This is a genomic window from Streptomyces pyxinicus, assembly GCF_024753135.1.
Lineage (GTDB): Bacteria > Actinomycetota > Actinomycetes > Streptomycetales > Streptomycetaceae > Streptomyces > Streptomyces pyxinicus.
The window spans coordinates 1-56995 of record NZ_JANUGP010000035.1; the positions used below are offsets into that span (position 1 = coordinate 1).

The window sequence follows — 56995 nt, forward strand, 5'->3', positions numbered from 1 at the left end:
CCGAACTGCTGCTCCAGGTCCTTGAGCTTGCGCTCCAGGGAGTCCAGGCGCGGCAGCGCCATCGTGTCGTCCTCCGCGGTGAGGTCGACGGTCACCGGTTCACCGGCCTTGCGGACCGGCTGAAGGGAGGGCCGAGGGCGTACGGGCAGCTGCTCCGCGGTCGATATGGCAGGCTCCGCGGTCGCCTGCGCCGGGCCGCGCTCCACCGCCTGCACCTCGACCTGCCGGCCGCCGCCGCGGCCGACGAAGCCGCGCTGACCCCGGCTGATGGCCTTGAGCTGGGCACGCTCCAGGCGCTGCTGCTCGCGGCGGCGCAGCCGCGTCTCCTCCTTCTGCCGCTGGTCCTCGCGGACCTCCTCGACCGCTTCGTCCAGGCTGCGCACACCCTCCAGGAGCATGAGCGACCAGGCCTTGTAGGTCTCGCGGGGCGCCCGCAGCCAGCGCACGATCCGGATCTGCGGCAGCGGACGCGGCACCAGGCCCTGCTCGCGCAGCGCGGCCCGGCGGGTCTGCTTCAGCGCCCGGTCGAAGAGCACCGCCGCCGACAGGGACATCCCGGAGAAGAACTGCGGGGCGCCCGCGTGCCCGATGCCCCGGGGCGCGTGCACCCAGTTGAACCAGGCCGCCGCGGCGGCGAACAGCCACACCAGTATCCGGGAGCCGAGGGCCGCGTCACCGTGGCTGGCCTCGCGCACCGCGAGCACGGAGCAGAACATCGCCGCGCCGTCCAGGCCGAACGGCACCAGGTACTGCCAGCCGTCGGTCAGCCCGAGGTTCTGCTCACCGAAGCCGACCAGGCCGTGGAAGGACAGCGCCGCCGCCACCGCCGCACAGCAGAACAGCAGCACGTAGGAGGCCGTGCCGTAGATGGCCTCCTTGCGCCTGCGGCGCTCCTCGCTGCGCTCCCACGAGTCGTCCGCGCTCGCGTCCCCGGAGGAGCGCTTGCCGCGCGCGAGCACCGCCACCGCCGCCAGCATGCCCAGGAGCAGCACGGCGCCCGGAAGCAGCCAGTTCAGCGATATGTCGGTCAGTCTCATCAGGGGTCCCTTGCATTGGGATAGGGCGTAACGCCCGCCATAGTGGCCCACTCCCGACGGCCCTCAGGGGGTTTCGGGGCAAGAGGCCGCCAATAAGGTGCAAGGGGATGCCCAGGACGGCGTTCTGCTCGAACTGCCGCGTGAGGGGCGGGAGTTGAGTTCGAATAAGACTACCCGTACGGGTGGTTCCTCGGAAAGTTCCCGTGGTGGGTGAGGAAGCTGTGAATCCCTGTCCGAGGAGCCGCCTCGGGCGGACGGTCCTGTTTCGCGACGATCTTAGTGGACGCCGGGCCGCGCGCGAACCCTGACGGCCGGTCAGGCGGCAGCGGCTGCCGTGAGTTTGGCGATCCGGTCGCTCTCGCAGGTGCGCGGGCAGGTGGCGCAGGCCTCCTCCGGGCGCACCGTGTAGAACATGCAGCAGCTCGCCCGGTCCCGGGTGGGCAGGGGCCGCCCGTCGGGGCCGGTCAGCTCACGGAACGCGGCGGAGCCGACGTACGGCCGGGTGGCGCCGGGCAGCAGCAGCTCCAGCTCGCGCACGGCCCGCCGGTCCTCGTCCGGGCCGAACAGCTGGGCGACGTACCACAGCCCCTCCACGATCTCGTCGGTCGCCATGCCCCACAGGGCCCGGCCGCGGCGCCGCATCCGCGGTCCGAAGGCGGCCAGTAGCGGCTCCAGGTGCTCGGCGACGGCCGCGCGCACCCGCTCCCGCAGCGCCTCCTCGTCGGGTACGACGACGGCGCCGGGCAGCGCGGCGGCGGGGTCGTCCGGCAGGCAGGCGAACGACTCGGGGTGGCGTACGGCGACGTGGCCGGCCGTGCGGTCGTACGAGACGTGCGTCACCGGGAGGCTGGGGACCCGGCGGTGCAGGAACCAGGGGACCGTGATCAGCAGGCAGGCGAGCCAGGCGTAGCGGTGCAGGCCGAAGCTGGCGACTACGTCGGGGCGGGCCCGGCTGCCGTAGTCCCGCAGCACCTGCGCGTCGTCCCAGGCGAGGAACGCGTCCAGCTCGGCGCCGCCCGCCGCGAGGCCGTCGGCGCCGACCCAGCCGCCGCCGGTGGGCGCCGGTTCCTGCGGGCCGTGCTCGGTCACCGTCAGGTAGGGCAGGGCCTGGGTGAGGCGGGCGTAGGCGGCGGTGAGCGGCGAGACCGCAGCGGGCATGGCGGAACCACCGATCCTTGATCACGGTCCGAGGTGCAGAGGTAAGCCTTACCTTACCCATTCCTCGGAGAAGTTTGAACTGATGTCCGGTGCGCCTAAGGTGCTTGACGGACAAGTGACAACCCGTCGTTAATGACCCAAGTGCCGACAAGCCGCCAGGAGGACCCGTGAAGCAGGGCGTGCAGGGCTCCACCGGGGTGGGTACCGCTGGTGCGGCCCCGGTGGGCCGGCAGCGGGCGGTGGGGACCCTGGACGGGGCGCGCGGTGAGCACACGCACGGCGAACGGCCGGTCCCCGGACCCCGCCCCGCCGTGCGGCGATCCTCGGTGCGCGGGCAGATCCTGGACGCGTTGCGCACGGCGCTGGTGGCCGGGGAGCTGGTGCCGGGCGAGGTGTACTCGGCGCCGGTGCTCGGTGAGCGCTTCGGGGTCTCGGCGACCCCGGTACGGGAGGCCATGCAGCAGCTCGCCCTCGAAGGCGCCGTCGAGGTCGTGCCCAACCGGGGCTTCCGGGTGGTCGAGCGCGGGACGCGGGAGCTGGCCGAGCTGGCGGAGGTGCGGGCGCTGCTGGAGGTGCCGGTGATGCTGCGGCTCGCGCGGACCGTGCCGGCCGAGCGGTGGGCCGAGCTGCGGCCGCTGGCCGAGGAGACGGTACGGGCGGCGGCGTCGGGCTGCGCGGCCACGTACGCGGAGTCCGACCGGGTCTTCCACGGGGCGCTGCTGGCCCTCGCCGGCAACGGGCAGCTCGTCCGGATCGCCGACGACCTCCACCGCCGTGCTCAGTGGCCGCCGGCCGGCCCCCCGGTACGGCACCGGCGGGCCGCCCTCCTCGCGGACGCCGCGGAACACGGCGCCCTCCTGGACGCCCTGATCGCCGGCGACCTGGACGTGGTCCACACCCTGGTCTCCGAACACTTCAACGCCCTGAACTGACCGCCCCCGCCCGCCGCCCGGCCTGCCGCCGCCGGCCGGGTTCGGCTCCGCCGCGGCCGTTCGCGCAGTTCCCCGCGCCCCTTGGGCCACTTGGCCACAACGCCCTGAAGGGGCGCGGGGAACTGCGCGACCAGCCCCCACGCACCCGCACCCGAGAACGCACCCGCACCCGAGAACGCACCCGCCCCCGGCTCAGGCCGTAGCCGCGCCGGCCGCCGGAGGCAACAGGTGGCGGGAGAGCCAGGTCGGGACGCCGCCGAGGAGGCGGAACAGGCGGCGGGCCTCCTCGCGCAGGCGGGACGCCTCGGGTTCGTCCTCGGTGTCCGCCAGGGAGACCAGCGCCGGTGCCGTGCCCACCAGGTAGCCCAACTCCTCCCGGATCCGCAGCGATTCGGCGAAGCCGTGCCGCGCCTCCGTCAACTCCCCGTCACGCAGGGCCAGTCCGGCCAGATGACGCCAGGTCGAGGACAGCAGCAGCGCGTCGGCGCCCGCCGCGGCACCCGCGTGCGCCCGCCGATAGGCCGCCCGCGCCGCCTGCGGGGAGCGCGTCAGGTTCTCCGCGAGCAGTCCGCGGCGGAAGTCGAGCAACGCGCGCCCGGCACCGCCCGGAGGGATCAGCGCCGCCGCCCGCCCCAGCGCGGCCCGCGCCTCGTCGGCCCGGTCCCGCACCCCGTGCAGCGTTGCCGCGTAGGCGAGTTGGCCCCGCTCGCAGGCCGCCGCCCCGCGCTCCTCGTCGCTGTGCGCGAGCGCCTCCGCCTGCCGCAGCGCGTCCTCCGCCTCCGGCCAGCCCCGCTCGGTGTACAGGCACCGCTCCACCAGCAGCACGGCCCGCTGCAGCGCCGTGGCCGGGGTGTCGGGCGGCAGCAGGGCCGCCGCGTCGGCCCAGCAGGCCCGCGAGCGCAGCCGCCATACCGCGGTCTGGAGAGGATCGTCACCGGCGGTCGTTCCGTTACCAGACATGGCGGAATGCGCCACGTTGCCCTCCCCGAGCACGCCATCGAGCTGTTGAGTGGTGGCGGCATTCCAGCACCTATCGCGGTACCGGGCCAAGAGGGTGGGTGAAAGATTTCACAAAGTGGCGGGGAGTGGCTGTGACCGGTTTCGACCGGTCTCCACCCCGCTGACCTCAGCTCATCCGCAGCGCGAGGAAGAAGTCGAGCTTGTCCTCCAGGCGGGAGAGGTCCCGTCCCGTCAACTGCTCGATCCGCCCGACCCGGTAGCGCAGCGTGTTGACGTGCAGGTGGAGCCGGCTCGCGCAGCGCGTCCAGGAACCGTCGCTGTCGAGGAACGCCTCCAGGGTCGGGATCAGCTCGGCGCGGTGGCGGCGGTCGTAGTCCGTCAGCGGGTCCAGCAGCCGCGCCGTGAAGGCGCGGCGGACGTCGTCCGGCACGAACGGCAGCAGCAGCACATGGCTGGCCAGCTCCTGGTGGCCGGCGGCGCAGACCCGGCCGGGCCGGGCGGCGGCCACCCGGCGGGCGTGCCGGGCCTCCTCCAGCGCCCCGCGCAGCCCCTCCGCCGAGTGCACGGCCGCGCTGACGCCGAGGGTGAGCCGCCCGTCGCCGTCGAGACCGGCCGACAGCGGCTCCCGTACCGAGCGGAGCACGGAATCGGCCAGCAGCCCGGTCTCGGAGCCGTCGTGCTCGGCGGCGACCGCGGGCAGCGGCACCAGGGCGATCGCCTCGTCCCCGATGTGCGCGACCGCGATGCGGTCCGCGGGCTCGGGGCCGGTCGCCAGCGGGTCGACCAGCACCTCCTCCAGCAGGGACTGGGCGACCGGACCGCCCTCGGCCTGTTCGCCCTCCCACTCCACCCGGGCCACGACCACCTGCCAGTGCGGGGCCGCCCCGAGACCGGGCAGCAGGACCGGCGCGGCGACCCGCAGCCGGGCCGCGATCTCGGCGGGCGCGGCGCCGGTCTGCACCAGCTCCAGCACCTCCTGGGCGAGCCGGCGCCGTACCGTGCGGGCCGCGTCCCGGCGCTCGCGCTCGACGGCTATCAGCTGGGTGACGCCCTGGAGCAGGTCCAAGCGCTCCTCGGCCCAGTCCCCGGCGTCCGCGTCGACGGCCAGCAGCCAGTCCGACAGGACCGTCTCGCGCACGTCCCGGGCTCCGCCGGACGGTCGGCCCGCGGAGCGGACCGGGAAGAGGGAGTAGGTGGCGCCGTCCAACAGGACGCGGTGCGGGCCGCGGCGGCCGGTGCGGGTGGCGGCCAGGTGCTCGGCGGCCAGCCGGGCGCAGGTCTCGGCGGGCAGCGCCGGGCCCGCGACCTTCGAACCCGCGATCAGCCGGCCGGTCGGGGAGAGCACCCAGGCGCGCAGATCCAGGTCGGAGCCGAGCAGGTCGAGGACCACGTCGGGGCCGCCGCCGGCCGGGCCCGAGGTCATCATCCGGCGGTGCCGGTCCACCACGGCCGCGAGGTCCCCGGCCCGCTCGCCGGACACCTGCCGCACGACGTGCTCGGTGATCGTCGCGAACGCCACCGACTCGTGCACCGCGAACAGCGGCAGCCGGTGCCGCGCGCAGGCCACCGCCAGATCCTCCGGCACGTCGCCCAGCTCGGCCTCGCCCGCCGCGAGCGCCGCGACGCCGGCCTGCACCAGCAGGCGGACGAACGGCTCGGAGTCGTCGGCGTCCCGGCGCCAGGCCAGGCCCGTGAGCACCAGCTCGCCCCCGGAGAGGTAGCGGCTCGGGTCGCGCAGGTCGGTGGTCATGACACCGCGTACCGAGCGGTCCAGCTCGTCCTCGCCGCCGAGCAGCCGCAGGCCCAGCGCGTCGGTGTCCAGCAGTGCGCGCAGCCGCATCTCGTCGCCGCCGTTCTCTGTCTCGAAATCTACGATGGATCTTGGAGGGTGGTGCGCGAGCGGTCCGGGACGGGCCCTGGGGGACGCGCTCCGGGGTCTTCGCGCTGTTTCCTGCGTTTCCCCAGGAAAACGGAGAGGTTACCGATGACCTCCGTTCATACGAATCTACAAGATGCTCGCCCTGGCCAGCGAACTCCTTCATGGTTTCGGTGACTGACCCCGCTGGAGCACAGGACGGTGTACTGAGTCCACTCCGCGTAAACAGGACATGAACGAGCCGGGCCCGCCGCACACGGATTGGCTCAATCCGCACGACTCACGAGACGAAGAAGAGAGCCGGTCATGGACTTCCTTCGCCCCGCCAGCTGGGAGGAGGCGCTCGCCGCCAAGGCTGAGCACCCCACCGCTGTGCCGATTGCGGGCGGCACCGACGTGATGGTCGAGATCAACTTCGACCATCGCCGGCCCGAGTACCTGCTCGACCTCAACCGCGTCGGCGACCTCGGCGAATGGGAGGTCGGCGAGGAGAGCGTACGGCTCGGTGCCTCCGTGCCGTACTCCCGGATCATGGAGCACCTGCGGGCCGAGCTGCCGGGCCTCGCGCTCGCCTCGCACACGGTCGCCTCCCCGCAGATCCGCAACCGCGGCGGCGTCGGCGGCAACCTCGGCACCGCCTCGCCCGCCGGCGACGCCCACCCCGCCCTCCTCGCGGCCGGTGCCGAGGTCGAGGCGGAGTCGGCGGCCCGCGGCACCCGCCTCATCCCGATCGACGAGTTCTACACCGGCGTCAAGCGCAACGCCCTCCAGCCCGACGAGCTGATCCGCGCCGTCCACGTCAGGAAGGCGGACGGGCCCCAGCAGTACTCCAAGGTCGGCACCCGCAACGCCATGGTCATCGCGGTCTGCGCCTTCGGACTCGCCCTGCACCCCGAGACCCGTACCGTCCGCACCGGCATCGGCTCCGCCGCCCCCACCCCGGTGCGCGCGAGGACGGCCGAGGACTTCCTGAACGCGGCCCTGGAGGAGGGCGGCTTCTGGGACAGCGGAAAGATCATCACCCCGTCGGTCGCCAAGCAGTTCGCGGACCTGTGCTCCGCCTCCTGCAACCCGATCGACGACGTCCGGGGCACCGCGAGCTACCGCAGGCACGCGGTCGGCGTGATGGCCCGCCGGACGCTGACCTGGACCTGGGAGTCGTACCGCGGCACCCGCCGCGCCACCGAGGGAGCTGCGTGATGCGCGTCAACTTCACCGTCAACGGACGCCCCCAGGAGGCCGACGACGTCTGGGAGGGCGAGTCCCTGCTGTACGTCCTGCGCGAGCGCCTCGGCCTGCCCGGCTCCAAGAACGCCTGCGAGCAGGGCGAGTGCGGCTCCTGCACGGTCCGTCTCGACGGCGTGCCGGTGTGTTCCTGCCTGGTCGCGGCCGGCCAGGTCGAGGGCCGCGAGGTCGTGACCGTCGAGGGCCTCGCGGACTACGCCCGGCAGCGCGCCGAGGGCGGCTGCGCGACCGGCGCTCCCGGCACCTCGCTGGACGCCGCGAAGGACTGGCGGGCCAAGGGCACCGACTCGCGGACCGGCGAGGGCGCCGAACTCTCCACGGTGCAGCAGGCGTTCATCGACGCCGGCGCCGTCCAGTGCGGCTTCTGCACGCCGGGTCTGCTGGTCGCCGCCGACGAGATGCTGGAGCACCACCCCGACCCCAGCGACGCGGACATCCGCGAGGCGCTGTCGGGCAACCTGTGCCGCTGCACGGGCTACGAGAAGATCATGGACGCGGTCCGCCTGGCCGCCGCCCGCCAGTCCGAGGGGGTCTGACATGCCGGCCACCGGCGCACCGACGAAGATCACGCAGGGCTCGCCGGCCAAGGGCGGCATCGGCGAGTCCACGCTGCGCCCCGACGGCACCCTCAAGGTCACCGGCGAGTTCGCGTACTCGTCCGACATGTGGCACGAGGACATGCTGTGGGGCCAGATCCTGCGCTCCACCGTGGCGCACGCCGAGATCGTCTCGATCGACACCTCCGAGGCCCTGGCCACGGCCGGTGTGTACGCCATCCTGACCTACGACGATCTGCCCACCGAGGTGAAGAACTACGGCCTGGAGATCCAGGACACCCCGGTCCTCGCCCACGGCAAGGTCCGCCACCACGGCGAGCCGGTCGCGATCGTCGCCGCCGACCACCCGGAGACGGCCCGGCGCGCCGCCGCCAAGATCAAGGTGGACTACCGGGAGCTGCCCGTCATCACCGACGAGGCCTCCGCCACCGCCCCGGACGCGATCCTCGTCCACGAGGGCCGCGACGACCACCACAGCGGGCACGTCCCGCACCCCAACATCGTCCACCGGCAGCCGATCGTGCGCGGCGACGTGGCGGCGGCCCGCGAGCGGGCCGATGTGATCGTCACCGGCGAGTACACCTTCGGCATGCAGGACCAGGCCTTCCTCGGCCCCGAGTCCGGCCTCGCCGTACCCGAGGAGGACGGCGGCGTCCACCTGTACGTCGCCACCCAGTGGCTGCATTCCGACCTGCGCCAGATCGCGCCCGTGCTCGGTCTGCCCGAGGACAAGGTGCGCATGACGCTGTCCGGCGTCGGCGGCGCGTTCGGCGGGCGCGAGGACCTGTCGATGCAGATCCACGCCTGCCTGCTGGCGCTGCGCACCGGCAAGCCCGTCAAGATCGTCTACAACCGCTTCGAGTCCTTCTTCGGGCACGTCCACCGCCACCCGGCCAAGCTGTACTACGAGCACGGCGCCACCCGCGACGGCAAGCTCACCCACCTGAAGTGCCGGATCGTCCTGGACGGCGGCGCCTACGCCTCCGCCTCCCCGGCGGTCGTCGGCAACGCCTCCTCGCTGAGCGTCGGGCCGTACGTCGTGGACGACGTGGACATCGAGGCCGTCGCCCTCTACACCAACAACCCGCCCTGCGGCGCCATGCGCGGCTTCGGCGCGGTCCAGGCGTGCTTCGCCTACGAGGCGCAGATGGACAAGCTCGCCAAGAAGCTCGGCATGGACCCGGTGAAGTTCCGGCAGCTCAACGCGATGGAGCAGGGCACCCTCATGCCCACGGGCCAGCCCGTCGACTCGCCCGCCCCGGTCGCCGAACTGCTGCGCCGGGTCACGGCGATGCCGCTGCCGCCCGAGCGCCAGTGGGAGTCCAGCGAGGGCGCCGACGTACGGCAGCTGCCCGGCGGCCTGTCCAACACCACGCACGGCGAGGGCGTCGTACGCGGCGTCGGCTACGCGGTCGGCATCAAGAACGTCGGCTTCTCCGAGGGCTTCGACGACTACTCGACCGCCAAGGTGCGCGTGGAGGTCGCCGGCGGCGAGGCGGTGGCCACCGTGCACACCGCGATGGCGGAGGTCGGCCAGGGCGGTGTCACCGTGCACGCGCAGATCGCCCGCACCGAACTCGGCGTCGCCCAGGTGACCATCCACCCGGCCGACACCCAGGTCGGCTCCGCCGGCTCCACCTCCGCCTCCCGGCAGACCTACGTCACCGGCGGCGCCGTGAAGAACGCCTGCGAACTCGTCCGCGAGAAGGTCCTGGAGATCGGCCGCCGCAAGTTCGGCTCCTACCACCCGGCCTGGGCGACCGCCGAACTCCTGCTGGAGGGCGGCAAGGTCGTCACCGACGGCGGCGAGGTCCTCGGCGACCTGGCCGACGTGCTGGAGGGGGAGAGCGTCGAGATCGAGGCGGAGTGGCGGCACCGGCCGACCGAGGCCTTCGACCTGCGCACCGGGCAGGGCAACGGACACGTCCAGTACTCCTTCGCCGCGCACCGCGCCGTGGTCGAGGTCGACACCGAACTCGGCCTGGTGAAGGTCATCGAGCTGGCCTGCGCCCAGGACGTCGGCAAGGCCCTCAACCCGCTCTCCGTCGTCGGCCAGATCCAGGGCGGCACCACCCAGGGCCTGGGCGTCGCCGTGATGGAGGAGATCATCGTCGACCCGAAGACGGCGAAGGTCAGGAACCCCTCCTTCACCGACTACCTAATCCCGACGATCCTCGACACGCCGACCATCCCGGTCGACGTCCTCGAACTCGCCGACGACCACGCCCCGTACGGGCTGCGCGGCATCGGCGAGGCCCCGACCCTGTCGTCCACGCCGGCCGTCCTCGCGGCGATCCGCGACGCGACCGGCCTGGAGCTGAACCGCACTCCGGTACGGCCCGAGCACCTGACGGGCACCGCGTAGCACCGAAGCTCTCCGGGCGGCGCCGGGAACGTCACACTTCGCCGCGCCGCCCGGAGGAACCGCCTTTGAGTTCCGCTCCGCTCGCGGTCCTTGAAGTACCACCCTTTGTTCGTCTCGGGCCGTCCCCCGGGTCGTCCATTCCCAAATCCCGTGCCCGCCAGGGCGGTCGCGCGGGTGCCCCTGTGAACCTTGGGAGATGGCACCATGACCCAGCAGTCAGTGGAGCCCAGGACCGCAGCCGACGACGCGGGCGATGGCAGCCGCGTTCCGGCCGGACGGTCCTGGCTCGACCGGTACTTCCACATCACCAGAAGAGGATCCACGGTCGCGCGTGAGGTGCGCGGCGGCATCACCACCTTCATGGCGATGGCGTACATCCTCCTGCTCAACCCCCTCATCCTGTCCGGCAAGGACGCGGCGGGGGACACGCTCGGCCAGAAGGCGCTCATCACCGCGACCGCGTTCGCGGCGGCCTTCACCACGCTGCTGATGGGCTTCGTCGGCAAGGTGCCGCTCGCCCTCGCCGCCGGCCTCTCCGTCTCCGGCGTCCTGTCCTCGCAGGTCGCCCCCAACATGACCTGGCCGCAGGCCATGGGCATGTGCGTGATGTACGGCGTGGTCATCATGCTGCTGGTCGTCACCGGCCTACGCGAGATGATCATGAACGCGATCCCGCTCGCCCTCAAGCACGGCATCACCATGGGCATCGGCCTGTTCATCGCGCTCATCGGTTTCTACAAGTCCGGCTTCGTGCACCAGGGCAAGGGCGCCCCGCTGGCCCTCGGCCCCGCCGGTGAACTCGCCGGCTGGCCGGTGCTGCTCTTCGCCGGCACCCTGCTGCTGATCTTCATGCTGCAGGCCCGGAACGTCCCCGGTGCCATCCTCATCGGCATCGTCTCCGGCACGGTCGTCGCCGCCGTCCTGAACGGACTCGGCGCCATCAGCCCGGGCCAGTGGGCCAACGGCGCCCCCGAACTGCCCGGCAGCGCCGTCTCGATGCCCGACTTCTCGCTCTTCGGGCACGTGGAGTTCGGCGGCTGGGGCAAGGTCGGCGCCATGACGATCGGCATGATCGTCTTCACCCTGGTGCTGGCCGGCTTCTTCGACGCGATGGCCACCATCATCGGCGTCGGCACCGAGGCCGACCTGGCCGACGACAAGGGGCGGATGCCGGGCCTGTCCAAGGCGCTGTTCATCGACGGCGCCGGCGGCGCGATCGGCGGCGTGGCGGGCGGCTCGGGGCAGACGGTGTTCATCGAGTCCGCGACCGGCGTCGGCGAAGGCGCCCGCACCGGCCTCGCCTCCGTCGTCACCGGCCTGTTCTTCGCGGCCTGTCTGTTCTTCACGCCGGTCACCCAGATCGTCCCGCAGGAGGTCGCCTCCGCCGCCCTGGTCGTCATCGGCGCCATGATGCTGATGAACGCCCGGCACGTGGACTGGGCCGACCGGGCCACCGCGATACCGGTGTTCCTGACCGTCGTCCTGATGCCGTTCACGTACACCATCACCACCGGTGTCGCCGCGGGCGTCGTCTCCTACACCGCCATCAAGACCGCCCAGGGCAGGGCACGCGAGATAGGCGCCTTCATGTGGGGCCTGACAGTGATCTTCCTCGTGTACTTCGCCCTTCATCCCATCGAGAGCTGGCTCGGCGTCCACTGATCACCGCCGCCCTCCCACGAACTCGCCAAGGAGACCGACAGATGCTGGACATCGCCGAGGAACTCGACCGGTGGGTCGGGCAGGGCCGTGACTTCGCCGTCGCCACCGTGGTGGCGGTCGGGGGCAGCGCTCCGCGCCAGCCCGGCGCCGCCCTCGCGGTGGACGCCGAGGGCACGGCCGTCGGGTCGGTCTCCGGCGGGTGCGTGGAGGGCGCGGTCTACGAGCTGTGCCGGCAGGCGCTCGAAGACGGCGAGACCGTCCTCGAACGCTTCGGCTACAGCGACGAGGACGCCTTCGCCGTGGGCCTGACCTGCGGCGGCGTCATCGACATCCTGGTCACACCGGTCCGGGCGGACGGTCCCGCCCGGCCGGTGGCCGCGGCCGCGCTGGCCGCCGCCGCGCGGGGGGAGGCGGCGGCGGTCGCGCGGATCGCCGAGGGCCCGGCCGAGCTGCGGGGCCGGGCCCTGCTGGTCCGGCCCGACGGGTCGTACGAGGGCGGCTTCGGCGCCCACCCCGAGCTGGACCGCACGGTCGCGGCCGAGGCCGGCGCCTTCCTGGACGCGGGCCGCACCGGCACCCTGGAGATCGGCGCGCAGGGCTCCCGCTGCGGCGCCCCGCTCACCCTCCTGGTCGAGTCCTCGGTCCCGGCGCCCCGCATGATCGTCTTCGGCGCGATCGACTTCGCCGCCGCCCTGGTCCGCGTCGGCAAGTTCCTCGGCTACCGCGTCACCGTGTGCGACGCCCGCCCCGTGTTCGCGACGAAGGCCCGCTTCCCGGAGGCCGACGAGATCGTCGTCGAGTGGCCGCACCGGTACCTGGAGCGCACCGACACCGACGCCCGTACCGTGCTGTGCGTCCTCACCCACGACGCCAAGTTCGACGTGCCCCTGCTGCGGCTCGCGCTACGGCTGCCGGTCGCCTACGTCGGCGCGATGGGCTCCCGCCGCACCCACCACGACCGCAACGAACGCCTGCGCGAGGTCGGCGTCACCGACCTCGAACTCGCCCGGCTGCGCTCCCCGATCGGCCTCGACCTCGGCGCCCGCACCCCCGAGGAGACGGCCCTGTCGATCGGTGCGGAGATCGTCGCCGACCGGCGGGGCGGCAGCGGGGTCGCGCTGACCGGGGCGCACACGCCGATCCACCGCGAACCGGCGTCCCGGAGGCCGGCCCGGATCGGCTCGGTGGCCTGAACCCGGCCCGCGTCGCCTTCTTGAGCGGCCGGCCCGCCTCAGGCCTTCCTGAGCAGGCGGTTGGCCGCGCGGCCGAACATCGCCCGGGACGTCCGCTCCAGGACCCTGTCGAAGACGCCCGGCAGGAAGCGCACCCGCAACTCCTCGCGCCACTCCACCCGGGTACGGCCGCCGGGACCGGGCCGGACCTCGATCTCCGCCCAGCCGAGCACGATCCGGCCGCGTTTCTCCAGACGGCAGAAGCCCGGTCCGCCGTCGACGGGCGGCCGCCAGACGGTGACCTCCATGACGTCGTCGATGACCAGCGGCCCGACACCGGAGCGCGCCACGAAGCGGGTGCCCACGCGGGTCGGCGGCGGGGTGAGCACCTTGATCCGGGTCAGCGGGACCGCGTCGGCGTGGCGCGGCCACTCGGTGAGCCGCCGCCAGGCCTCGTCGAGGCTGAGCGGGGCCGTACGGCGCAAGGAGAAGAGGGGCACGGCACGATCGTAGGCACTGCGCCCCGGTCACCTGCGCGTTCACCGCGCTGTCCCCCGTGGGGCCCACATCGTTCCCCCTGATCGGTGACAGCGGGGCCGGAACGGTGACGGGGGCCGGGATCGCCTGAGTTCGGGCCGTTCAGGCGGGATCAGACGGTTCGTGAAGGGCCTGAAACGTCCCCGCCGCGGTGAACGCGTCGGTGATCGGCGCGATGAGGGAGGCGAAGCGGCGGGCACCCGCGTTGCCGATCGGCGCCCACAGCGCGGCGCAGTGCTCGTCGGTTTCCTCTTCGATGCGTTCGCGTGCCGCGCTGCCGGCGTCGGTGAGCACGGAGTCGGAGTCGAGCCAGCCGCGTGCGACGAGGCGTGCTGTCGCCGCGCTCCACTCCTCGTCGTCCCACTGCCGGGTCGCCCGCGTGAGGGCTGTGGGAAGGCGGCCGGTCGCGGTGTGCAGGACGAGGCAGTCGCACGGCCCGAGGCCGTTGGCGGCCAGTACGACGAGATGTGCGTCGCCGCGCCACTCGCGCGCCACCGTGATCTGCTGCCAGAGCGCGGCGAGGGGATCGGGGGGAAGGACGACCGAGGCGTTCGCGGCGGCCAGCACCTTGCCGGCGTGGTCGGCACCGGCGACGACCGGGTCGATCAGCGAGCGCGCCTCGGCGATGTGGTCGTCGGTGAGCCGCACGCCGACGCGCCGCATCGCCCGTCCGACGGCCCGGAAGCGGGCGGCCTGCCACCGCTCGGGCGGCGCGGCGTCCCAGACGCCCGCCATGGCCCGTACTGCCCGCGGGCTGAAGTTGTAGAAGGCCGCGAGCGTGACGTGCCACGGAACCGCGCCCAGCGCGGCCGACCGGAAGGCCAGATAGGCCGGCCCGGGGTCGGTCACACCGAGTCCAGCCGCCTCCTCGGCGGTCTCGGGGACGAGATGGACGAACAGATGGGCGGCGGTGACGGCGTGGCTGACGGCGCGGACGGTGTCCAGGTCCATCAGGCCGTCGCCGGGGCGGGCGGAGCCCGGAAGGGTGTCAGGGTGCATGGCGGTGTGTCTCCGGAAAGTCGGGGGTGGGCGCTGTCAGGCGGGCGTTTCGGCGGTGGCGGTCAACACCGCGCGTCCGAGGGTGTGGCCGGCCATGGTGAAGCCGAGCAGGGCCGGTGTGGCATCGGCGGGGACGCCTGTCGCGGGGATGTCGAGGGCGTGCACCACGACGAAGTAGCGGTGCGGGCCGTGTCCGGCCGGCGGGGCGGCGCCGATGTAGCGGGTCGCGCGGGCGTCGTTGGGCAACTGGTAGGCACCCTCGGGCAGTTGTGAGCCGGTGTCGTCGCCTGCGCCCTCGGGGAGTTCGGTGACGGTGGCGGGGATGTCGGTGACGGCCCAGTGCCAGAACCCGGACCCGGTGGGGGCGTCGGGGTCGTAGACGCTGACGGCGTAGCTCTTGGTGCCGTCCGGGGCGCCGTTCCAGGACAGCTGCGGGGAGGTGTCCTTCCCGCCGGGCAGGCCGGAGGAGTGCTGCTCGGGCGGCCAGGCGGCGCCGTCGTCGACGGTGGTGCTGGTGACGGTGAAGGAAGCCGCCTGGGGGAGGCGGGCGAAGGGGTCGTTGACGGGCACGGTGATCGTTCCTGTCCGGACGCGGAGGTCCTTGTTCGAGGTCTCTCATCGGGTACTGAATCGACTGTAGCAGCAATAATCGATTATCCCGAGAATCGTCTATCCGACCGTCTAGGATGGCGGGCATGACTCAGACGGCGAACTCCTCGTCCTCGCCGGGGAAGCAGATGCTCTCCGAGCAGGTCTACGCACACCTGCGGGACGCGATCATGCGCGGGGACCATGCCCCCGGTGCCCCCCTCAAGCCGCAGGAGCTCGCCAGGGAGCAGGGCGTGAGCCTGGCCGTGGTGCGCGAGGCGCTCGTGCGGGTGGTCGGTGAGGGGCTCGCCGACCGGTTGCCCAACCGGGGATTCGCGGTCCCGTCCTTCTCCGGCCGCCGCTGGCAGGAGATCGCGGAGGCGCGCCGGAGCGTCGAACCGGTCGTACTGTGCATGTCGATCGAGCGTGGCGACGTCGACTGGGAGGCCCGTGTGCGGGCGTCGCACCATCGTCTGGCGCGCACTCCGGCGTACGTCGCGGAGGAGGGTGAGCACTACACCGACGCCTGGGCGGAGGCGCACCGAGGCTTCCACCGCACGTTGCTGGAGGCGTGCGGCAATCGCGCGCTGCTGGAGATGTTCGACCGGTTGTGGACCGCGAGTGAGCTGGCCCGCCGCTGGTCGGCGCACCGCGATCCCGACCGGGACGGCGCCGAGGAGCACCGCAGGCTGGAGGAGGCGGCGTTGGCCCGCGACGCCGACACCGCGGCCGAGATCCTGGTCCGGCACCTCACCTTGACCGCGGCCGCTCTGACCGGCGACTCGGGGCAGGCCAACTAGGGCCGGTCCGGCCTGGGGCCGGTCGAGTCTAGGGCCGGTACACCTTGCCCGGCTCGGCCTTGCCCGGGGCGAGGAGCTGGGGGACCGTCACGAAGACGTAGCCGCGTTCCTTCAGGGCGTCGATGATGCCGGGGACGGCCGGCACCGTGCCGGGGTAGAGGTCGTGCAGCAGGATGATGCCGTCCCGGGAGGCCTGGTCGAGGACGCGCTTCGTGATGAGGTCGGAGTCGTCGGTCGCGTAGTCCTTGGCGGTCACGCTCCACAGCACCTCCGCCAGCCCCAACTCCTTCGCGATCTCGTGCACGTCGGTGTCGGTACGGCCCTGCGGCGGGCGCATCAGGGTGGGCTTGTGCCCGGTCAGCCGCTCGATGGCGTCGTCGGGCCGCTTCAGCTCCTGGCGGACCTCCGCGTCGGATATCTCCGTAAGGATCTTGTGGTCCCAGGTGTGGCTGGCGACCTCGTGACCCTCGGCCGCCATCCGCTTGACCAGCTCCGGGTACTTCTCGATGTGCCGCTTGCCGAGCAGGAAGAAGGTCGCCGGGACCCGCTTCTCCTTGAGGACGTCGAGGAGTTTCGCGGAGTGCTCGCTGGGCCCCGCGTCGAAGGTGAGCGCGATGCACTTCGCCTCGCGGCAGTCGACGGTCCCGAACTTCGCGGGCGCACCGTGCGCCGCCTCGGCCCGTGCGGTGCTCGGCGAGGTGGTGTCGACCTGCGCGCAGCCGGACAGCGCCAGTGCCAGACAGGCCGCGGCGGAGGCGAACGCGGCCGGACGGAACCGGCGGCGCGGATTTCCCCTCTTCCTGGTCGCGCGGGCCGGAGTCGGCTGGGTGGTGTCTGTCGAGGTCGTGTCCGTAGAAGTCGTGTCCGTCGATTGAGGCATGCCGGGACTATACATGCAGTTTATAGTTCAGGCGTTCGAATTCGTGGCGACTCGTTCGCAAGGCCTCCGCCGGTAGCACCATGGAGGAAGGGGCTCCGCCGAGGAGGTCCGCCATGCGCTTCCGGGACCGCGCCGAAGCCGGCCGTGAACTGGCCGGACCGCTCGTCGCCGCGCACGCCCGGGGCGACCTCGCCGACCCCGTCGTCCTCGCCCTGCCCCGCGGCGGCATCGCCGTGGCCGCGCCGGTCGCCCGGGCCCTCGGCGCCCCGCTCGACGTGCTCGTCGTCCGCAAGATCGGCGCCCCGCACCACGAGGAGTTCGCCGTCGGCGCGCTCGTTGGCGACGACCCGCCCCTCTTCGACACCGGCACCCTCGACCGCCTCGGCCTCACCGAGGCCGCCCTCGCGCCCGTCGTGGACCGCGAGCGGCAGGAACTGTGCCGTCGCGAACGCCGCTACCGTGGCGACCGCCCGCCCCCGGAGCTGACCGGCCGCACCGTGATCGTCGTGGACGACGGCCTGGCCACCGGCGCCACCGCCCGCGCCGCCCTGCGTCACGTACGACGCCGGCACCCGGCCCATCTCGTCCTCGCCGTCCCCGTCGGCGCCCCCGACGCCGCCGCCCGCCTCGCCCCCGAGACCGACACCCTGCTCTGCCCCCACCGCCCGCCCGGCTTCGCCGCGGTCGGGCAGTGGTACGACGACTTCGAGCAACTGACGGACGAGCAGGTGCTGGACGCGCTGCGCGGGGCTTGAGCGCCTTCCGGATCGGCGGCGAGGCGTGGCGCCGCCGGGATTGCCGCGGTTTCGGGTGCCGTTGGCCGGGTGGTGCGGGGTGGTGGGGTCGGCGGCTCCCGCAGGGCGCGTCCGCACGGGCGGCCACCACGACTCTGCTGCCGGCCCTCGCCCTGGCCGGGGCCCAGCTGGAGACCCGGCGTCTGCTGCGCCACCGCTTCCGGCGCTGCTACGACCGCCCCCGACCGCGGCGACGTGGCTCAGTCGCGTCGTCCCCACGGCAGCACCAGCGTCCGGCCCTGTGCGCGGCCGGCCTCGGCGGCCGGGCGGCGGGTGGCCGGGTCCAGGGCGTTGTCGCCGATCGCCGCCACCGACGCCTCGTCGGGGGCGACGAGCACCACCTCGGCGCCGGCCGCCCGAAGGTCCGCCACGGCCCGCTCCAGCGGCACCTCGCTCGGGAACGGCTCGACCTCACCCATCGGCACGAGCACCAGCACCCGCTCCGCGCCCGCCGCGAGATCGGCGTTGGCGACGGAGCGCACCCCGCCGTCCACGTAACGCCGCCCGCCGATGGTCACCGGCGGCCACACGCCCGGCACCGCACAGCTCGCCGCGACGGCGTCCACCAGCGGCACGCCCGAGGCGCCGTCGAACACCACCGGCGCGCCGCTCTCCGCGTCCACCGCCACGATCTTCAGCGCCCGCTCCGGCCAGGTGTGGGACGGCAGCCGCGCCTCGATCACCGCCCGCCGCTCCTGCTCCGGCACGGTCCGCGCCGCCAGGGCCACCCGGCCGACCGCGCACCGCACGTCCGGGGCGGAGCCGGCCGACCCGACGGCGGCGCCGATCTCGGCCGCGAACTTCTCCAGGTCCATCTCGGCCGTGATCTCGGCGGCCTGCGCCCCGGGGTCCACCTGCCGCGTGTACAGCTCCGCCAGGTCAAGGCCGCTGCCCAACTGCGCCGCCACGGTGGACCCGGCCGAGGTCCCCACCAGCAGCCCGGCCCCGCTCACGTCCCGTCCCGCGTCGGCGAGCCCGGCCAGCAGCCCGGTCATCCAGGCGATGCCCCCCACACCGCCGCCACCCAGCACCAACGCCTCGGTCATCACGCCCCCTCTCGCCCGCACCCTACGCTCAACGGCCGTTGATGGAGCCGTCGTTCGGTGTGCGGGACGTTGGCGGGGCGAGCGCGCGCCGCAGTCCCGACGTCCGACCGAACCGGAGACACACCCATGGACATCCGCCACCGGGCCCCCCTCGCCGTGCCGCCGCTCGCCACCCTCCCGCACCCGCCGTACACCGACGGGCGCGGCCCCGAGGACGCGGACGACCCGTTCGCCCCCGGCCGGGGACCGGCCCACTGACCCCACCCGCCTCGTCCGCCGCCGTCGCACCGGTGTACCGGTGCGACGGCGGCGGACGCGCGCCGAAAGGGCCTCCCTTCCCGGTCGGGTCCGGCCATACTGAGGCCCGGCGGACGGGGGTGACGGCCAGTGCGGGGCAGTATCGACGGCTACCGGCTCGATGCCGAACTCGGCCACGGCGGGCAGGCGTCGGTGTACCGGGCCACCGGCCCTGACGGTGTGCCCGTCGCGCTCAAGACCTGGCACACCCTGGGCGCCGCGCCGGCCGAGGCGCGGCGCCGGATCGCCCGGGAGGCCGCCCTGGTGCGGCGCGTCGAACACCCGGGCGTGGTGCGCCTGCTCGCCGGGGACCCCGACGGCGACCCGCCCTACCTGGCCTTCGAGTACATCGACGGCACCCCCCTCGACCGCCTCGTGGCCCGGCGCGGCCCGCTGACCGGTGACCTCGCGCGGGAGACGGTCCTCGGACTGCTGCGGGCCCTGGGCGAGATCCACGCAGCTCCCGTGGCCCACCTCGACGTCAAACCGCACAACGTCGTGCTGCGCAACGACACCGCCGGCCCGGTCCCCGTGCTGATCGACTTCGGCATCGCGCGTTCCGCCGAGGCCACCCACACCCGGCTCACCGGCTACAGCGTGGCGTTCGCCTCGCCCGAGCAGCTCCGGCTCGACACCGCCTACACGCCCTCCGACGTCTTCTCCTGGGCCTCCACGGTGTACTTCCTGCTCACCGGACGGCACCCGTTCGGATCCGACCCGGCCGCCGCCGTCGCCGCCATCCGGGACCGGGACGCGCTGCCCGACCCCGGGCCGTTCCACGCGGCGGCGGGCGCCGCGGCCGGCCGGCTCTGGGAGATCCTGATCGGCTGCTGGCACCGCGACCCCGCCCTGCGCTGGCCCCTGCACCTCGTCCCCGCGCCCGGCGAGGTCACCCGCCCCACCTGCGACACCCGGGCCCTGCTCGGCGCGGTGGAGGACGCCTTCAGCGACGCGCCCGCCCGGACCCTGCGCCTCGGCCGGATCAACCCGCGCAAGGCCGGCCCGACGCCCTGGCACGAGCTGGGCGCCCAGCTGCGCCACCACCGGCGGCACGGCGCCTGGTCGATGACCCGCCGCCAGCTCGCCAGCCAGCGCGAACTGCTGGGCCGGACCAGCGCGTTCAGGCTGTGGGCGTACGAGATGGGCTGGAGCGAGCCGCCCTTCGACCTCGTCTCCCTGGTCGACCGGATCACCGACGCCCAGGGCTATCTGCGCTACCTGCACCTGTGCGCCCGCGGCAGCGACCTGCTCGGCCTGGACGGCCGCCCCCGCGGCTCGCGCTACCCGGTGCCCGGCGACCGCAGCGAACAGCACGAGGACACGCCCTCGCTCATCGAGCTGGCGCCCTGGCAGACGGGCGAGTTCCCGCTGCACATCCGCAACAGCGGCACCGTGACCTGGCGGGGCCGGCGGCTCCAGGCGATGGCACCGGCCACCGGTACCGAGACGGTGCGGCTGCGCGGCGAGCGCTTCGACGTACCCGAGACCCCGCCCGGCGCGGTCGCCACCGTCCTGATCCCGGTGCGCGCCCCGGGCTGGCCCGCCGTCTACCGGCAGCGGTTCAAGATGGTGGACGAGGAGGGGCTGTTCTGCTTCCCGGGCGTCAACACGCTGGGCATCGAGGTCATGATCCAGGTCGTGCGCAGGGAGGGACATGACGGGCCGACGGGATGACCGTCCGGGCGGCACGGAGCCCCCGGGGCCGGAACGCGGTGCCGGGTATGCGGCGGACGTGGTCGGTGTGCTGTCCGGCGCCTGTCCGCCGGGCGCCTCCCGGCCCCGGGACGTGCCGCTGCGCGAGGGCGACCGCTGCCTGGTCGGCCGCCCGTCCCGGCTGCGTCCGCCGCCGGCCGGTGACGGCGTGTTCCTGTCCCTGGGGCCGGGGGTGCGGCGCAGCGTGCCGGCGGTCGCCCTGGTGCTGGCCGTCGCCCGCAGCGCCGTGCACCTGCGGGCCGGGCACGGCGCGGTCGACCTGCTGGTGGACGGCGCCGTGCCCGCTCCCGGCGGCATCCGCCTCGCCGGACCGGAACACGAGATCGTCGTCGATCCCGTCGGCGTGCCCCGCGCCCTCGCCGTCCGCCTGTTCGGCACACCGCCCGCGCTCGAACCGCCGCCCGCCAGCGGTACGACCCGCCTCCCCGTGCTCCGGGTGAGCGGGGACCGGCTGCTGCCCATGGCCGTGGCGCTGGCGTGGCCGGCCGTCACCGGGGTGCCGCGGCCCCGGGCGGACGGCTGGTCGCTGCCCCAGATCGTGGCCCGGCACCGTGAGCTGTGGGGCGGTGGACCGGTCGAGCCGCGGCACACGCTGTTCCGGCTGCGGGAGATCCTGGCCGGCGCACGCTGCGCCGACGGGCGTCCGATGGCGGCGATCGAGGACGTCCAGCCGTGGCCCTGGGCCGAGCGGCTGGAGGACACCCCCTACCTGGACAACGAGTCGTTCATGGCGGCGAAGAACCGCATCACCGCCGGGTACTTCGCCGCCGCCGGCCAGGTCCGCCCGCACCTGGTCGAGGCGCTGGCCCGGCGGACCCGCTGACGGCCGCCGCCGCGCCGCTCACCAGAGCCGGACCGTCCGGCCCGAGGTGTCCGTGCGGGGCAGCCGGGCCCTGAGCGCGGACGGCCGGACCGTACGCCGCAGCGCCGGGCGCCCCTTGTTCGCCACCCGGTCCAGCCAGTCCAGGCACAGGGCGCCGCAGTCGAACTGGCTGTCCGTCAGCTGGTCCGGGACGTGCGGGTCCGCCGCGTCGGGCGTCCCGGGCGGAGGGGTGAGCCGTAACCGCAGGTCGTGATCCGGTCCCAGCGCCGCGCCGCGCTGCTCCAGCACCTCCTCCACGCGGTCCAGCGCCCGGCGCAGCCCGGCCTTCCAGGCGTCCGCGGGCCGGGTCTCGCGCGCGGTGAGCTGCCGCCGGCGGGCCCACCAGTCGAGGTGCGCGGGCGAGGGCCTGGCGTACACGATGTGGGCGCGGATGTCGCGCAGCAGTTGCCGGGTGGCACCGTCGTAGGCGTCCTGGTCGCCGAAGACGTACGGCCGGACGAGCAGCACCACGGGCCAGGGGTCGGCGGGTTCGGCCAGGACGCCCGCCCGGCGCGCGGCGGCGCCCCAGCCCTGCCGGCGCCGGATCGCCGGGGCCAGCGCCGGAGAGCGGACGAGACGCCCGGCGTCGAACGCCGTGGCCGAGGTGACCGGTACGTAGCGCCAGCCCAGCGCCTCGGCCAGCAGGGCGGCGACCGGGCCGATCGAGTAGTCCGCGCCGATCACCACGACCGGCAGGCCGTCCGCCGAGGTCCAGGGCAGCCGCTCCGCGAACGGCTGCCCGGTCAGCACGTGCTGGACGAGCAGATGGGTCGGCCAGCGCCGGCACACCGAGCGCCACAGCGTCGTCCCCGGCTCGCCCTGCCAGCTGAAGTCGCCCGCCCGGGACAGCGCGTCGGTGGTCGCGACCTCCAACTCCGCCTGGAACAGCCGGTGCCGGAGGATCGCCGGGTCACCGTCGTCGGTGTCCGGGGTGATGCCGAAAGTCCGTGGTGACCCCAACCCGAGCGCGCGGGCGGCCAGTTCGCCCGCGCGCAGCGGCCGGGCGTCGTCGTCGGGTGTGAACTCCGCGATCAGCGTGGTCGGTACGGGGCACCGCTCACCCGACCGCAGCGCGTGCAGCCGTACCTGGAAGCGCCCGGCCACCTGTTCGTCGCCCAGCACCGCCGAGGCCGCCAGCAGCGGGGCGCGCCCGGTGTCCTCGGACGCCAGCCCGTCCAGGCTCTCGCTCAGCTTCGCCACGGCCGCCCGCGCGGCCCGCAACTGCTCCGGCAGGTCCGACTGCCGTACGGCCGGGACCTCGTGCGGGGGCAGCCAGCCCATCTCGGCGTACACCCGGGACACCTGCGCCCCGGCGAGTTCGGCGAGCGCTCTGAGCACGGTCGGCTTGATCATCGTCCGGCCGACGGCGTAGCTGCGCAGCGCCCCGGTGCTGATGCCCAGCTGCCGGGCCAGCGCCTCGTCGGTGACCGGCCCCTGCCGTTCCTCCAGTTGTCTGCGCAGCCCGCGCATCGTGTCCGCGGCGGTTCTCAACTCGCCGGATGCATACGTCAACGCGCCCCCCGGGCCGAACAGATCTGATGACAAAAGCGTACAGAAATGACGACTCCCGAGCGGCCCGTTCCCTCATCCTTGGGGGCACTCGCGATCTCCAAAGGGGCGCGTACGCACGAGAGTTCGGAACTGAGCGGAAGGAGCCGGGCCATGAGCTTCGGCGCTGTGATCGGGCTGCTGCACGTACTGGGCGCCATCGTGTCGGTGTGGGTGCTCACCCACCGGACCGGCTACTCGGGATGGCACGGGCTGCCGGCGCGGATCATCCTGATAAGCCCCGAGTGGTTCGTCACCACCTTCCTGAAGGCCTTCGTGTGGGAAGCGGTGCTCGCGTACTGGCTGGCCACCGGCAAGCCGGCCTCGCGCTGGGGCGTCCCGCACGACAGCCGCAGCGGCCGGATCGTGCGGGGGCGCCACATGACGGACGAGGACACGCCCGTACGGCGGTAGCCGCGCCACCCCCGCCGGCCCCCGCCCGGCCCCACCACGACCGCCGACGAGCGCACGAGAGGCACCCATGGGACTGTTCACACGGCGCAAGGCCCTGCCACCGACCCGCCACGGATACCAGCCGCCCCCGGGCGGCGTGGGCCGGCGCTGGATCTGCCCCTGGGACGAGTGCGGGCGGGGCGGCCCCGACCACCCGGCGGACCGCTGGCCGCGCACCTGCCCCGGGTGCGGCACCGCCGTCGTCACCTTCTCGCTGGCCGAACCCTGGCAGCACGCGGCGAAGCGGGTGGAACTCGACGCCCGGCTGGGCGGCTCCCCGGACTGGGGCGACCCGGACCGGGCCCGCGCCGAGGACCTGCTGTGGGCCGCCGACGAGGCCCTGCGGAACGGGCACGCCGACCGGGTGCCCGCGATCGCGACGCGGCTCGCCGACCTGCTCGACGCCGGCCGGGCCACGGGCCGCGCCGAGGGGTACGACCAGCTCTTCCATCTGGTGCGGCTGCTGGGCGCGGCGGGCGAGTGGGGGACCGCCGCCGGTGTGCTGCGCCGGTGGCGGCGCTCGGTCCGCCACGACGACCTGGAGGACAACGACCAGCGCACCGAGGCCCGTATGCTCGCCGCCTCCCTGATCTTCTACCTGGAGGAGGCTCCCGCGACGGTCCCCGTGGACCGGCAGGGCGTCTGGGAGCTGCTCCAGGAGTTCATCCCGGTCATGGAGAGCGTCGTCACCGCCGACATCGACCGCTCCTGGAAGCGGCTGCGGCACACCATGGCCGGCCGCCGGGACCCCGACGAGGCCGCCGCCCGCGCGCTGGAGCGCCTCGCCGCCCTGGACGCGGCCCGGCCGCCCCGGGGGCTGCCCGCGGAGACGCCGCTGCGGATGGAGATCCTCGGCCGGCACACCGCCAAGGGGTCCGACAGCACGCTCGACGCGTCCCCCATCTGGACCGTCTGCCTCCAGCCCTACCTGAGCGTCTCCCCCGAGGAACTGGCCGCCGTCGTCCTGCCGGTGGGCGGCTGGCCGGTGTACGGCGCCTCGCGCTGCCTGCGGGAACTGGGCACCCACGACGAGGACGGCCCGGCGTACGGCGCCATCTGGGACGCCGGCCTGGAGTTCTACCACGGCACCGGCGTCTCGTCCGCGCACCTGTCCTTCGACGACCAGCAGCGCTGGATACGGCGGCACGGGCCCGGCAGTTGGTGAGGGATGCCGGCGGGCGCTCCGCGTCCCACGGGGGTGGACGTGGAGAGGGGGGCGTTGCGGGCCGCTCGTGGTGGCTCGCAACGCCCCCCTGGCAGTTACCCGAGGGGTGCTCGGGTGGTCTTCCGGGCTACGAGTTGACCTGCGCGGTCACCAGGTTCGAGAAGGTGGTCAGCCGGGTGTAGACACCCGGGTAGCCCGCCTCCGCGCACCCCTCGCCCCAAGAAGTGATCCCTGCCAGGACGCCCCCGATGAGCAGGGGACCGCCGCTGTCGCCCTGGCAGGTGTCTACGCCGCCGGAGGAGTATCCGGCGCACACCATGTCGGTCTGGACGAAGTCCGAACCGTAGGAGGATCGGCAGCTGGAGTCGGACACGATCGGAACGGTCGCGGTCCGCAGCTGGTTGGAGGAGCTGCCATTCTCCGAGGTGGTGCCCCAGCCGAGGATGCGGGCCGTGGTGCCGGCCGCGTACACGCTCGTCTGGGAGGAGGAGACGTACGACGCCGGCGCGTACGGCATCGACGTCGCGAGGGTCAGCACGGCCACGTCGTCGCCGTTGGTGGCGTCGGTGTAGTCCGGGTTGATCCAGATCTTGCTGACCTTGCTCACCGTGCCGTTGGTGCCGTTCAGATAGGTCCGGCCGCCGACCACCCGGACGCTGCCGGTGCTCTCGCCGGCCATGCAGTGCGCCGCCGTCACGACCTTCTTGGGCGCCACCAGGGTGCCGCCGCAGAACTGGTTCTGGGAGGCGTCCGTGATCTGCATGACGAACGGGTACGAGCTGGTCGTGGTCGTCGTACCGCCGACGATCGGCTGGGGCGCGGCGTTCGCCGTGGGGGAGGCGAGCAGCGCGGTCGCCGCGGCGGCGGTGGTGGCCAGCAGGGCGGCGGCGGTCTTCCTGGCACGTCTGGGCCCGAACATGAGTCTCCTCAGTGGGGGTTGCACCGGTGGGGGATCGCGCGGGTGTGGGGGGCCGGGGGCCGTGGGACCGACCCCCGTGTGCCCGGGCGAGCGGCACGTCCCTTACGCTAGGACCCGGCACCCTCGGCTCCCAATGAGGGAACCCCCTAGGAGGCCGGGTGAGGGAAAACCCTCGGTCCGAGCCAGTTAACAAGGGCCGTGCTCAGTCCGCGCGCCGACCGGCCGCCAATCGGACGATGTCGACGCGCGACCGGATCCCCAGCTTGCGGTAGACCCGGGTCAGGGTCGCCTCCACCGTCTTCACGCTGATGAACAGCCGGGCCGCGATCTCCCGGTTGGTGGCGCCCTCCATGACGAGGGCGGCGACCTGACGCTCCATCGCCGCGAGGGCGTCCAGCGCGTCCAGGGCCGCCGGCCCGGCGAGCACCGGCCTGGGCACGGGGGTGGCGCGGGCCTCCTCCACCTGGCGCAGCCAGGGCAGCGCCCGGCAGCGGCGGAACATCCGGGCCGCCTCGTCCAGCGCGGCGGCACCGGTGGGTGCCGTCCCCGCGCCCCGTCCCGGCCGCCGTCCGGGCAGCCGGGCCAGCGCGAACGCCGCCCGCGCCTCCTCCAGGCCGTAGCCGAGCTTGCCGAGCCGGTCCTGAGCGGACGTCAGCTGGGCGACGGCGGCCTCCAGGTCGCCCTGGGCGGCGCGGACCAGCGCCTCGGAGCGGTCCAGGACGGCGAGGACGCTCTCCCGGCCGAGCCGCAGCGCGTGCTCCCGGCTGACGTCGATGACGTCCTGCGCCTCGGCCGGTTCACCGGTTCGGACCAGCGCCTCGGCCAGGTCGCCCTGCCAGCGGCCCCGGGCCGGGTCGGTGATGCCGAGCGCCGCCTCCAGCGCCCGCACCCGGCGCAGCGAGCGGACGGTGCCCGCCGGGTCCCCGGCGACCAACTGGGCGTGCCCGAGGGCCCCCAGGGCTCTGGACAGGTACATCTGGTCGCCGTCCTCCTCGGCGTGCTGCACCGCCTCCCGGGCCAGGGACAGGGCGCGGTCCACATCGCCGCCGGAGGCCTCGGCCAGTGAGGTGAGCATCGCCGAGGCGGTCTCGCCGATCCCGGAGTCCCGGGCGAGCCGCAGGCCGTCGCGGGCCAGCTCCAGGGCCCGCCCGCAGTGCCCGGCACGCAGCTCGGTCTCCGCGAGCCCGCGCAGGAAGTGCACCTCGCTCTCCACCGAGCCGCGCCGGCGCACCTCGCGCAGCAGCGCGGTGACGGTGGCGCGGGCCTCGGCGAGCTGGTCGCCCATGACCAGCCAGCGGAACCGGGCACTGCCCGCGCCGTTGTGATGCCAGGCCACCTTCGGGTCCTGGGGTTCGCGCAGGGCGCGTTTGATGGTGCGGGGTGCCTCCGGATGGCCCATCAGGGTCTCGGTCTGGGCCTGGAAGGCGAGCGCGAGCAGCTCGGTGCGCCGGTCCGCGCCCCGGGCCGCCAGCACGGCGGCGTGCGCGGCCGCCTCCCGGGCCTCGGTGAAGTCACCCTCCACGATCAGCGCCCGCCAGGCCAGCTGGTAGTGGACCAGCGCGAGCAGCCGGGGGTCGTCGCCGGCGTCGGCGAGGGCCTGCGGGAAGACGGCGTCGACCTCGGCCATGGTGTGGCCGGCGGTGTCGATGACGACGATCCAGGCGCGCACCCGTTCGGCGGGCACGCTCGCCCGGGTGAGCACCTCCCGGGCGATGTCCCGGGCCAGGTCCACCTCGCCTGCGGTGATGGCGTCCTCGGCGGCCCCCAGCCGGCGTTCCTCCGGGCCGGGCACGCCGTCGGCGGGGGTGTGCCGGGCGGCCAGCAGCCCGAGCTGGGCGGCGACGGAGGGCGCGCCCCGGTCGCGGGCGAGGGCGGCGGCCTCGGCGAGCCGGGCGGCGACCTCCGGGTCGGCGCCGGTGCTGGCCAGGGCCAGGTGGCGGGCGCGTTCGATGGGGTCGGAGGCGGCGGTGGACAGCGCCGCGTGCGCGGCCCGCCGCTCGTGCGCGGGCGCCTCGGCGTACAGCGCGGCGGAGATCAGGGGATGCGCGAACCGTACGGCGGGGGCGTCCGCCTCGGTGGCCAGCAGCCCCAGTTCGGCGGCCTGGGCGCACTCCGCCTCGGCGTTGTCCCGGCCGGCCGCGTGCAGCAGGGCCGGGGTGGGGCGGGCGCCGGCGCTGGCCACCAGCAGGGTGCGGCGGGCCTCGACGGACAGCATGTCGAGCCGGCTGAGCACCAGCGCGCGCAGCGAGGTGGGCACGGGCAGCGGCTCGCCCGGGCGGGGCCGGGTGGGGCTCTCGGCGAGGGCCCGGCCGAGTTCCAGGGCGAAGAGCGGGTTGCCGCCGCTGGTGCGGTGGATCTCGCGGACCGTGGAGCGGGGCAGGCCGCCGTGGCCGCGGTGGTCGAGGAGCTGGGCGACCTGGGCGCGGGAGAGCGGGCCGAGCCGGACGGCGAGGGTGCCGGGCGGGGTGGCGTGCAGATGGCGGTCGTACTCCTGGCTCTCCTGACCCTCCGTGCGGACCGCGCACAGCAGTTGGACCGGGGTGCCCTCCAGGCGGCGGGCGGCGAAGCCGAGGAGTTCGGCGCTGGCCGGGTCCAGCCACTGGAGGTCGTCGGCGACGAGCAGCACCGGGCCCCGAACGGCGAGGGCGCGCAGCGCGGAGAGGACGGCGAGGCGCAGGGCGAGGCCGTCGCGCTGCAGGCTGGACTCGCCGCGGCCGGTGAGCGCCGACTCCAGGGCGGTGCGCTGGGCGGCGGGCAGGCGCGGGGAGACCTCGTCCAGGACCAGGCCGAGGAGATCGGCGAGGGCGAGGAAGGGGAGATGGGATTCGGACTCGGTCGCCGAGCAGCGCAGGACGGTGCGCGCGGTGGCGGCGTATTCCTCGGTCAATGCCCGCAGGACGGTGGACTTTCCTATTCCGGCCGGGCCGTGCAGCAGGACGCTGCCTCCGGAGGCCAGTTGGTCGCGGGCGCCGGTGAACAACTCCTCGCGGCCGATGACCAGGTCGGGGCGGCAGCTGGCAGGCTCCTGGAGGTCCCGTCGCACGGTCACCGCTCCCCTCGTGTCGTGTCCGGGCCAAATTCTAGGCAACGATCCTTGAAATTCGGACGGAAGCCGTGGTGAGGGAAATAACAAACGGGCAAGCATGGGCAAATTCAAAGCGCCGGCGCATGAATAGGCAGGTTTCCTTACCGGCCTCTCACCCGCCCGGCAGCGGTTCCCGCCGTACCGAGCTAAGGCAGCAGCCCCGCCCTGCGCGCCGCCGTCACCGCCTCCCCTCGGGTGTGCGCGCCCAGCTTCCGCATCGCCGAACGCAGATAGCTCTTGACCGTCTCCGGGCGCAGCCCCAGCCGCTCGGCGACGGCCGCGTTGGTGGCACCCGCCGCCACCCAGGAGAGCACGTCCAGCTCGCGCGGCGCCAGGCTCGCGCCGTCCGCGGGCCGGGCAGGGGCCAGCAACCCGCAGGCGGCCAGCAGTTCGGCCCGCAGCCCGGGATCGGCGATCCGCGGCGCCAGCGCCCGCAGCGCGGCGTGCGCCTCCCGCACCTGCTCCCACCCGGCACCCCGCTGCCCTCCGGCCGGCTCCGCCCGCGCCGCCGCGAGCAGCCCCCCGGCCTCGTCCCGCACCACCAGAGCCTGTTCCACGTCCCGCGCCGCCGCCACCGCCGCGCCCAGCGTCCGGTCACCGAGCGGCTGGGCCGAGCGCAGCGCGCCGTACAGCACCCCGCGCACCCGCCGCCGCACCACCACCGGCACCGCCAGCACCGCGCGGATGCCCTCGGCGGCCACCGGTACGTCGTACTCATGGCTGATCTGCCGGGAGACGGAGTAGTCGGTCACCGCGCACGGCCGGGCCAGCGCCACCGCCTTGCCGCCGAGGCCATTGCCCGAGGTCACCGCGAGCGCGCGCAGGGCGGGCGTCGTCGTCCCGCTCAGCTCGCTGATCCGGATCCGCGGCCGGCCCGGTTCCAGCAGCCCGCCGAAGGCGACCGGCAGCCCGGTCGCGCGCCGCAGCCGGGCCAGCGCGCCGCCGATCTCGACCGTTCCCACCGCCTGTGCCGTCACGAGTCCGCCCCTTCGGTCACCCACACCCCCGTTCGGGGGTAGTGAGACCTGCATCACGGATTAGACGATGCCAGAGAGCCGCCCGGCAATGGCCGGGAACGTTTGGAGGACGGATGACGACGGCGACCGACGCCTTCAGGACCGCACGGGACTTCCTGCTGGCGCACCGCGAGGACCATGCCGGCGCCTGTGCGGGGTTCCGGTGGCCCCGGCCCGAGCACTTCAACTGGGCCCTGGACTGGTTCGACGTGATCGCCTACGGCAACGACCGGACCGCCCTGCACATCGTCGAGGAGGACGGCACCGAGACCCGGCTGTCCTTCGCGGAGCTGGCCGAACGCTCCAACCGGGCCGCCCACTGGCTGCGCGAGCGCGGGGTCGGCGCCGAGGACCGGATCCTGGTCATGCTCGGCAACCAGGCCGAGCTGTGGGAGACCGCGCTGGCCGCGATGAAGCTGCGCGCGGTCGTCATCCCGGCCACCCCGCTGCTCGGCCCGGCCGACCTCCGCGACCGCGTCGAGCGCGGCCGGGTCAAACACGTCATCGCGCGGGCCGAGGACACCGCCAAGTTCGCCGAGGTGCCCGGCACCTACACCAGGATCGCGGTCGGCGGACTCCCCGAGGAGGGCTGGGAGCCGTACGAGGACGTCTACGCCGCCCCCGCCGAGTTCCTGCCCGACGGCCCCACCCTGGCCGACGACCCGCTGATGCTCTACTTCACCTCCGGGACGACCGCCCGCCCCAAGCTGGTCGAGCACACCCACACCTCGTACCCGATCGGCCATCTGGCCACCATGTACTGGATCGGCCTCAAGCCCGGCGACGTCCACCTGAACATCTCCTCGCCCGGCTGGGCCAAGCACGCCTGGTCCAACCTGTTCGCGCCGTGGAACGCCGAGGCCACCGTCTTTGTCTTCAACTACACGCGCTTCGACGCGACCCGGCTGATGGCCGAGATGGACCGGGCCGGCGTCACCGCCTTCTGCGCCCCGCCGACCGTCTGGCGGATGCTCATCCAGGCCGACCTGGGCCGCCTCGCCACCCCGCCGCGCGAGGTGGTGGCCGCGGGCGAGCCGCTCAACCCCGAGGTCATCGAGCGGGTGCGGCAGGCCTGGGGCCGCACCGTCCGGGACGGCTTCGGACAGACCGAGACGGCCGTGCAGGTCGCCAACAGCCCTGGCCAGGTGCTGAAGACCGGCTCGATGGGCCGGCCCAGCCCCGGCTACCGCGTCGAACTCCTCGACCCGGTCTCCGGCGCGCCCGGCGCCACCGAGGGCGAGATCGCCCTCGACCTCTCCGAACGCCCGGTCGGCCTGATGACCGGCTACCACGGCGACCCGGACCGCACGGCCGAGGCGATGGCCGGCGGCTACTACCGCACCGGCGACATCGCCGCCCGCGACGAGGACGGCTATCTGACCTACGTCGGCCGCGCCGACGACGTCTTCAAGGCCTCGGACTACAAGATCAGCCCGTTCGAGCTGGAGAGCGCGCTGCTGGAGCACGAGGCGGTCGCGGAGGCGGCCGTGGTGCCCGCGCCGGACGAGCTGCGGCTCGCGGTGCCCAAGGCGTACGTGGTCCTCGCCGAGGGCCACGAGCCCGGACCCGACACCGCGAAGACCCTCTTCGAGCACTCCCGCCGGGTGCTCGCCCCCTACAAGCGCATCCGCCGCCTGGAGTTCGGCCCGCTGCCCAAGACCGTCTCCGGCAAGATCCGCCGTGTCGAGCTGCGCGAGGCCACGGCCGAGGGCTCGGCCGACGAGTACCGCGAGGAGGACTTCCGGTGAGCGCGGAGCCGTCGTCCACCCAGCCGTCGTACAGCCACGGGACGGGCACCACCGCCCTGCTCGGCGACACCATCGGCGGCAACCTGGACCGGGCCGTGGCCGCCTGGCCGGACCGCGAGGCCCTGGTCGACGTGCCCTCCGGCCGCCGCTGGACCTACGCCCGATTCGTCGCCGATGTGGACGAGTTGGCGTGTGCCCTGCTCGCGAGCGGCATCGCCAAGGGCGACCGGGTGGGCATCTGGGCCGTGAACTGCGCCGAATGGGTGCTGGTGCAGTACGCCACCGCCCGGGTCGGCGCGATCATGGTCAACATCAACCCGGCGTACCGCACGCACGAGGTGGAGTTCGTCCTCAAGCAGGCCGGGATCTCCCTGCTGTTCGCCTCGGTGCGCCACAAGAGCAGCGACTACCGGGCGATGATCGAGGAAGTCCGGCTCCGCTGCCCGCGGTTGACGGAGACCGTCTATATCGGAGACCCCGGCTGGGCGGAGTTCACGGCGCGGGCCACGCGGGTCACCCGGGACGAACTGACCGCCCGCGAGGCGTCGTTGTCCTGCGACGACCCCATCAACATCCAGTACACCTCGGGCACGACCGGCTTCCCGAAGGGCGCCACCCTCTCCCACCACAACATCCTCAACAACGGCTATTTCGTGGGGGAGTCGATCGCCTACACGGAGCGGGACCGGATCTGCGTCCCGGTCCCCTTCTACCACTGCTTCGGCATGGTCATGGGCAACCTGGCGGCCACCTCGCACGGCGCCTGCGTCGTGATCCCGGCCCCGTCCTTCGAGCCGGCGGCCACCCTGGAGGCCGTCCAGCGCGAGCGCTGCACCTCCCTGTACGGCGTCCCGACCATGTTCATCGCCGAACTGAACCTCCCCGACTTCGCCGCCTACGACCTGTCCACCCTGCGCACCGGCATCATGGCGGGCTCGCCCTGCCCGGTGGAGGTGATGAAACGGGTCGTCGCCGAGATGCACATGGCGGAGGTCTCCATCTGCTACGGCATGACCGAGACGTCGCCGGTGTCCTTGCAGACCCGGATCGAGGACGACCTGGAACACCGCACCGCCACCGTCGGCCGGGTCCTGCCGCACCTGGAGGTGAAGGTCGTCGACCCGGCCACCGGCGTCACCCGACCCCGAGGCGCGGCGGGGGAGTTGTGCACCCGTGGCTACAGCGTGATGCTCGGCTACTGGGACGAGCCGGAGAAGACCGCCGAGGCCGTCGACGCGGGCCGCTGGATGCACACCGGGGACCTCGCGGTGCTGCGCCCGGACGGCTACGTCGAGATCGTCGGCCGCATCAAGGACATGATCATCCGGGGCGGCGAGAACATCTACCCGCGCGAGATCGAGGAGTTCCTGTACGGCCACCCGAAGATCCGGGACGTCCAGGTCGTCGGGGTGCCGCACGAGCGGTACGGCGAGGAGGTGCTCGCCTGCGTCATCCCGCTGGACGTGGCCGACCCGCTCACCCTGGAGGAGCTGCGCGCCTACTGCGCGGGCCGGCTCGCCCACTACAAGGTCCCCAGCCGGCTCACCCTCCTCGACGCCTTCCCGATGACGGTGTCCGGGAAGGTGCGCAAGATCGAACTCAGGGAGAAGTACCAGGGGTGACGGGCGCGCCCGCGGTGTGCAGGGTCTCGGCCGCGTCGTTCACCGGCCCCGGAACGCCCGCGAGGTCGAGGACGAACAGCGGGACGCCGAGCGCCGTCGCGCGGCCGCGGGCGTCGTCGCCGTAGCCGGCGAGGGAGAAGTACACGCAGTCGGCGGACTCCGTCATCGCCGTCAGCCATAGGCACTCCACGTCCCGCGGCGCGGCCGGCCGCACCGTCGGGTCCACCTGGGCGACCAGTCCCGGCGCGGCCAGCCCGATGCCGTTGACCGGCCGCTGGCCGGCCCGGCGCAGGTCGCCGTAGCCGAGCCAGCGCAGATAGAGCGCGGCGGCGGTGACGGCGTCCCGCGCGGTGCGGATGGCCCGGGGCTGGAAGGGCGGCCGGGGCGCGGCGGGGGCCGGGGGAGCGGAGACGGCCTCCGGGAGCGCCGGTGCCGTCTGCGTCGCGCGCACCGGCACCCGCAGCACCGTGCCGCACGGGCAGCCCAGCTCCGGACGCGGCCACTGGTTGCGCCGCTCGCAGACCGCGCACGGCACGGTGAGCCACTCGTCGTCCCAGGCGCGGTGCGCGGCGACCTCCGGCGTCCCGGCCGGGTCCAGCCGGGGCGCGGCCGGCGCGCCGCACACGCACGGGTACGGCCGCGCGGTGTAGACGTGCTCGCGCAGGCAGGCCGGGCAGCGCACCGGCACGCGCTCGGGCGTGTACCCCTGCATGGTCCCTCCAGATGACGCCCTCCCGGGCGCCGCGTCGGGGCGGTGGTCCCGGGACGGACCCGTCTCGGGGCAGGCCCCATCGTCCCCCTCGGGCACCCCGCCTGTCCTCCCCTTGCCGTCTCTTGACGTCTCTTGGTGTCTCTTGACGAGGTTCGCCCACCCCCCTACATTGCTTCCAGATAGTAGAAAATAGATTCCGCAATACGGAATGCTGCGGATCTGAACCTCTGGAGACTGTGCTCACCGCGGGGCGCGACGGGAGTACGCATCCGACAGCCGAAGCAGGAGTACTCGATGGCCCGTATGACCGCTGCCCGCGCGGCAGTTGAGATCCTCAAGCGCGAGGGCGTCACCGACGCCTTCGGGGTGCCGGGCGCGGCGATCAACCCGTTCTACAAGGCCCTTGAGGAGGGCGGCGGCATCAGCCACACCCTCGCCCGCCACGTCGAGGGCGCCTCGCACATGGCCGAGGGCTACACCCGCACCCGGCCGGGCAACATCGGCGTCTGCGTCGGCACCTCCGGACCGGCCGGCACGGACATGATCACCGGGCTGTACTCGGCCATCGGGGATTCCGTGCCGATCCTGTGCATCACGGGCCAGGCGCCCACCCACGTGATCCACAAGGAGGACTTCCAGGCCGTCGACATCGCCTCCATCGCCAAGCCGGTCACCAAGATGGCCGTCACCGTCCTGGAGGCCGCGCAGGTCCCCGGCGTCTTCCAGCAGGCCTTCCACCTGATGCGCTCCGGCCGCCCGGGACCGGTCCTGATCGACCTGCCGATCGACGTCCAGCTCACCGAGATCGAGTTCGACCCGGAGACGTACGCGCCGCTGCCGGTCTACAAGCCGGCCGCGACCCGCGCCCAGATCGAGAAGGCGCTCTCCTTCCTGCTCGCCGCCGAACGCCCGGTGCTCGTCGCCGGCGGCGGTGTCATCGGCGCCGACGCCGCCGACCTGCTGGTGGAGTTCGCCGAGCTGACGCAGACCCCGGTCATCCCCACCCTGATGGGCTGGGGCACGCTGCCCGACGACCACGAGCTGAACGCGGGCATGGTCGGCGTGCAGACCTCGCACCGGTACGGCAACGCCACCTTCCTGGAGTCCGACTTCGTCCTCGGCATCGGCAACCGCTGGGCCAACCGGCACACCGGCTACAAGCTGGACGTCTACCGGCAGGGCCGCACGTTCGTCCACGTCGACATCGAGCCCACCCAGATCGGCAAGATCTTCCCGCCGGACTACGGGGTGGTCTCCGACGCGAAGGCCGCGCTGGAGCTGTTCGTCGAGGTGGCGAGGGAACTGAAGGCGGCGGGCCGGCTCCCCGACCGCGCCGACTGGGTCGCCTCCACCCAGGAACGCAAGGCCACGCTGCTGCGCCGCACCCACTTCGACAACGTGCCGATGAAACCGCAGCGCGTGTACGAGGAGATGAACAAGGCCTTCGGCCCGGACACCCGGTACGTCACCACGATCGGCCTCTCGCAGATCGCCGGCGCCCAGATGCTGCACGTCTACAAGCCGCGGCACTGGATCAACTGCGGCCAGGCGGGCCCGCTCGGCTGGACCATCCCGGCCGCGATCGGCGTCGCCAAGGCCGACCCGGACGCGCCGGTCGTCGCGCTCTCCGGCGACTACGACTTCCAGTTCATGATCGAGGAACTGGCGGTCGCCGCGCAGCACCGGATCCCCTACGTCCACGTGCTGGTGAACAACGCCTACCTGGGCCTGATCCGGCAGGCGCAGCTCGGCCTGGACATCAACTTCCAGGTCAACCTGGAGTTTGAGAACATCAACGCGCCGGAGCTGGGTGTCTACGGCGTGGACCACGTCAAGGTCGCCGAGGGCTTGGGCTGCAAGGCCATCCGGGTCACCGAACCCGGCCAACTGGGCGCGGCCTTCGAACAGGCGAAGAAGCTGGCCGCGGAGTACCGGGTGCCGGTGGTCGTCGAGGCCGTCCTGGAACGCATCACCAACATCTCGATGAGCCGCACCATGGACATCAGCGAGATCACCGAGTTCGAGGACCTGGCCACCGAGCCGGCCCACGCGCCGACATCGATCAAGCCGCTGAAGGTCTGACACCTCCCGCTCCGGCCGAGGGGCGGCCCGCCCAGTGCGACGGGCCGCCCCTCCGCGCTGCCCGCACACCCTGCCCAGGAGGACCAGCCCCCCGACCGACCGGCCCGCGTGCATGCAGGAGACCGGCACCGGAAGTCCGCCGTGCGGCGTGGGCCCAGGAAGGCTCGTCCCCAGCCGTCCCGCCGTAGCAGACCTGACGCCTCCCGGCCACGCACACCAGGGCGGCCCGCCATCGAGACGGGCCGCCCTCCGCACTGCCCGCACACACCGTCCGGACCGCCGCCCCCGGCCAGGGCGTGCTCCGTGGCGGCGCCCCGGCCGGCAACCGGCGGGCTCGCACGGTCAGTGGGGGGCAGCACCGACTTGCCGCCACAGCTTCCGCAGCACCCTCCGGGTGAGGCCGGGCCCCGGCAGGACCGTTCGCAGCGGTCCCGCCGCGCCTGCCTCGCCGAGCGCCTTCCGCCCGCCGCACCGTGCCGGCGCTCGCCGTATGTCCTCGCTGCCGGTTGGGGGGAGTAAAGAGCCGTCGCACAGATCTCGCGGCGCACTCCGGCCGTGCAAGGTGAGCCCCGGCGGGGCCATCCGTGGCCCGCCGTGCCCGGTTCGTCGGGCGTCTCTCGCGCGCTGTAGCGGGTCGGCAGCCGTCGCGTGCCCCGGCGGGCGGTGGGGGTGGAGAGGGCCGTCGTGGAGTTCTCGCGGCGTGCCCTGGCCGCGCGGGGTGGGCGCCGGCAGGACCGTCCGCAGCGGTCCCGCCGTGCCCGGCTCGGCGCGCAGCTCGCCGAGGGTCTCTATGGTCGATATGCCGCCGGATCGGCGTCGTACGACCATGCGGCACCCCCCGGACGGGGCCCGCCACCCCCGTGCCGGCGGGCCCCGCGTGACGGATATGTGCCCGTGCCGGGCGGTGGCCGAAGCGTCGGGTGTCGATGTTCAGAGGTTGATTTGAGGCTTGCGTAGCCCGGCTACGGCCCGTGCCGTACGCGAGGCTGTCACAGTTCCTGGTCCGAGAGGCCGGGCCAGTCGTCCGGGCCGCCGCCCTGCCATTCGATGAGGTCGCTCTCCTCGACCTCGATCCGGTCCAGGTCCGCCAGCCGCAGGATCTCCACGACGTCGTCCAGGTGGGAGGCGATCCCCAGCGTCACCTCCCCCTCGGTGACCCGCCGGGAGCCGTCCAGCGCGGGCGAGTGGACCACGATGTGCGGATACCGCGTCGGATTGCCCATGGGTTCAGCCTCCTGCGGAAGCCGGGCCCGCGCACCCCGGGCCCACGACGCGCGAAGCGCCCCCTGGGGCAGGGGGCGCTTCGGGCACCGTGTGGTGGCCGTCCGACGGCGCGAGGCTGGGCGCGACAGGTCGTTCGCGCCGCCGGACGGAGGGGGTGGCCCCCCGGAAGGGGGGCTGGGTGGGACCGTGGTGGGTGCGATGGACGGCGGGGCCCTTCCCTCTGGTCGAGAAGGGGACCCGGGTCCTTCACCACCGCACTGGCTCGCACGCCACCACGGTCCTCGCCCTGCCCGCGCGTCCACCGGCGACCACCCCTCATCCGGGTCGTCCGGTGCCCCGCGCGGACCGCGTGCGAAGTCATGACCTCCCGTCAGACTCCGTACGCAGCTTGGGTTTTCTCGGCGATCAGTCCTCGCGCAGGGCGTGGACCGCCTCCGCCACGCGCCTGCCGTACTCGGGGTCGGCGGCGTGGAAGTGGGCCAGGTTCCGTTCGACCACGTCGTTGCGGGAGACCTGCGACAGGCCGCCGGCGATGGTCGCGATCAGACGGGCCCTGGACTCCTCGGGCAGCAGCCGGTACAGCTCGCCCGCCTGGTAGAAGTCGTCGTCCTTGGTGTGCGGCGGCGCCACGTGGTTGCCGGTGTGGCCGGCGACCGGCAGCGGGGCCGACAGCGGGCGGCCGGTCTCCACCGGGCCGTCGTAGGAGTTCGGCTCGTAGTTCTTGGCGTCGCGGCCCTGGCCGTTGACCGCCATGAGGCCGTCGCGGCCGTAGTTGCGGGCACCGCCCGGGACCGCCTTCGGGGCGTTCACGGCGAGCAGGGTGTGGTTGACGCCCAGCCGGTAGCGGTGCGCGTCCGCGTAGGCGAACAGCCGGCCCTGGAGCATCTTGTCGGGCGACGGGCCAATGCCGGGGACGAAGTTGTTCGGCGAGAACGCGGCCTGCTCGACCTCGGCGAAGACGTTGTCCGGGTTGCGGTTCAGCACCAGGCGGCCCACCCGCCGGCGCGGGTAGTCCCGGTGCGGCCACACCTTGGTGAGGTCGAACGGGTTGAAGCGGTAGCCGTCCGCTTCGGCCGCCGGCATGATCTGGACGTACAGCGTCCACGACGGGTGCACACCGCGCTCGATGGCCTGGAGCAGGTCCGTCTGGTGCGAGTTGGGGTCCCGCCCCGCCAGCTCGGCGGCCTGCTCGCCGGTCAGGCAGCGGATGCCCTGGTCGGTCTTGAAGTGGTACTTGACGAAGAAGGCCTCGCCCGCCTCGTTCGTCCACTGGTAGGTGTGCGAGCCGAAACCGTCCATGTGCCGGTACGACGCCGGGATGCCGCGGTCGCCCATCAGCCAGGTCACCTGGTGCGTGGCCTCGGGGGAGTGGCCCCAGAAGTCCCAGACGTTGTCCGGCTCCTGCCTGCCGGTGAACGGGTCGCGCTTCTGCGAGTGGATGAAGTCGGGGAACTTGACGGGGTCCTTGATGAAGAACACCGGCGTGTTGTTGCCGACGAGGTCGTAATTGCCGTCCTCGGTGTAGAACTTGACCGCGAAGCCGCGCGGGTCCCGGACCGCGTCCGCACCGCCGAGCGAGTCGGCGACCGTCGAGAAGCGCAGGAACACCTCGGTGCGCTTGCCGATCTCGCCGAGGAAGTCGGCGTGCGTGTGATCGGTGACGTCGTCGGTCACCTCGAAGTACCCGTAGGCGCCGGAGCCGCGGGCGTGCACCACGCGCTCCGGGATCCGCTCCCGGTTGAAGCGCGCGAGCTTCTCCAGGAGGTGCTGGTCCTGGATCAGGAGCGGCCCGCCGACGCCGGCGGAGGCGGAGTTCTGGTTGTCGGCGACGGGGGCGCCGGACTCGGTCGTGAGCACGGGCTTCGACATGGGGACCTTCCGGACGGGACTGCTGAGGCCTGGGACGGTGGACCGAGCGTAGGAACGCCCGACCAGGGGAGTCAACAGTTTGTTGAAGTCATGTTCAACGTTTTGTTGAACGATGAGGCAGGGGTGGTTTCCGGGCCGCGGCGACGCCTGGGCGCGACAGGACAGGTGTCGGCGGCGCCACGGCCCGGAAGTCTCGGGAGGGCGGTCAGACCCGGGCGCCGGACAGGCGCTCCACGGCCCGCAGCAGCGCCGAGTGGTCCAGGCCGCCGTCACCCTGGGCGCGCAGCGCGGCCACGAGCTGGGCGACCACGGCGCCGACCGGCAGGGCCGCGCCGACGTTGCGCGCGGCGTCGGTGACGATGCCCATGTCCTTGTGGTGCAGGTCGATCCGGAAGCCGGGCGTGAAGTCGCGGTTCAGGAAGTTGTCCTTCTTCCGCGTCAGCACCGTGGAGCCCGCGAGGCCGCCGTTCAGGACGTCGAGCGCGGCCGTCAGGTCCACGCCGGACTTCTCCAGGAAGACCACGGCCTCGGCGCACGCCTGGATGTTCACGGCGACGATCAGCTGGTTGGCGGCCTTCACGGTCTGCCCGGAGCCGTGCGGGCCGCACAGCACGATGGTCTTGCCCAGCGCGTCGAAGACCGGCTTCGCCTCGTCGAAGTCGGCCTGCTCGCCGCCGACCATGATCGACAGGACGGCCTCGACCGCGCCGGCCTCACCGCCGGACACCGGGGCGTCCAGGACGCGGATGCCCTTGTCCTTCGCGGCGGCGGCCAGGTCCACCGAGGTCTGCGGGGTGATCGAGGACATGTCGATCAGCAGGGCGCCGGACCGTGCGTTCTCCAGGATGCCGTCCGGGCCGTAGGCGATGGCCTCGACCTGCGGGGAGGCGGGCACCATGGTGATCACCACGTCGGCGTCCCGCACGGCCTCGGCGAGGGAGGCGGCGGCCGTGCCGCCCGCGGCGGCCAGGCGGTCCAGCTTCTCCCGCTCCAGCGTGAAGCCGGTGACCTGGTAACCCGCCTTGATCAGGTTCTCGGACATGGGGGAGCCCATGATGCCGAGGCCGATCCAGGCGATCTTGGGAAGAGTGCTCATTCGGGGGTGCCTCTCTAGCTGCTCTGCGACGTCGGGGTTCAGCGGGCGGCGCGCGCCTCGCGCGGGAGCCAGTCGAAGGACTCGGCGCTGGGACGGTCGCCCGGCTTGTACTCCAGGCCGACCCAGCCGTCGTAACCGCTCTTCCGCAGCTGGTCGAGCAGCTCCTCCAGCGGGAGCGAGCCCGTGCCGGGGGCGCCGCGGCCGGGGTTGTCGGCGATCTGCACGTGCCCGGTCCGCGCCGCGTACCGCTCGATCACCGCGGGCAGGTCCTCGCCGTTCATGGACAGGTGGTAGAGGTCCATGAGGAACCTGGCGTTGTCGAGGCCCGTCGCCGCGTTGACCTTGTCCACGATCTCGATCGCCTTCGGCGCGCTCACGATCGGGCACGTGGGCGACTCGGGCCGGTTGAGGGCCTCGATCAGGACCGTCCCGCCGACCCGGCCGACCGCGCGGGCCGCGAGGACCAGGTTCTCCAGGGCGAGCGCGTCCTGCTCGGCCGGGTCCACGCCGTCGACGCGGTTGCCGTACAGGGCGTTGAACGTCGTGCAGCCCAGGGAGCCGGCGAAGGCGATGGCCACGTCGATGTTGGCGCGGAACCTGTCCGACTCCTCGCCGGGCACCGACAGGGCGCCGCGGTCGGGGCCCGGCAGCTGTCCGGCGTAGAAGTTGAGGCCCGTGAGCCGGACGCCCGCGTCCTCGATCGCCCGCCTCAGGGCGTCGAGTTCGGACTGCTCGGGGGCGGGGGTCTCGATCCAGGGCCACCACAGCTCGACCGCGGTGAAGCCGGCCGCGGCGGCGGCCGCGGGGCGCTCCAGGAGCGGGAGTTCCGTGAAGAGGATCGACAGGTTGACGTTGAAGCGCTGGTCTGCGAATCCCATCGGGGGCCGCGCTCCCTTCCGGTTGCGTTCTGTATTCCGTATTGCGGAAGTTCGTTTCTGCTTAACGGAAGATTGCCGCCGTGTGTCGCCGCTTGTCAAGGGGGGTCGGGGGTTCTTCCTGGCCGGCCTGCCCGAAAACCCGTACGGGCGTTAGGTTGTGCGCGTGCGATTGAGAGTGGAGTTCACGACCGAGCCCTTCGACCTGGACGTGGCGCCGGCGCACGCCCTGGTCGCGCGCGAGGTCATCGAGACGGCCGAGCTGGACGCCGTGGACGTGGGTCCCTTCGGCAACACCGCCGAGGGGGGCTCGGACGGTGTGCTCGAAGCCGTCGACGCGCTGCTGCGCAGGACCCTGGACGCCGGGGCGACCCGGATCTCGCTCCAGGTCAGCGTGATCGCGGACGAGGCCGGGGAGGGTGATAGGTGACCGGGGACGAGCCCTTCATCGCGGCGGTGAAACCGCTGGTCGACGCGATGGGCGGAGAGATCCTGCCGCCCGACGAGGCCGGCCCCGAGGACGTCGTGCTCGCCTGGGAGGGTGCCGACGTCGTCGCCGTGCGCCTGCCCCAGCTCGCCGACTCGCTCGACCACATCCTGGCCGCGATGGAGCGCCGCAAGGGCGTGCCGCTCGCCGACCTGGACCGCAGGGCCAAGCAGGAGATCGTCCGGGCCCTGGAGGCCCGCGGGGCCTTCTCGGTCCGGCATGGCGTGGAGACCGTCGCCGGCGCCCTCGGCGTCAGCCGCTTCACGGTCTACAACTACCTCAACCGGCAGAAAGACAGCTGACCGAGTTCGCGGGAGCCGCCGTCCGGGTAGACCCCGGCGGCGGCTCTCGGCGTTCCCGAAACAGCCGCTCGGGCGCTGTTGGTCAAGTGCCCGTATTGGTTACGCGGAATTTTCAACAAACTGTTGACGCAGTGTTTCCGAGGGCGTTAGCTATCCGCAGCCCGTTCAGCACAAGGCCACGGAGGCACCCGTGACGTCGACTTCCACGCCGCCGGGCCTGGCCCGCTTCAACGCCTCGGAGGAGGACGCCGCGCTTGCCGCGCTGCACGAGGTGTGCGGCTCCACGGCCTGGGCACGGCGGCTGCTGGCCGCCCGCCCCTACGCCACCCCCGAGGACCTCTACACGGCCGGTGACGCCGCCATGGCGGAACTGACCGCGCGGGACCTGGCGGAGGCGATGGCCGGGCACCCGCCGATCGGCCGCCCCAAGCCGGGGGACCCCACCTCGGCCCGGGAGCAGCGGGGCATGGCCGGCGCCTCCGACGAACTCCGCGCGGAGCTGCTCGAACTCAACCTGGCCTACCAGGAGAAGTTCGGCCATGTCTTCCTGATCTGCGCCACCGGCCGGACCGGTGAGCAGATGCGGGACGCCGTCAAGGAGCGGATCGCGAACGCGCCGGAGCGGGAGCGGGAGATCGTCCGCGCCGAACTGGGGAAGATCAACCGCATCCGACTGGCACGACTCGTCGAAGAGGACTGACAGCAGCCATGAGCACCAGCACCACCGCCTCGGTGTCCACGCACATCCTGGACACCTCCGTCGGCCGGCCCGCCGGGGCCGTCGCCGTGCAGCTCTCCGCCCGCTCCGGGCGCGACGCGCCATGGCGGCCACTCGGCGGCTCGGCCACCGACGCGGACGGCCGGTGCAAGGACCTCCCGGCCCTGCCGGAGGGGACCACCCATGTACGGCTCGGCTTCGACACCGAGACGTACTTCGCCAAGAAACAAGCCGCGGCCCAGCAGGACGCCCCCGCGCTTCGGGACAGCGAGAACGGCCGGCCGGTGTTCTTCCCCGAGGTCACCATCGCCTTCGCGGTGGTGCCCGGTGAGCACTACCACGTTCCGCTGCTGCTCAACCCGTTCGGCTACTCCGTTTATCGAGGGAGCTGACCGACACCATGACCCGCTTCGTCCTGGGACAGAACCAGTACGGCAAGTCCGAGAACCGCGTTGTCAAGATCACGCGTGACGGCGACACGCACCACATCAAGGACCTCAACGTCTCCGTCGCCCTCTCCGGCGACATGGAGGAGGTCCACCGCAGCGGTTCCAACGCGAACGTCCTGCCGACCGACACCACCAAGAACACCGTCTACGCCTTCGCCAAGGAGTACGGCATCGCCAGCGCCGAGGACTTCGGCGTCAAGCTCGCCCGCCACTTCGTGGACGACAACGAGCCCATCCACCGGGCCCGGATCCGCGTCGAGGAGTACTCCTGGGAGCGGATCGAGACCTCGCAGTCCGGCGCCCGCTTCGTCGGCGCGGAGGACATCGCCCACTCCTTCGTCCGCAAGGGCCAGGAGACCCGCGTCGCGCAGATCACCTACGACGGCCACGGCATCCAGGTGCTCTCCGGCTTCAAGGACCTCACCGTCCTGAACTCGACCAACTCCGAGTTCTTCGGCTTTCTGAAGGACAAGTACACCACCCTCCCGGAGGACCACGACCGCATCCTCGCCACCACCGTCGCCACCTGGTGGCGGCACAACTGGGACGGCGTCGACTCGCACGCCCCCGACTGGGACCGCTCCTACAACGGGGTGCGCAAGCACGCGCTCCAGGCGTTCGCCGAGACCTACTCGTACTCGCTCCAGCAGACGCTCTTCGAGATGGGCGTACGGGTGCTCAACTCCCGTGACGAGGTGGACGAGATCCGCTTCTCCATGCCCAACAAGCACCACTTCCGATCGGACCTGTCGCCCTTCGGGATCGACAACGAGGCCAAGGACGGAGCCGTCTACTACGCCGCCGACCGCCCCTACGGCCTGATCGAGGCCACCATCCTGCGGGACGGCGCCGAGCAGCTCATCCCGGTCGACATGACCAACCTCTGACGCGGGACGCGGGCCCCCGGGCCGGTCCGTCCGGCCGGGGGCCCGCAACACCGGAGGGAACGAAATGGCACAGCCTGCGAAGGGGCCCGCCACAGCCCCCTGTTCCACCCCGCCGGTGCACACCGAGGACGCCGTCACGTCCGTGCACCCGGTCGACGAGAAGCTCCACCCGTCGCGGCTCGTCCCCGCCGCGCTCCAGCACATCGCCGCCATGTACGCGGGCGTCGTCACTCCTCCGCTCATCATCGGCCAGGCCTGCGGACTCGACATCGCGGCCCGCACCCGGCTGATCGCCGCGAGCCTGCTCATCGCGGGCGTCGCGACCATCCTCCAGACCATCGGCGTCAAGGGCCTGGTCGGCAACCGGCTGCCCTTCGTCAACGCCGCCTCCTCCGCCGGCATCGCCCCGATCCTCGCCATCGCCGAGACCACCACCCGAGGGCACCAACTCCCCGCCATCTACGGCGCGGTGATCGTCGCCGACGCCTTCTGCCTGGCGGTCGGCCCGTTCTTCGGACGGCTGCTGCGGTTCTTCCCGCCGCTGGTCACCGGTGTCGTCATCACCCTGATCGGCGTCACGCTGATGCCCGTCCCGGTCACCTGGGCGCAGGGCGGTGACAAGACCGCCGCCGACTTCGGCGCCATGCGCCACCTCGCGCTCGCCGGGTTCACCCTCGCCGTCATCCTGCTCATCCAGCGCTTCGGCAAGGGCTTCGTCAGGCAAGTCGCCCTGCTCCTCGGGCTGTTGGTCGGCACGCTGGCCGCGATGCCCTTCGGCATGGCCGACTTCAGCGGCCTCAGGTCGGCGCCGCTCGCCGCACTGCCCACCCCGTTCGCCTTCGGCGCCCCCGAGTTCCAGCCCGCGGCCGTCCTCTCGCTGTGCATCGTGATGCTGGTGCTGATGACCGAGTCCAGCGCCGGCATGCTCGCCCTCGGCGAGATCTGCGACCGCCGCTCGGACTCCCGCACCATCACCCGGGGCCTGCGCACCGACGGCCTCGCCACCCTGCTCGGCCCGGTCTTCGGCGGCTTCCCCACCTCCGCCTTCGCCCAGAACGTCGGCGTCGTCTCCCTCACCCGGGTGCGCAGCCGCTACGTCGTCGCCGTCGCCGGCGGCGCCCTGCTGGTCCTCGGCGCCTTCCCGGTCCTCGGCGCGGTCGTCTCCCTCGTCCCGATGCCGGTCCTCGGCGGCGCGGGCATCGTGCTGTTCGGCTCCATCGCCGTCAGCGGCATCCGCACGCTGTCCGAGGCCGGCCTCGACGACAGCTCCAACATCATCCTGGTGGCCGTCGCCCTCGGCGCCGGCATCATCCCGCTGGCCGCGCCGACCTTCTACGCCGGCTTCCCGGCCTGGGCGCAGACCGTCCTCGGCTCCGGCATCAGCGCGGGCGCGCTCGTCGCGGTCCTGCTCAACCTGTTCTTCCACCATCTCGGCACCCGGAGCGGCCAGGCGGCTCCGGCACTCAAATCCTCCTAGGGTCCTGCCGTGCCCTCCCCGCGGGCGAACCCCCGTCCGCGGGCCGCCACCGAAAGACAAGGAAGCACCATGGCACCTTCGGCAGCCCAGCGCGTCGTCATCGAGAACTGCGCCATCGCGACCGTGGACGCGGACGACACCGAGTACGCCGCCGGACACCTCGTCCTCGCCGGCGCCCGGATCGAGTCGGTCGGCGCGGGCAAGGCCCCCGAGAACCTGGAGAACGTGGCGCGCCGGATCGACGCGAGCGGCCATCTCGCCACGCCCGGACTGGTCAACACCCACCACCACTTCTACCAGTGGATCACCCGGGGCCTGGCCACCGACCACAACCTGTTCGACTGGCTCGTCGCCCTCTACCCCACCTGGGCGCGCATCGACGAGCAGATGACGTACGCGGCGGCCCAGGGTTCGCTCGCCATGATGGCGCGCGGCGGCGTCACCACCGCCATGGACCACCACTACGTGTTCCCGCAGGGCTCCGGCGACCTGTCCGGCTCGATCATCCGGGCCGCCGCCGAGACGGGCGTCCGCTTCACGCTGGCCCGGGGCTCGATGGACCGCAGCGAGAAGGACGGCGGCCTGCCCCCGGACTTCGCCGTCGAGACGCTGGAGGGTGCGCTCGCGGCCACCGAGGAGACCGTCAAGGAGCACCACGACGCCTCCTTCGACGCCATGACCCAGGTGGCCGTGGCGCCCTGCTCCCCGTTCTCCGTCTCCACCGAACTCCTGCGCCAGGGCGCCGAACTGGCCCGGCGGCTCGGCGTACGGCTGCACACCCACGGCTCGGAGACCGTGGAGGAGGAGAAGTTCTGCCACGAGCTGTTCGGCATGGGCCCGACCGACTACTTCGAGTCCACCGGCTGGCTCGGCGAGGACGTGTGGATGGCGCACTGCGTCCACATGAACGACTCCGACATCGAGGCGTTCGCCCGCACGAAGACCGGCGTCGCGCACTGCCCGTCCTCCAACGCCCGGCTCGCGGCCGGCATCGCCCGCGTCCCGGACATGCTGAAGGCGGGCGTCCCGGTCGGCCTCGGCGTCGACGGCACCGCCTCCAACGAGTCCGGCGAACTCCACACCGAACTGCGCAACGCCCTGCTCATCAACCGCCTCGGCGCCCACCGCGAGGCCGCCCTCAACGCCCGCCAGGCGCTGCGGCTCGGCACCCACGGCGGTGCCCGGGTACTCGGCCGCGCGGAGCAGATCGGCTCCCTTGAGGCCGGCAAGCTCGCCGACCTGGTGCTGTGGCGGATGGACACCCTCGCGCACGCCTCCATCGCCGACCCGGTGACCGCGCTGGTCTTCGGCGCGGCGGCCCCCGTCACGGCGTCCTTCGTCAACGGCCGGCAGATCGTCGCCAACGGCAATCTGCTCACCGTCGACGAGGACACCGTCGCCCGCTCCACCCGCGAGCAGGCCCAGCGCCTCGCCCGGATCGCCGCACAGGGCTGATCCCGGGCAGCATCACCTCCCCGGCGGCGGCCCGGCGAACCCGGGCTGATCCGCGAAGAAGCCGGCCGACCGCTGGACGAGCGCCCGCGCAACCGCCGAGTACGACTGCGGGGTTCGCGTCCCGGCCGGTCGCCCCGCGCGGCTGCCGGGTCGAAGAGGTCCGGCGTCCGGCTGCCAACACGGTCGGCCGCCGGCGTGTAGGAGTCCGGCGGGTCGCGGTGGTGGCCGTCCGGTTGGAGGAGTCCGGAGGGTCACCGTGGTGGCCCGCCGGTCGGAGGAGTCCGGCAGGTCGCCAAGGCGGCCGTCCGGTCGCAGGAGTCCCGTTGGTCGCCGTGGTCGTCATGGTGGCCGTCGGGCGGTAGGAATCCGGTCGGTCGCCCCGTGTGGCCGGGCGGGCGGATGACTCCGGTCGGGAGGGACGGCTCACGACCGGAGCCGTGGATCCGAGCGGGATTCGCGGCAAGCCGTCTCCGGGGCGCGTGCCGACGCGCGCGCCCCGGAACGGTCCACCCCACGACACACCCCCGCACTCCGCTCAGCTCTCCACCCCCGTCACGGTCCCGCACGACCACCCGCACCACCTCCCTGACACCCACGTCCGACGGTGACGTGCTAACCGACCGGAGGAGCCGCCGTGGCCGCCCATCCCGTAGACGCAGACGCCCAACCCGCGGACGCCCATCCCGTGGCCGCCCATCCCGTGGACGAGAAACTCCCCGCCCTGAAAATGGCGACCAGCGGCCTGCAACACGTGGCCGCCATGTACGCCGGGGTCGTCGCCCCGCCCCTGATCGTCGGCGCGGCCGTGGGCCTGTCCGCGACCGAACTGACCTTCCTCACCGGCGCCTGCCTGTTCACCGCGGGCCTCGCCACCTTCCTGCAGACCCTCGGCATCTGGAAGATCGGTGCCCGGCTGCCCTTCGTCAACGGCGTCACCTTCGCCGGGGTCGCCCCCATGACCGCGGTGGTCGCCTCCACCCACGACAAGTCGGACGCCCTGCCGATCATCTACGGCGCGGTCATCGTCGCCGGCCTGCTCGGCTTCCTCGCCGCCCCGGTCTTCTGCAAGGCCGTCCGCTTCTTCCCACCGGTGGTCACCGGCTCGGTCATCACCCTGATCGGCGTCTCCCTGCTGCCGGTCGCCTTCGGCTGGGCGCAGGGCCCCGACTCCAGGGCCGCCGACTACGGCTCGACGACCAACCTCACCCTCGCCGGCGCCACCCTGCTGATCGTGCTGCTGCTGCGCCGGTTCACCCGCGGCTTCGTCAAACAGATCGCGGTCCTGCTCGGCCTCGTGATCGGCACGCTCGTGGCGATACCGTTCGGCGTCACGGACTTCAGCCCCGTCGCGCACGCCGACATCGTCGGCTTCCCGACGCCGTTCCACTTCGGCGCGCCCCAGTTCCAGCTCGCCGCGATCCTCTCGCTGTGCGTGGTGATGGTGGTCTCGATGACCGAGTCCACGGCCGACATGCTGGCCCTCGGCGAGATCGTGGAGCGCCCGGCGGACGAGAAGACCATCGCGGCGGGCCTGCGCGCCGACACCCTCGGCTCGGCGGTCAGCCCGCTCTTCAACGGGTTCATGTGCAGCGCCTTCGCCCAGAACATCGGGCTGGTGGCGATGACCAGGATCCGCAGCCGGTACGTCGTCGCGACCGGCGGCGGCTTCCTGGTGCTGATGGGCCTGTGCCCGATGGCGGCCTCGCTGATCGCGGTCGTACCCCGGCCGGTGCTGGGCGGCGCCGGTGTCGTCCTGTTCGGCTCGGTCGCCGCGAGCGGCATCCAGACACTGGTGCGCGCGGGGCTGGACAAGGACAACAACGTCCTGATCGTCGCCGTCTCGCTGGCGGTCGGCATCATCCCGATCACCGCGCCGGAGTTCTACCACGCCTTCCCGGAGACCGCGAAGATCGTCCTGGACTCCGGCATCTCGACCGGCTGCGTGGCGGCCGTCGTCCTGAACCTCCTCTTCAACCACATCGGCAAGGGCCGCGAGGCGCAGGACGTCACGCATCCCATGGAGGCGGGGGAGGAGATCGCCGCGGTGCGCTGAGCACCGGGCATCACGACGGCCCGGGGCGGCGCGGCGGAAGTCCGGCCGCGTCCGCCCCGCCGGCCGGTTCAGAGGCCGAACAGCGCGAGGTCCGTCGTGAGGTCCTTGAACGTCTCACGGGGGTCGGTGAGGAGTCTGCGCTCCTTGAGGTCCATCAGGCCGCCGACCGCGGTGATCTCGGCGGCGAGGGTGCCGTCCGTCTTGCGGATCTCCTGGACGATGCGGAAGGTCTTGCCGCCGCCCCACTCGAACGCGCAGGTCACGTCGACCTCGTCACCGGCGAGCAGTTCGCGCCGGTAGCGGATCGTCGTCTCCAGGGCGACCGGTCCCACGCCCCGGCCCACCAGCCGGGCCTGGCTGATGCCGGCCGCCTGGAGGAGCGACCAGCGGGCGTGCTCCGCGTAGTTGAGGTACACCGCCTGGTTGAGGTGCCCCTGGGTGTCGGTCTCGTAGCCGCGGACGGTCACACGGACGGAAAACGGGTCGGTCACTGCTTGCCTCTCGCGTATGCGGGTCTCCGGTCGGTCGATCCTGGCACGGCGCTCAGGCGCGGCGCGGCGAGGCCAGCAGATAGCGCCTCCGGGTGCGCGGCTCGGTGTACTCGCCGGTCTGCCAGCCGGCCGCCTCCAGCGTCGCCGCGCAGGCCGCGAGCGCCGCCGCGTCCGGCGCGTACACCGCGACCGCCTCCGGCTGCGGGGTCGCCCGGACCCGGTAGCCGTCCGCGCCGCCGGTCGCCGGGTGGTGCCCGGCCGCCTCCAGGGCCAGCGCGGCGGCCCGCACGAGATGCGTGCGCTCCCAGCCGCACGGCCGTCCCGCGGCGCCGTCGGGGTTGGTCATCCGGCGCAGCTCCAGCAAGCCCTGCCAGGCGCTGTGCACCTCGCGCAGCCGCCCGGGCCCGGAGGGCGGGGGATCCTCCTCGCCGCCGACTCGGGCCGCGAACACACCGGTGGCGGACGGCGGGGCGGCCCGCTCGGGCACCGGCACCCGCGGCGGCTCCGCTTCCGGTGGCGCCTCGCGTATCCGGTGGCCGGCCGGGGTCAGGAAGTGGTCGTGCGGCGGTCTCGGGTGCCGGAACGCCAGCCCCCGCTGCACCAGCGCCGCGCGCTGTGCCTCGGTGCCGCCCCGCAGCCGGCCGGTGACCGGGTCGGCGGCGTCGATCACCCGCCGCTGGGCGGCGGTCGGCTGTCCTGTCACGACGCGCTCCCTCCGGTCGCCGTACCGCGTCGGGCCGTCCGGATGACGGCCTCTTCGCAGCGTACGGCCCCGATCCGACAACGGGCCCCGGCCGGTACGGCTACCGCGGGGCCCGGATGTTCCAGCCCGCGATGACCGGCCGCCCGTGCTCCGTGCCGAGCCGGCTCAGCGTGCCCGTGCCCAGCTGGAAGAGCGCCCCCTGCTGCGGCGGCAGCCCGAGGCGGCGTGCGGTGAGGACACGCAGGAAGTGCCCGTGGGCGACCAGCACCACGACCCCCTCGGTGTTGGCGAGGGCCGCGTCCACCTTTCCCAGCATCCGGTCCGCGCGCTCGCCGACCTGCTCCGGGGTCTCGCCCGGGTGGTCCGGCGGTCCCGGCGCGACCCCGTCCGTGAACAGGAACCAGCCAGGCCGGCCGCGCTGGATCTCCGGGGTGCTCACGCCCTCGTAGCCGCCGTAGTCCCATTCGCGCAGGTCGGAATCGACCCGGAACTGCTGGAGCCCGATCAGCTCGGCGGTCTCCCGGGCCCGCTGAAGGGGACTGACGAAGGCCGCGCCGATCCGGTGCGAGCGGATCAGCGGCACCAGCCGGCGGGCCTCCTCCCGCCCGGACTCGGTCAGCGGCACATCGGTCGAGCCGGTGTGCCGTCCGGACCGCGACCACTCGGTCTCCCCGTGCCGGACCAGAAACAGGTCACCCACGTCAGCGCCCTCCCACTCGTTCCTCGGGACAGTGCCACCGGGCCATCCGGCACCGCCCCTTCCTCGATTCCTTGATCACTCCCGAGACTACTGCCGGTACCCGTGCAGGAAGCGGCCGATGCGGCCGATCGCCGCCTCCAGGTCGTCCGCGTGGGGGAGGGTGAGAATGCGGAAGTGGTCCGGGGTCGGCCAGTTGAAGCCGGTGCCCTGGACGACCTGGATCTTCTCGCGCAGCAGGAGATCGAGGACGAACTTCTCGTCGTCGTGGATGCGGTGCACCTTCGGGTCGATGTGCGGGAAGGCGTACAGCGCGCCCTTGGGCTTGACGCAGGAGACGCCGGGGATCTCGTTGAGCCGCTCCCAGGCCACGGTCCGCTGCTCGTACAACCGGCCGCCGGGTGTGGTGAGTTCGCGGATGGACTGGCGGCCGCCGAGCGCGGCCTGGATGGCGTACTGGGCGGGCGCGTTGGAGCACAGCCGCATCGAGGCCAGCATGGTCAGGCCCTCCAGGTAGTTCCTGGCGTGCTGCCGGGGGCCGGTCACGACCAGCCAGCCGGAGCGGAAGCCCGCCACCCGGTAGGTCTTCGACAGGCCGCAGAAGGTGAGGACGACCAGGTCGGGGGCGAGGGCCGCGACCGAGTGGTGGACGGCGTCGTCGTACAGGATCTGGTCGTAGATCTCGTCGGCGAAGACCATCAGGCCGTGGCGGCGGGCGAGGTCGAGGATGCCCTCCAGGACCTCCTTGGGATACACCGCCCCTGTCGGGTTGTTCGGGTTGATGATGACCACGGCCTTCGTGCGGTCCGTGATCTTCGACGCCAGGTCGGCCAGGTCCGGGTTCCAGTCGGCCTGTTCGTCGCACCGGTAATGGACCGCCTTGCCGCCCGCGAGGGTCGTCACGGCCGTCCAGAGGGGGAAGTCCGGGGCGGGGATCAGGATCTCGTCGCCGTCCTCGACGAGGGCCTGTACGGCCATGGAGACCAGCTCGGAGACGCCGTTGCCCAAGTAGACGTCGTCCACGTCGACTTCGAGGCCGAGGGTCTGGTAGCGCTGGGCGACCGCGCGCCGGGCGGAGAGGACGCCGCGCGAGTCGGTGTAGCCGTGGGCCCGCGGCAGCATCCGGATCATGTCCTGGATGATCTCCTCCGGCGCCTCGAAGCCGAAGGCCGCGGGGTTGCCGGTGTTCAGGCGCAGCACGCTGTGCCCCGCCTCCTCCAGCGCGTTGGCGTGCTCGATCACCGGGCCGCGGATCTCGTAGCAGACCTCACTGAGCTTGTTCGACTGCCGGAACTCCATGCGCCGCTTCCCCTCCGCCGAGTGTGTTGCTTGGTTTTACCAAGTGTGAGCTTGGAAAGTCCAACGACGCGTCTACACTGCGCCGTATGTCACCTCGCCGAAGCTACGACCAGTACTGCTCCGCCGCCCGCGCCCTCGACCTCGTCGGCGACCGCTGGACCCTGCTGATCGTCCGGGAGCTGCTCGCCGGCCCCCGCCGCTACACGGACCTGCACGCGGACCTGCCCGGTGTCAGCACGGACGTACTCGCCTCCCGGCTCAAGGACATGGAGCGCGACGGCCTCACCACCCGCCGCCGGCTGCCCCCGCCGGGTGCCGCGTACGTCTACGAACTGACCGCCCGAGGCGAGCGGTTGCTGCCCGTGTTGCAGGCGCTGGGCCGCTGGGGCGAGGCGGAACTGGGGGAGCGGCGCCCGACCGACGCGGTCCGCGCCCACTGGTTCGCCCTGCCCCTGCTGCGGGGCTTGGCCGGCGAGGGCCTGGTCGAAGTCCGGGTGGACGAAGGAGACTTCCACCTACGCGTCGGCGCCGAGGAGGGTCCGGTGTACGGGGACGGCCCCGCGCCCGGCGAGGCCGACGCCCGTCTCGTGCTGGACGCGGCGACCTGCGAGGCCGTGGCGCGCGGGGAGTTGAGCCTGCCGGAGGCGGTGCGCGGTGGGCGGGTGACGGTGACTGGGGAGAGCCCGCTGGCCAAGTCCCTGCGGGAGACGGCCCCGGTGGCCCGGTGAACGACTGGTGGGACCTCCTGCCGGAGGAGACGCGCGGGGCGGTCGACGCGCACGTGCTGCGTGACCGGCGGATGGCGGCGGTCAGGGCCGCGTTCGAGGCACTGCGACCGCTGGACCTCGGAATTCACGATGCGGTACGGCTCGTCCACGACCGCTACCAGGCCCTTGGTGACCGGGTGCGAAACACGCCCCCCGATCCGCTCGACGTCGACTCGCTCGCCGCGCGCGCCGCCGGGCATCCGGGCCGGGTGGCCGCGATCGAGGCCGTCTGGGACGGCGACACCTTCCGCGACTGGTTCGTGGTCCTCCTCGCGGTGCTGGATGGGCCGGCCGGGGACGGCCACCTGGCGACCGTCCTCTGGCTCCGGGGCGGCCCCGAGCCGAGCACCGCCGCCACCGAAGCGGGACGAGCCCTGGCCGAACGTCTCGGGGTGCCGTTCCATTTCGCGTCCCCGGACGCACCCGACGACCAGGCTCCGCGGTGGCGGGAGACGCGGGGCGGGGCGTGACACGCGTGCGGGAGGGCCACCGGACAGGCCGGCCCTCCCGCACGCGGCGCGCCGGTGTCAGGCGTTCGGCGGTACCCGGGACGGGCGGCCGGAGCCGCGGGTCAGGGTGTAGCCGCCGATGCCGGCGAGTGCGGCGAGGGCCGCGCCGATGGCCGTCCAGACCCAGCGGTCGGACCACCAGCCGGAGGACCAGCCGTCGTCCGAGCCGAAGCTGGACAGCACGGCCGTCTTCGAACCGTCCTTCTCGGCGGCCGACTTGACCGCGATCCCGGGGACGAGCGGCTTCCCCAGCGAGCCGTCCACCGCCGCGGCCCCGCCGATGTCCTTGGAGTCGACCCGGACCTCGGCGCTCACCGGCAGGCCGAGGTCGGCCGAGCCCAGGTCCGCCACGGTCAGCCGGACGTAATAGGTGCCCGGCAGCGGGTCGTTGGCCCACGGCTCCGACCAGCCGCGCACCGTGCGCAGCACACACGCCAGCTCGACCGAGGAGGCGCCCCGCGCGGTGGTGCGGGAGTCGGCGCCGTACTGGCAGGACTGCCGGCGCCGCAGCCCGTCGTACACGTCCAGGCGCCAGGTCTGCGCGCCGTGCGTGTCGGGCAGCTTCACCGTCGCCCGGACGGTGGGCCGTTGGCCGGTGTCGGCGGGGAACGACCAGTACAGGTAGTCGCCGGTGGAGCCCGACGCGGTGGCCTGCTCGCCCTGCTCGATCTCGGTGGCCGTACGGAAGGACGTGCCCGCCTGGGTGGGCGCCTTGCCGTCGGAGCCGTCACCGGACGCGCTCGGGGACGGCGAGTCGGCGACCGCCGGTCCGGCGGCCAGTCCCAGCGCCAGCAGCGCGCCGCCCAGCACTCGTGTGATCCGCATCAGTTCGTCCTCCAGACCGCGACCCGCCAGCGCGACAGCCAGCCCCACACCAGCCCGGCCAGGAAGCCGGCCAGCACCAGCGTGCCGAGCAGCCACCAGCCGCGTCCGAGGCCGAAGGCGGCGACGTCGTGGTGGCCCGAGGGGCCGTCCACCACGTCCACGGTCAGCTCCAGCGGCAGCCCGGGAGTGGTCTTCACCCCGGCCGCCGCCGCGAACGCGTGGGTGACCTGGAGGCACACCGTCTCGGCCGGCGCGTTGTCGTCGTCGCTGTCGGCCTTCGGGTAGCGCAGACCGGTGGACACCGCGTCCGTACGGCCCGTGCCCGCGGCCTCACCACGCACGATCTCGCGTCCATGTGCCGTCACCGCCCGCAGCAGCAGGCCGTAACCGGGCGCGGTGGCCCGGTCGTCGGCCACGCTCGCCGAGGCGCGCAGCTCCTGGCCCGGCTCGACGTCCACCTTGTACCAGCGCTGCTGCCCGAACCCGACCCGGTCGGTGTACAGGCCCGACTTGAGCGCCGGCGCGTTCTCGCACCGGTCCGTGCCCTGGGTCGCCACCGGCGTGACCACCGGATCGGCGGCCCGGTCGACCAACTGGCCCACCCGGTCGCTCAGTTCCTCCTTGTGCCGCACGGAGGTGTACGTGCCGCCGGTCGCGTCCGCGATGCAGCTGAGCTGGTCGCGGGTCTTGGCGTCGGGCACCAGGCCGAGGGTGTCGATGGTCAGGCCGATGCCCTTGGCGGCTATCTCGCGGGCCACCTCGCACGGGTCGAGCGGCTGGCAGGTGTCCTCGCCGTCGCTGATCAGGACGATACGGCGGGTGCCGGTACCGCCGTTCAGGTCGTCGGCCGCCTTCAGCAGCGCGGGACCGATCGGCGTCCAGCCGGTCGGTGACAGGGTGGCCACCGCCGTCTTCGCCTCGGTCCGGTCCAACGGGCCGACCGGATAGAGCTGTTCGGTGTCCTTGCAGCCCTCCTTGCTGTCGTTGCCGCGGTAGTTGGCGCCCAGCGTGCGGATGCCGAGCCGGACCTCCTCGGGGGTCGCGTCCAGCACCTCGTTGAACGCCTGCTTCGCCGCGGCCATCCGGGAACCGCCGTCGATGTCCTTGGCCCGCATGGAACCGCTGACGTCCAGCACGAGTTCGACCTTGGGAGCGTCCTGCTCCGTCTCGTCGGCGACCGCTCCGGCGGGGAACGCGATCCCGGCCGGCAGGGCGGCGAGGAGAGCGCAGACTCCCGCCGCCAGCCGTTGTCTTCTGATCATCGCCGGATCCTATTGATCAGACCGGCCGGGCTCCAAAACGACTTCGGCCGCCGTTCGGTTCAGGACAACGGCTTCGGCCGCCGTCCAGTTCAGTACGACGGGTTCGGCAGCGCGCACCACTGGTCGCCCGGGGTGTCCGGCGAGAGCCGCATCAGCGTCAGGGCCTTCGCAGGCAGCGGGGACTGACGGAGGGCGGTGAGGTCGGGGGTGTCCGGCAGGCCGGGTACGGCGGCGTCGAGAACCGCGCCGAGCGCCGGGCCCGAACCCGCCGTACCGGCCAGGGCGCCCGCGACCAGGGAGCCGAACAGCTTGCGGCGCAGGGCGGTCTCGTCGTCGGTGATCAGCCGGCCGGCGAGCGGGGGCGCGGCGATGCCGTGCCGGGCCAGCCGGGCGGGGCTGATCCGGACGTCGGCCAGGTCGCGGTAGACCAGGCGCCGGGGGGCGCCGTCCTCGGACAGGACGACCAGCAGGTTCTGGCCGTGCGCCTCCAGGGCCACGCCGAGGTCCAGCAGCCGCAGTCCGACCGTGAGCGCCAGCCGGGTGAACGCGGCCAGCCAGTCGGGGGTGTCGGGCAGGGTCGTGGTCGCGAGGGCCGCCACCGGGAGGACGCGTTCGCCGGGCGCCGCGTACCGCTCGGGGGCTTCCCGCAGCAGTGCCGCCAGGTCGGGGGTGCCGGCCGTGACGGCGCCCAGGGTGCGGGTGACGTGCAGCAGGCCGTCGGTGCGCTCCGCCAGCTCCTCGGCGAGTGCCGACAGCGGAGCGGCGGCCCGCACCGAGTACTCGGAGATGTCCCGCACCGAGGACGTCAGCCGGGTGCTCAGCGCGGTCTTCACGTGTGGGCCGCCGGGCAGCGCGAGGGTCCGCAGGGCCATCAGGGGGTGCGCCGGGCGCCACGGCCTGCCCGGCCGCCGTAGCGCGTGTGCCGTCTGCCAGGGATGCGCCGGCACCAACACCGTCGCCCCGTACCGGAGTTCGTCCGGCCACTCGCCGGTGACCAGGCACTCGTCCGCCGGCACCGCGACCGTGCCCAGCTCCACCACCGGTCCGTGCTCGGGACCGTACGCGAGCTGCTCGGCCACCGAGAGGCCCTGGCGGGCGCGGCAGTTGGGGTGGAACGGGTGTCCGTCCACCACTCGCTGCTCCCACTCCCAGGCCTCCTCCGGCCACTCCTTCGGGTGATCCGCACCGGCCCGGGACAGTGCCAACGAGGCCACGCTGTGCGCGAGTTCCGCCGCGAAGGCCGGCCCGTTCGGCACCCCGAGCGCCGTCATCAGGCGAGCGGGATCGTCGTACCGCTCCCGGCCGAGGCGGACTCCGGTGACGTACGCGCTCGTGGCGTACGGGTCGGCCGGCGGCCCGTACAGCGTCCGGCCGTCGGCCAGCCGTACCGCCAGGCTGTGCGCGCCCCGGGTCCGGGCGCTCACCCACGGCAGCGGTTCGTGCCCGAGGGCCCGCCACAGCCGGGTCAGTACGGCGGCCCGGGCGCCCGGCAGCTCCGCCGTGTACCGGGGCGACAGCGCGGGCCGGACACCGGCCAACTCCTCGGCGACCTCGGCCTCGGTGGTGGGGGGTCGGTGCACGGACGGCTCCTCGGGTAGTCGGCGCGGGCGGCGCGGCGGATCGACGGATGGGCAGATCGGCGGATCGGCGGATCGGCCACGAGGCACGATTGTCACGGACGACAGGCCCCGCGACGACAGACATACTGGTCGTCCGGCAT

The 56995-nt window shown here is 73.2% G+C and carries 51 protein-coding genes; 26 read left to right on the forward strand and 25 right to left on the reverse strand.

Going from position 1 to position 56995, the window contains the following annotated elements; genetic code table 11:
• A partial coding sequence (locus tag NX794_RS31095; RefSeq protein ID WP_258782863.1) for a DUF2637 domain-containing protein occupies window positions 1-1037 on the reverse strand: 1037 nt, incomplete at its 3' end.
• Between the two features lie 315 nt (window positions 1038-1352).
• The gene (locus NX794_RS31100) at window positions 1353-2195 is read right to left on the reverse strand and encodes a (2Fe-2S)-binding protein (protein WP_258782865.1); all 843 of its coding nucleotides are present in this window, start codon (window positions 2193-2195) and stop codon (window positions 1353-1355) included.
• 167 nt (window positions 2196-2362) lie between these two features.
• Between NX794_RS31100 and NX794_RS31105 the strand changes: the two genes are divergently transcribed.
• Window positions 2363-3127: a GntR family transcriptional regulator gene (locus NX794_RS31105; protein WP_428985997.1), complete on the forward strand. Its 765-nt coding sequence runs from the start codon at window positions 2363-2365 to the stop codon at window positions 3125-3127.
• Between the two features lie 192 nt (window positions 3128-3319).
• On the opposite strand, the gene NX794_RS31110 is transcribed toward NX794_RS31105, so the two are convergent.
• On the reverse strand, window positions 3320-4087 hold the full coding sequence (locus NX794_RS31110) for a hypothetical protein (RefSeq protein ID WP_258782867.1): 768 nt from the start codon (window positions 4085-4087) through the stop codon (window positions 3320-3322).
• Window positions 4088-4253: 166 nt separating this feature from the next.
• Entirely contained in the window at window positions 4254-5927 is a 1674-nt protein-coding gene (locus NX794_RS31115) for a PucR family transcriptional regulator (RefSeq protein ID WP_258782868.1), read from the reverse strand.
• Between the two features lie 342 nt (window positions 5928-6269).
• Between NX794_RS31115 and NX794_RS31120 the strand changes: the two genes are divergently transcribed.
• The 5 genes from NX794_RS31120 (at window position 6270) to NX794_RS31140 (ending at window position 12985) form a co-directional block, all read left to right on the forward strand.
• Window positions 6270-7163, forward strand: a complete 894-nt coding sequence (locus NX794_RS31120; RefSeq protein ID WP_258782870.1) for an FAD binding domain-containing protein — start codon at window positions 6270-6272, stop codon at window positions 7161-7163.
• Complete coding sequence (locus tag NX794_RS31125; RefSeq protein WP_258782871.1) at window positions 7163-7744, forward strand: (2Fe-2S)-binding protein; 582 nt, start codon at window positions 7163-7165, stop codon at window positions 7742-7744. Before NX794_RS31120 ends, NX794_RS31125 begins: the two co-directional genes overlap by 1 nt.
• Before the next feature lies 1 nt (window position 7745).
• Window positions 7746-10130, forward strand: coding sequence for a xanthine dehydrogenase family protein molybdopterin-binding subunit (locus NX794_RS31130; protein WP_258782872.1), 2385 nt, complete (start codon window positions 7746-7748; stop codon window positions 10128-10130).
• Window positions 10131-10334: 204 nt separating this feature from the next.
• On the forward strand, window positions 10335-11792 hold the full coding sequence (locus tag NX794_RS31135) for an NCS2 family permease (RefSeq protein ID WP_258782875.1): 1458 nt from the start codon (window positions 10335-10337) through the stop codon (window positions 11790-11792).
• Window positions 11793-11833: 41 nt separating this feature from the next.
• Window positions 11834-12985 carry an XdhC family protein gene (locus NX794_RS31140; protein WP_258782878.1) on the forward strand — a complete coding sequence of 384 codons (1152 nt, stop codon included), beginning with the start codon at window positions 11834-11836 and terminating at the stop codon, window positions 12983-12985.
• A 38-nt stretch (window positions 12986-13023) separates the two neighbouring features.
• Here the strand turns inward: NX794_RS31140 and NX794_RS31145 are convergent, their stop codons facing one another.
• The 3 genes from NX794_RS31145 to NX794_RS31155 all read right to left on the reverse strand — a co-directional run bounded on the left by NX794_RS31145 (window position 13024) and on the right by NX794_RS31155 (window position 15070).
• Window positions 13024-13464 (reverse strand): SRPBCC family protein, encoded by a 441-nt coding sequence (locus tag NX794_RS31145; RefSeq protein WP_258782880.1) that lies wholly within the window; start codon window positions 13462-13464, stop codon window positions 13024-13026.
• Window positions 13465-13603: 139 nt separating this feature from the next.
• Window positions 13604-14500 carry an SCO6745 family protein gene (locus NX794_RS31150; RefSeq protein WP_258782882.1) on the reverse strand — a complete coding sequence of 299 codons (897 nt, stop codon included), beginning with the start codon at window positions 14498-14500 and terminating at the stop codon, window positions 13604-13606.
• 36 nt (window positions 14501-14536) lie between these two features.
• Complete coding sequence (locus NX794_RS31155) at window positions 14537-15070, reverse strand: YbhB/YbcL family Raf kinase inhibitor-like protein (RefSeq protein ID WP_258782884.1); 534 nt, start codon at window positions 15068-15070, stop codon at window positions 14537-14539.
• Between the two features lie 125 nt (window positions 15071-15195).
• Between NX794_RS31155 and NX794_RS31160 the strand changes: the two genes are divergently transcribed.
• Window positions 15196-15888 carry a GntR family transcriptional regulator gene (locus NX794_RS31160; protein ID WP_258782886.1) on the forward strand — a complete coding sequence of 231 codons (693 nt, stop codon included), beginning with the start codon at window positions 15196-15198 and terminating at the stop codon, window positions 15886-15888.
• A gap of 28 nt (window positions 15889-15916) precedes the next feature.
• Here NX794_RS31160 and NX794_RS31165 read toward each other — a convergent pair whose 3' ends face one another.
• On the reverse strand, window positions 15917-16768 hold the full coding sequence (locus NX794_RS31165) for a polysaccharide deacetylase family protein (RefSeq protein ID WP_258782888.1): 852 nt from the start codon (window positions 16766-16768) through the stop codon (window positions 15917-15919).
• A 113-nt stretch (window positions 16769-16881) separates the two neighbouring features.
• On the opposite strand from NX794_RS31165, the gene NX794_RS31170 reads away from it, so the two are divergent.
• Window positions 16882-17523: a phosphoribosyltransferase gene (locus NX794_RS31170; protein ID WP_258782895.1), complete on the forward strand. Its 642-nt coding sequence runs from the start codon at window positions 16882-16884 to the stop codon at window positions 17521-17523.
• A 239-nt stretch (window positions 17524-17762) separates the two neighbouring features.
• Here NX794_RS31170 and NX794_RS31175 read toward each other — a convergent pair whose 3' ends face one another.
• The gene (locus NX794_RS31175) at window positions 17763-18608 is read right to left on the reverse strand and encodes a patatin-like phospholipase family protein (RefSeq protein ID WP_258782897.1); all 846 of its coding nucleotides are present in this window, start codon (window positions 18606-18608) and stop codon (window positions 17763-17765) included.
• Window positions 18609-18734: 126 nt separating this feature from the next.
• Here NX794_RS31175 and NX794_RS31180 point away from each other — a divergent pair, with 126 nt between their 5' ends.
• From NX794_RS31180 to NX794_RS31190, 3 genes are all read left to right on the forward strand, one after another.
• Window positions 18735-18866, forward strand: a complete 132-nt coding sequence (locus NX794_RS31180) for a hypothetical protein (RefSeq protein ID WP_258782900.1) — start codon at window positions 18735-18737, stop codon at window positions 18864-18866.
• Between the two features lie 129 nt (window positions 18867-18995).
• Window positions 18996-20579 carry a protein kinase domain-containing protein gene (locus tag NX794_RS31185; RefSeq protein WP_258782901.1) on the forward strand — a complete coding sequence of 528 codons (1584 nt, stop codon included), beginning with the start codon at window positions 18996-18998 and terminating at the stop codon, window positions 20577-20579.
• Window positions 20560-21441: a hypothetical protein gene (locus NX794_RS31190; protein ID WP_258782903.1), complete on the forward strand. Its 882-nt coding sequence runs from the start codon at window positions 20560-20562 to the stop codon at window positions 21439-21441. The genes NX794_RS31185 and NX794_RS31190 overlap by 20 nt, the downstream gene beginning before the upstream one ends.
• Before the next feature lie 18 nt (window positions 21442-21459).
• On the opposite strand, the gene NX794_RS31195 is transcribed toward NX794_RS31190, so the two are convergent.
• Window positions 21460-22992 (reverse strand): helix-turn-helix domain-containing protein, encoded by a 1533-nt coding sequence (locus NX794_RS31195; RefSeq protein WP_258782904.1) that lies wholly within the window; start codon window positions 22990-22992, stop codon window positions 21460-21462.
• A gap of 150 nt (window positions 22993-23142) precedes the next feature.
• Here NX794_RS31195 and NX794_RS31200 point away from each other — a divergent pair, with 150 nt between their 5' ends.
• Window positions 23143-23442, forward strand: a complete 300-nt coding sequence (locus NX794_RS31200; RefSeq protein ID WP_258782905.1) for a hypothetical protein — start codon at window positions 23143-23145, stop codon at window positions 23440-23442.
• Window positions 23443-23509: 67 nt separating this feature from the next.
• Window positions 23510-24646 (forward strand): hypothetical protein, encoded by a 1137-nt coding sequence (locus NX794_RS31205; RefSeq protein ID WP_258782906.1) that lies wholly within the window; start codon window positions 23510-23512, stop codon window positions 24644-24646.
• 127 nt (window positions 24647-24773) lie between these two features.
• Here the strand turns inward: NX794_RS31205 and NX794_RS31210 are convergent, their stop codons facing one another.
• From NX794_RS31210 to NX794_RS31220, 3 genes are all read right to left on the reverse strand, one after another.
• A complete protein-coding gene (locus NX794_RS31210) occupies window positions 24774-25565 on the reverse strand; it encodes a S1 family peptidase (protein WP_258782907.1) in 792 nt (263 codons plus the stop codon).
• A gap of 202 nt (window positions 25566-25767) precedes the next feature.
• A complete protein-coding gene (locus NX794_RS31215; RefSeq protein WP_258782908.1) occupies window positions 25768-28614 on the reverse strand; it encodes a helix-turn-helix transcriptional regulator in 2847 nt (948 codons plus the stop codon).
• Window positions 28615-28796: 182 nt separating this feature from the next.
• Window positions 28797-29627, reverse strand: coding sequence for a helix-turn-helix transcriptional regulator (locus NX794_RS31220; RefSeq protein WP_258782909.1), 831 nt, complete (start codon window positions 29625-29627; stop codon window positions 28797-28799).
• A 113-nt stretch (window positions 29628-29740) separates the two neighbouring features.
• On the opposite strand from NX794_RS31220, the gene NX794_RS31225 reads away from it, so the two are divergent.
• Window positions 29741-31414: an AMP-binding protein gene (locus NX794_RS31225; RefSeq protein WP_258782910.1), complete on the forward strand. Its 1674-nt coding sequence runs from the start codon at window positions 29741-29743 to the stop codon at window positions 31412-31414.
• Complete coding sequence (locus tag NX794_RS31230; protein ID WP_258782911.1) at window positions 31411-33036, forward strand: AMP-binding protein; 1626 nt, start codon at window positions 31411-31413, stop codon at window positions 33034-33036. The genes NX794_RS31225 and NX794_RS31230 overlap by 4 nt, the downstream gene beginning before the upstream one ends.
• Here NX794_RS31230 and NX794_RS31235 read toward each other — a convergent pair.
• Window positions 33014-33748, reverse strand: a complete 735-nt coding sequence (locus NX794_RS31235) for a hypothetical protein (RefSeq protein ID WP_258782912.1) — start codon at window positions 33746-33748, stop codon at window positions 33014-33016. The genes NX794_RS31230 and NX794_RS31235 overlap by 23 nt on opposite strands.
• 294 nt (window positions 33749-34042) lie before the next feature.
• Between NX794_RS31235 and gcl the strand changes: the two genes are divergently transcribed.
• A complete protein-coding gene (gcl, locus tag NX794_RS31240) occupies window positions 34043-35830 on the forward strand; it encodes a glyoxylate carboligase (protein ID WP_258782913.1) in 1788 nt (595 codons plus the stop codon).
• Between the two features lie 989 nt (window positions 35831-36819).
• On the opposite strand, the gene NX794_RS31245 is transcribed toward gcl, so the two are convergent.
• The 4 genes from NX794_RS31245 to NX794_RS31260 all read right to left on the reverse strand — a co-directional run bounded on the left by NX794_RS31245 (window position 36820) and on the right by NX794_RS31260 (window position 40897).
• A complete protein-coding gene (locus tag NX794_RS31245) occupies window positions 36820-37053 on the reverse strand; it encodes a hypothetical protein (protein ID WP_258782914.1) in 234 nt (77 codons plus the stop codon).
• 406 nt (window positions 37054-37459) lie between these two features.
• On the reverse strand, window positions 37460-38923 hold the full coding sequence (locus NX794_RS31250) for a catalase (protein ID WP_258782917.1): 1464 nt from the start codon (window positions 38921-38923) through the stop codon (window positions 37460-37462).
• Between the two features lie 205 nt (window positions 38924-39128).
• Complete coding sequence (locus NX794_RS31255; RefSeq protein ID WP_258782918.1) at window positions 39129-40019, reverse strand: 2-hydroxy-3-oxopropionate reductase; 891 nt, start codon at window positions 40017-40019, stop codon at window positions 39129-39131.
• Between the two features lie 38 nt (window positions 40020-40057).
• Window positions 40058-40897, reverse strand: a complete 840-nt coding sequence (locus NX794_RS31260; RefSeq protein ID WP_258782920.1) for a TIM barrel protein — start codon at window positions 40895-40897, stop codon at window positions 40058-40060.
• Window positions 40898-41060: 163 nt separating this feature from the next.
• On the opposite strand from NX794_RS31260, the gene NX794_RS31265 reads away from it, so the two are divergent.
• The 8 genes from NX794_RS31265 (at window position 41061) to NX794_RS31300 (ending at window position 48722) form a co-directional block, all read left to right on the forward strand.
• A complete protein-coding gene (locus NX794_RS31265; protein ID WP_258782921.1) occupies window positions 41061-41324 on the forward strand; it encodes a hypothetical protein in 264 nt (87 codons plus the stop codon).
• A gap of 47 nt (window positions 41325-41371) precedes the next feature.
• A complete protein-coding gene (locus NX794_RS31270) occupies window positions 41372-41683 on the forward strand; it encodes a helix-turn-helix domain-containing protein (protein WP_428985998.1) in 312 nt (103 codons plus the stop codon).
• A gap of 190 nt (window positions 41684-41873) precedes the next feature.
• Window positions 41874-42383, forward strand: a complete 510-nt coding sequence (gene uraD, locus NX794_RS31275) for a 2-oxo-4-hydroxy-4-carboxy-5-ureidoimidazoline decarboxylase (RefSeq protein WP_258782925.1) — start codon at window positions 41874-41876, stop codon at window positions 42381-42383.
• 8 nt (window positions 42384-42391) lie between these two features.
• The gene (uraH, locus tag NX794_RS31280; protein ID WP_258782926.1) at window positions 42392-42793 is read left to right on the forward strand and encodes a hydroxyisourate hydrolase; all 402 of its coding nucleotides are present in this window, start codon (window positions 42392-42394) and stop codon (window positions 42791-42793) included.
• Between the two features lie 8 nt (window positions 42794-42801).
• Entirely contained in the window at window positions 42802-43737 is a 936-nt protein-coding gene (gene pucL, locus NX794_RS31285; RefSeq protein ID WP_258782927.1) for a factor-independent urate hydroxylase, read from the forward strand.
• Between the two features lie 64 nt (window positions 43738-43801).
• Window positions 43802-45214: a nucleobase:cation symporter-2 family protein gene (locus NX794_RS31290; RefSeq protein ID WP_258782928.1), complete on the forward strand. Its 1413-nt coding sequence runs from the start codon at window positions 43802-43804 to the stop codon at window positions 45212-45214.
• A gap of 69 nt (window positions 45215-45283) precedes the next feature.
• Complete coding sequence (locus NX794_RS31295; RefSeq protein ID WP_258782930.1) at window positions 45284-46669, forward strand: 8-oxoguanine deaminase; 1386 nt, start codon at window positions 45284-45286, stop codon at window positions 46667-46669.
• A 685-nt stretch (window positions 46670-47354) separates the two neighbouring features.
• Window positions 47355-48722 carry a nucleobase:cation symporter-2 family protein gene (locus tag NX794_RS31300; RefSeq protein ID WP_258782931.1) on the forward strand — a complete coding sequence of 456 codons (1368 nt, stop codon included), beginning with the start codon at window positions 47355-47357 and terminating at the stop codon, window positions 48720-48722.
• 68 nt (window positions 48723-48790) lie between these two features.
• Here NX794_RS31300 and NX794_RS31305 read toward each other — a convergent pair whose 3' ends face one another.
• From NX794_RS31305 to NX794_RS31320, 4 genes are all read right to left on the reverse strand, one after another.
• A complete protein-coding gene (locus NX794_RS31305) occupies window positions 48791-49213 on the reverse strand; it encodes an acyl-CoA thioesterase (RefSeq protein WP_258782932.1) in 423 nt (140 codons plus the stop codon).
• Between the two features lie 52 nt (window positions 49214-49265).
• Window positions 49266-49916, reverse strand: a complete 651-nt coding sequence (locus tag NX794_RS31310) for a hypothetical protein (RefSeq protein WP_258782933.1) — start codon at window positions 49914-49916, stop codon at window positions 49266-49268.
• A gap of 100 nt (window positions 49917-50016) precedes the next feature.
• Complete coding sequence (locus NX794_RS31315; RefSeq protein ID WP_258782935.1) at window positions 50017-50616, reverse strand: histidine phosphatase family protein; 600 nt, start codon at window positions 50614-50616, stop codon at window positions 50017-50019.
• Between the two features lie 87 nt (window positions 50617-50703).
• Entirely contained in the window at window positions 50704-51912 is a 1209-nt protein-coding gene (locus NX794_RS31320) for a pyridoxal phosphate-dependent aminotransferase (RefSeq protein ID WP_258782936.1), read from the reverse strand.
• A gap of 86 nt (window positions 51913-51998) precedes the next feature.
• Here NX794_RS31320 and NX794_RS31325 point away from each other — a divergent pair, with 86 nt between their 5' ends.
• Both NX794_RS31325 and NX794_RS31330 read left to right on the forward strand, forming a co-directional pair.
• Entirely contained in the window at window positions 51999-52640 is a 642-nt protein-coding gene (locus tag NX794_RS31325) for a winged helix-turn-helix transcriptional regulator (protein WP_258782937.1), read from the forward strand.
• Window positions 52637-53149, forward strand: coding sequence for a hypothetical protein (locus NX794_RS31330; RefSeq protein WP_258782938.1), 513 nt, complete (start codon window positions 52637-52639; stop codon window positions 53147-53149). Before NX794_RS31325 ends, NX794_RS31330 begins: the two co-directional genes overlap by 4 nt.
• Window positions 53150-53206: 57 nt before the next feature.
• Here the strand turns inward: NX794_RS31330 and NX794_RS31335 are convergent, their stop codons facing one another.
• From NX794_RS31335 to NX794_RS31345, 3 genes are all read right to left on the reverse strand, one after another.
• Window positions 53207-54013, reverse strand: a complete 807-nt coding sequence (locus NX794_RS31335; RefSeq protein ID WP_258782939.1) for a hypothetical protein — start codon at window positions 54011-54013, stop codon at window positions 53207-53209.
• Window positions 54013-55275: a VWA domain-containing protein gene (locus NX794_RS31340; RefSeq protein ID WP_258782940.1), complete on the reverse strand. Its 1263-nt coding sequence runs from the start codon at window positions 55273-55275 to the stop codon at window positions 54013-54015. Before NX794_RS31340 ends, NX794_RS31335 begins: the two co-directional genes overlap by 1 nt.
• An 89-nt stretch (window positions 55276-55364) precedes the next feature.
• Window positions 55365-56855 (reverse strand): IucA/IucC family protein, encoded by a 1491-nt coding sequence (locus tag NX794_RS31345; protein ID WP_258782941.1) that lies wholly within the window; start codon window positions 56853-56855, stop codon window positions 55365-55367.
• Between the last annotated feature and the right edge of the window lie 140 nt (window positions 56856-56995).

Bases quoted from the DNA above. Each gene is read 5' to 3' on its own strand.
- NX794_RS31150 (WP_258782882.1), bottom strand. From the start codon at position 14,500: ATGCACCCTGACACCCTTCCGGGCTCCGCCCGCCCCGGCGACGGCCTG.
- NX794_RS31325 (WP_258782937.1), top strand. From the start codon at position 51,999: ATGTCACCTCGCCGAAGCTACGACCAGTACTGCTCCGCCGCCCGCGCC.
- uraH (WP_258782926.1), top strand. From the start codon at position 42,392: ATGAGCACCAGCACCACCGCCTCGGTGTCCACGCACATCCTGGACACC.
- NX794_RS31110 (WP_258782867.1), bottom strand. From the start codon at position 4,087: ATGTCTGGTAACGGAACGACCGCCGGTGACGATCCTCTCCAGACCGCG.
- NX794_RS31250 (WP_258782917.1), bottom strand. From the start codon at position 38,923: ATGTCGAAGCCCGTGCTCACGACCGAGTCCGGCGCCCCCGTCGCCGAC.
- NX794_RS31135 (WP_258782875.1), top strand. From the start codon at position 10,335: ATGACCCAGCAGTCAGTGGAGCCCAGGACCGCAGCCGACGACGCGGGC.
- NX794_RS31295 (WP_258782930.1), top strand. From the start codon at position 45,284: ATGGCACCTTCGGCAGCCCAGCGCGTCGTCATCGAGAACTGCGCCATC.
- NX794_RS31120 (WP_258782870.1), top strand. From the start codon at position 6,270: ATGGACTTCCTTCGCCCCGCCAGCTGGGAGGAGGCGCTCGCCGCCAAG.
- pucL (WP_258782927.1), top strand. From the start codon at position 42,802: ATGACCCGCTTCGTCCTGGGACAGAACCAGTACGGCAAGTCCGAGAAC.
- NX794_RS31255 (WP_258782918.1), bottom strand. From the start codon at position 40,019: ATGAGCACTCTTCCCAAGATCGCCTGGATCGGCCTCGGCATCATGGGC.
- NX794_RS31160 (WP_258782886.1), top strand. From the start codon at position 15,196: ATGACTCAGACGGCGAACTCCTCGTCCTCGCCGGGGAAGCAGATGCTC.
- NX794_RS31175 (WP_258782897.1), bottom strand. From the start codon at position 18,608: ATGACCGAGGCGTTGGTGCTGGGTGGCGGCGGTGTGGGGGGCATCGCC.
- NX794_RS31290 (WP_258782928.1), top strand. From the start codon at position 43,802: ATGGCACAGCCTGCGAAGGGGCCCGCCACAGCCCCCTGTTCCACCCCG.
- NX794_RS31235 (WP_258782912.1), bottom strand. From the start codon at position 33,748: ATGCAGGGGTACACGCCCGAGCGCGTGCCGGTGCGCTGCCCGGCCTGC.
- NX794_RS31335 (WP_258782939.1), bottom strand. From the start codon at position 54,013: ATGCGGATCACACGAGTGCTGGGCGGCGCGCTGCTGGCGCTGGGACTG.
- NX794_RS31140 (WP_258782878.1), top strand. From the start codon at position 11,834: ATGCTGGACATCGCCGAGGAACTCGACCGGTGGGTCGGGCAGGGCCGT.
- NX794_RS31320 (WP_258782936.1), bottom strand. From the start codon at position 51,912: ATGGAGTTCCGGCAGTCGAACAAGCTCAGTGAGGTCTGCTACGAGATC.
- NX794_RS31245 (WP_258782914.1), bottom strand. From the start codon at position 37,053: ATGGGCAATCCGACGCGGTATCCGCACATCGTGGTCCACTCGCCCGCG.
- NX794_RS31200 (WP_258782905.1), top strand. From the start codon at position 23,143: ATGAGCTTCGGCGCTGTGATCGGGCTGCTGCACGTACTGGGCGCCATC.
- NX794_RS31170 (WP_258782895.1), top strand. From the start codon at position 16,882: ATGCGCTTCCGGGACCGCGCCGAAGCCGGCCGTGAACTGGCCGGACCG.
- NX794_RS31100 (WP_258782865.1), bottom strand. From the start codon at position 2,195: ATGCCCGCTGCGGTCTCGCCGCTCACCGCCGCCTACGCCCGCCTCACC.
- NX794_RS31340 (WP_258782940.1), bottom strand. From the start codon at position 55,275: ATGATCAGAAGACAACGGCTGGCGGCGGGAGTCTGCGCTCTCCTCGCC.
- NX794_RS31205 (WP_258782906.1), top strand. From the start codon at position 23,510: ATGGGACTGTTCACACGGCGCAAGGCCCTGCCACCGACCCGCCACGGA.
- gcl (WP_258782913.1), top strand. From the start codon at position 34,043: ATGGCCCGTATGACCGCTGCCCGCGCGGCAGTTGAGATCCTCAAGCGC.
- NX794_RS31190 (WP_258782903.1), top strand. From the start codon at position 20,560: ATGACGGGCCGACGGGATGACCGTCCGGGCGGCACGGAGCCCCCGGGG.
- NX794_RS31180 (WP_258782900.1), top strand. From the start codon at position 18,735: ATGGACATCCGCCACCGGGCCCCCCTCGCCGTGCCGCCGCTCGCCACC.
- NX794_RS31225 (WP_258782910.1), top strand. From the start codon at position 29,741: ATGACGACGGCGACCGACGCCTTCAGGACCGCACGGGACTTCCTGCTG.
- NX794_RS31130 (WP_258782872.1), top strand. From the start codon at position 7,746: ATGCCGGCCACCGGCGCACCGACGAAGATCACGCAGGGCTCGCCGGCC.
- NX794_RS31270 (WP_428985998.1), top strand. From the start codon at position 41,372: ATGGGCGGAGAGATCCTGCCGCCCGACGAGGCCGGCCCCGAGGACGTC.
- NX794_RS31125 (WP_258782871.1), top strand. From the start codon at position 7,163: ATGCGCGTCAACTTCACCGTCAACGGACGCCCCCAGGAGGCCGACGAC.
- NX794_RS31260 (WP_258782920.1), bottom strand. From the start codon at position 40,897: ATGGGATTCGCAGACCAGCGCTTCAACGTCAACCTGTCGATCCTCTTC.
- NX794_RS31165 (WP_258782888.1), bottom strand. From the start codon at position 16,768: ATGCCTCAATCGACGGACACGACTTCTACGGACACGACCTCGACAGAC.
- NX794_RS31115 (WP_258782868.1), bottom strand. From the start codon at position 5,927: ATGCGGCTGCGCGCACTGCTGGACACCGACGCGCTGGGCCTGCGGCTG.
- NX794_RS31210 (WP_258782907.1), bottom strand. From the start codon at position 25,565: ATGTTCGGGCCCAGACGTGCCAGGAAGACCGCCGCCGCCCTGCTGGCC.